Consider the following 43568-nt stretch of genomic DNA (forward strand, 5'->3'; position numbering starts at 1 on the left):
GGCGGCGTTCCGGGCGGCGGGGGTGGCGTTCCGGGCGGCGGCGCACTGGGCGGCGGGGGCGGTGCCCCGGGCGGAGGTGGCGGGGGTGGCGGCATGCCTGGCGGGGGCGGCGGCGGTGGGGGTGCGCTCGGGGGCTTCGGGGTGGTTCCGGCGCCGGAGCGGACCGGGGTGCCGCGGTCCACGTCCACGTAGAGCAGGGCCTGCACGCGTTCCCACAGGCCGCGGCGGCGCTCGGGTTCCGGTTCGGGTTCGGGCGGCGCGGCGGGTTTGGGCGGCGGGGCGAGCTTCTCCCCCGTCCACTCCAGGAATCCGCCGCACGATCCGCAGAACGCGTCGGTCTGCTTGTTGTGGAAGCCACAACTCCTGCACACGATCATCCCGCACACACCTCCACTCGGTGCACGACGTGGGCCGGTTTCGCGGCGGCGACCGCGGCGTCCAGCGCGCCCGCCGGAACGGCCGCGGGCTCCGGCACGGTCACCCGCACCGCGAGCCGGGGGCTGTCCTCGCCCGGTGGCGGCGCGTCCGGCCGGGCCGACCAGGAAACCCCGCCGCTGTCGGTGATCTCGACCCGGCCGCCGGTCAGCATCGCCAAATGCCTGCGCAGCCCGGAAACCGTGCCGCGCAGGCGGTACACCTCGACCGCGCCGGCGACCACCGCCCGGCGGCGTTCGACCGGCCAGCCCTCGTCGAAGGCCACGCCCACCCAGGACGCCAGCCAGTCCAGGAAGTCCTCCGGCGCCAGCCGCGGATCCAGGTAGTCCACCAGACAGTCCATTGTGGACAAAACCGGGGCGAGCACGTCGTCGAATCCGGCGACGAACCGGTCGGCGAACGGATCCTCCTGGTACACCGCGGGCAGGAGTTCGATCAACGGGGTCGCGGTGGGCAACCCGGGCACGGTTCCACGCATCAGCTCTCCTCCACCCGCACCTGGTGCTCGTAGGAGAACACCAGGCTGTGCGGTTCCACTTCGAGCCGCCGGGTCTCCTCGCCGCGTTCCCCGGTCACCGGGTTCGCGCCGAACAACCGGACGTCCTCCACCAGGTCCACCCCGCGCACGCCCTGCAGCAACGCGTGCACGTCCCCGGCCTGCACCGGGCGCCCGAACGGCCAGCCCGCCCCGTCCGCTCCCCCGCTGATCGGGTTGAACGCGCGGTACAACGCCTCCAGCGCGTCGGCGCGCACCCGCGCGAGATCCACCCGCGGCCGCGCGACGAGCCGGGCCACCACGGTCAGCCCGCGGTAGCGCGGCGGCGACACCAGCACCCGGGTGCCGATCAGCCGCACCCCGTCCAGGTGCTCGGCGATCCGGCGCAGCGTCTCGTCCTCGGGCACGAGTTCGGCGAAGTCGATCCGCCCGGCCTCCTGCGCCGCGGCCGGAACCACCAGCACGCGCAGGCAACCGGCGGCCACCTCGTCCTCCCCCGCGGTGACGCACCGGACCCGCGCGATCTCGGGCGCGATCTCCCGGGTGATCGCCTCGTAGTCCTCCGCGGTGACCGCCCGGCTCCGGGTCCGCAGCAGGATCGGGCCGCGTTCCTTGGCCTGGTCGATGGTCTCGCCGTCCACCCCGCCCTGCGCCGCGTCCAGGTTCTCCACCCGCGCCACGAACGGAATCGACGATTTGAGCGTGCGGATCGCGCCGGGCCCCACGTTCCCCCGCCGCCCGCCGCCGCTGGCGTACCGCCGCAACCGGATCGTCGCCTGGTGCTCCGGCACCGCGCCGTACCGCCGGAACTCGCCGGACGGCTCCCGGATCGCGGGTCCGAAGTGGACGGTCCCGGTCACGGCGTCCAGCACGAAGTGCCGGTCGTCCGGTCCGCTCCCGGCGAAGTGGTGCACCTGCGTCCACTCCTCCCAGCCGCGTTCCGAGGTCGTCTCCAGCGTCGCCGCGCTCGCCCCGAGCAGCACCGGCGTCCGGGCCACCGGGAACTGCTGCCCCGGCACGCCCTCGGAAACGCCGAGCACCTCGGCGTCCACGATGTCCGCGTGGATCGCCTCGGTCGTGCCGCCGACCGTGCTGGCCGCGAGCCCGGACACGATCGGCGAGCTGTGGTAGCGCGGGAAGTCCGCGCCGACCTCGACCACCCGGGCCCGCAGCCAGCCCGCGGCCTCGCCGCCGAGCACCGCGGTGTCGTGGTCGCCGGGCACGTGCACCAGCACCCCGCCCGCGATGTTCAGCGCGCCGGTGCCGTCCTCGCTGACCCGGCACGGCGCCCACTCCCGGCCGTTCCACGCCTCCCACACCAGCGGCGGGTGGTCGGGATGCACGCCGACGCCCTCGACCCGGCAATCGAAGTCCAGCCGCACCACGCAGTCCGGCACCGGATTGGTCAGCCCCACCAGCAGCACGTCCCCGACCCGCGGCACGGCCGAGAACGCGGCGAACGACGTGCCGACCTTCAGCTCGTCGGTGCGGTCGAACGGACCTTCCTCGTCGGCCTGCTGGGTGGCCACGCGGCGCAGCGCGCACGGCGCGATCGTCAGGTCCTCGACCGTGGTGAACGCGATCGACTCGTCGGATTCGGTGCGCGGGGTCGCCACGGTCGTCCCGCCCGCGACGCCGACGGCGGTGACCGCGGGCGCGGACAGCCAGAACGTCACCGCCGCCCGCGCCGGGGCGGGCGGGATCAGCCGCAGGCCGATCAGTTCGAGGAACTTGACGTAGAGCCGGTCGGGCACCTGGTTCAGCCGGTACAGCAGCTGATCGGTCATGAACGCGAACGTCTCGATCAGCGTCACCCCGGGATCGGAGACGTTGTGGTCCGTCCATTCCGGACACCGGCGCATCACCATGCGCTTGGCGTCGTCCACCAGGTCCTGGAACCGGCGGTCGTCCAGGTTCGGCACCGGGAGCACCATCAGTAGTCACTCCCATCCTCGGGAATCGTGTAGAACGGGAAGACCAGGTTGCGCCGGTCGTTGGCATCCTTCGGCCGGTACTGGATGTCGATGTAGAGCACGCAGTCCTCGTCGGGCGCGGGGCTCACCTGCACCGATTCGATGTCCACCCGCGGCTCCCAGCGCAGCAGCGCGTGCCGGACCTCGTGCGAGAGTTCGGCGGCTGTTTCCACTGTGGACGGACGGAACACGTAGTCGCGCAGGCGGCAGCCGAATTCGGGCCGCATCGGCCGTTCCCCGGGGTAGGTGGCCAGGATCAGCCGCATCGCCTGTTCCAGTTCGGCCTCGCGGCGGGCCAGCGCGATCCCGCCCTGCGGGCTCACGCCGAGCGGGAAAGCCCATCCCGCGCCGGTGAAATCCGGTCCCACATCCGCCCCCTAGTTCAGCTTGATCAGCGAGCCGGAGACCTCGACCAGCGCGGGGCTGGAGATCTGCACGCCCGCCTTGCCGGACAGTTCGAGGCGCCCGTCGCTTTCCACCTTGACCCCGCCGACCCCGCCCTTGATCGAGATCGACCCCGCGCCCGAGCAGTCGATGGTCAGCGAACCCGCCGGGTTCTTGCTCGCCGGAGGCGAAGGCTTGCAGGTCAGCGTGACCTTCCCGGCGACCTGGTCGATGCTCAGGCTCAGGTTGTCGTCGGCCGTGCCGAGCACGATCGACGACGACACCGGCGCGGCCGCGGGGCCGGGCAGCAGTTCGTCGGTGAACCGGAGCCGGTTGCCCGCCGGGCTGGTGAGCCCGCGCTGGGTGACCGTCCCCGAACCGTTGACCGCCGATTTCACCGGCTCGAACCCGGTGCCCTCGTTGATCAGCCCGCCCAGCACATAGGGCCTTCGCGCGTCGCCGAACTCGAACCCGATCAGCACCTCGTCGCCGACCTCGGGCAGGAACAGCGCACCGCTGCGCCGCCCGGCACCGGCCTGCGCGACCCGGGCCCAGTCCGATTCGTAGTTCGGCGCGAGCCACGGCAGCGCGACCTTGACCCGGCCCTGCTTCTCCGGATCGGCGGTGTTGGTGACCACGCCGCAGACCAGCCCGTCCAGCGCGGAATGCCGTGCGGTGGCCGGGGAGGCGAGCCGCAGCAGCGACCGGTCCTGCCGCCCGCTGACCCAGAACCTGGTGTGGTAGCCCAGTTCCTCCGGATCGAACACGTGCCGCGCGTTCGTCACCGTCCACTTCCCGGCGAAGATCTCGGGCACCCCTTCGATCTTGATTTGGGCCCCCGCCTGGATCCCGGGGTCGCCCACCGCGTCGCCCTCGGCTTCGGCGAACGTGCTGGCGATGTGGTCGGCGATGCCCTTGGCGGCCTCGGTCGCCGCGGTGTCCGCGTTCGATCCGGTCGCGAGTGGACGGTCGACGACCACGTGTGCGGTGTCGCTCGGCCGGGTGCCGAAGTCGATCTTCGGCAGGCCGAGGATCGGCGGCAGCGCGGGCGGGGACGGCGGCGAGGGCAGGAAACCGTCGGTGAACGAGTTCGCCAGGCGCGCCGGATCCTGGCCCTCGATCTTCGCCGTTCCGGTGGCCGCGGGCGAGCTGCCCACGGCGACCCGCGAGGCGCCCGCGTCCCAGACCCGGACCTCGACGTCCGGGGTGAGGTTGGCCGCGGACACCCGGGGCAGGAAGGTCAGCAGGTTCGCCTTGAACCGCAGCGTGGACCCGAGGCCGAGCAGGTCCCCGGCCGCGGCGGCGACCGCGCCCAGCGGTCCGTCGTCGGCCGGGCGCCCGGCGCCCCGACGGAAGAACAGCTTCCCTTGCTGGACACCGATTTCGTAGCCGATCTCGCGGGCCCGCTGGGTGAGGAACTCCCAGTCCGTCTGCGCGATCTGGGCGAGGTGGTCGTGCGTGGTCTTCGTGGCGTCGATCGTGCCGGTGCGCAGGCCCGCCTCCCGGGCGATCTGCGCGGCGATATCGGAATCCTTCATGTTGCGGAAGGTCCGGGTGCGCCGCGCGCGCTGCAGCCGGTGCGCCTTCTCGTAGCCCCGCACGACGGTCCGGATCGTCGCGTCCACGCAGATCGCCTCGATCGAGGTCACCTCGCCGGAGATCAGCGTCTCGGTCGACTTCTCCCCCGCGCGGCCCGCCTCGATCTCGACCTTCGCGCCGATGTTCAGGCCCGCCTCGGCGATCAGCCCGCCGGTCTGGTCGAGGAAGGTGAGTTCGAACATGTCCGGCAGGTGCAGGTGGGTGTCCACCACCGCGCGGATCAGCTTCGGGCTCACCGTCGGGGACAGCGGCAACGGCACGCCCGAGCCGACCTTGATCGTCGGCGCGACGACCGCGCCGGAGGGGGCGGGCAGCAGGCCGGTCATCGCAGTTCCTCGGGGTTGGGCAGGTACACCGTCGTCCCGGGGCGCAGCCGCGCCGGATCGGTGATGCCGTTGATCTCGGCGATGCGGCGCCACAGACCCGGCCGTCCATAGTGGACGTTGGCGATGGACGGCAGCGTCTCGCCCAGGGCCACGGTGTGCGCGCGCCTGCCCGGCAGCCCGCCCGAGGTCGGGTTGGTGGGCAGCGTGGCGAGCAGGCTCGGCGACTCGGTGAGCGTCAGGTTGACGTGCGCGCGGATCGGGATGCCTTCCGGGGTGAACCGCTTGTACCGGATGTCGCAGCCGGTGAGCTTCACCGAGTACATGAACCCGATCATCGGCGGGCCCCACTGGAACGTCAGGTCCGGCGGATCGGTGGCCAGGTTCACCCCGGCCAGGGCCATCAGCTGGCCCAGGAACCCGGTCGACGGGCTCATCCAGGTGAGCAGCGTGTCGCACCGGGACTTGGTGTCCAGGCCCTGGAAGACCACGCCCTGCAACCGGATCTGCGAACCGGGCACCCGCCGGGTGACCGGTGGGCTGGCGCCTCCGGGCGTGCCCGCCTGCGGCCCCATCGAGGGGTAACTGCCGACCGAAGCCGTGCGCTGGAACGAGATCTCCTTGGGGTTGAACTCGAACAGCACCACCCCGAGCGCGGTGACGTCGAGGCAGCGCAACATCGCGGGCACCCGCGCGCCGGATTTGGCGATCGGCACCGCGGCGGGCACCGCGCCGACCGGCGGCGCGGCCGCGGCGGTGTGCACGGATGCGGTCATGACCCCTCCCTCACAGGAACCCCTCGTGCACGAGTTCCAAGGTCTCCATGGCGATCCCGGCCGTGCTGGCGTCCAGTTCCGGACCGTCCCATCTGGCCGGGTAGACGTTGCGCAGCTGCCAGCTGGTCACCGGATTGGCCCGCGAGTCGAGCAGGGTGATCTGCGCGGTGCCGCCGACCGGGGCCGTGCGGGCGTTGACCCACCGGGAAACCTGCTGCCGCAGCCAGTTCTGCACCTTCATCGAGTCCTGCGCGTTCATCGCCCGTTTCAGCGTGATCGTCTTGTACTCCAAGCGGTTCGGCAGGATCGTCACGTGCTCGTAGTTGCCGCCGTCCTCCACCGCCTCGTACTTGAAGTCGACGCTCAGCCCGTGGCAGTGCCCCCAGCCGCCGAGGTCCATCCCGTCCACCACGACGGTGAACCGGGTGGTCAGGCCGAGTAACGCGTTGAGGCTCAGCGGCATCGCTCAGACCTGCTTCTGGTCGTTCAGGAAACCCCGGTGCGCCAGTTCGAGGGTTTCCAGCGCGACCTGGCTGGCCCCGGCGTCCATCCCGGTGATCGACCACTTCACCGGCATCACGTCCCGCAGTTCCCAGTCGCTGAGCGGGCTCGTGTAGTCGATGGTGAACAGGGCGACCGTGGCGACGAACAGTTCGGTCTCGAAGGACGTCTTGTCCAGCCACTGCTTGACCTTCTGCGTCTCGTCGGAGACCGCGCGGGACAGCTTCACGTTGGTGTACTTGGTGTTCCCGGGGAAGTACCAGCGGTCGTTCCCGGCGTCGCCCGCGCGGTACTCGGCGACCTCCCAGGTGACGTCCAGGCCCTCCACCTTCGCCCAGCTGCCCAGGTCGTACTCCGACTTCCCGGTCATGGTCACCTTGAACCGGTTCGCCATCGCGACCTTGGTCGAGTCGTTCAGCGGCATCTGTGTTTCCTCCTAACGAAAGTCGGCGAGCAGCCCGGCGCGCTCCCGGTCGACGAGCAGTTCGGTGCGCAGGCGGGTGCGCAGCCGGTCGTAGATCCGGGTGGCCAGGTCCTCGAGGTCGAGCTGGTCGGTGGCGACGGACCTCGGCCCGCTCGCCGGGCGGCCGGTGTCCTCGGCCGGGCGGATGGCCGCGGGGCTCGCGAATGCGGCAGGCTGCTGCCCCGTTCCGGCGGCGCCCGGCGACGGCGTCCGGGGCTGTTGTGCGGCCTGCTGCCGCGCGTCCTGGCGGCGGGCGAACTCGATCGATCCGGCGATCCCGCCGAAGTCGCCGCCGAAACCGGTCCACCACGGCCGGGGCCGTTCGGCGGTTTGGCCGGGCGCGCTCGGTTGACCGGGCGGGCCGCCGCGGCTGGCTTCGCGGTGCACGATCGCGCGGACCTCGTCGACCTCGGCCAGGTCGAGCGCGGCCTTCGGCTCCTCGACGCGGCTGGCCCGGTCCATGTTGATCGCGCGCAGGCGGTCGTCTTCGAGTTCCCGCTGCCGCTGGCTCCAGTCCACTGTGGAGTAGTTGGCCGCGGAGATCGGCCGACCGGGTGGCGACGCGGGCTGCGGCTGACCTTGCCCGGCCAAGCGGACACCGCCGAAGAGGGCGGCATCCCCGCCGAGCAGGGCGGACAGCCGCTGCTGGACCGTCGGCTGCGCGGCTTGCTGTTGCGCGGGTTGCTGTTGGGTGAGCGCGGGATTGGTCCACTCGTGGATCACCCGGCGCGCCGAATGCTCGGCGATCTGGCCCACCTCCTGCCGCACCGGCGGGGTGAGGTTCGGCGTTTCCGGTGCGCGTTCCAGCGGCGCGTCCTGCACCACGTCGTGCGGAACCGCCGGGTGGATCAACGGCGGCAGTTCTTCCACTGTGGACACCGGGAGACCGGGAGCTGCCTCGGCGGCGACCGCCTGCGCCTCCAGCGCGCGACCGAGCGGTGAGCCCGGTGGCGGCATGCTCGAGCCGAGGCGGCGCTGCTGGGCGGCGTGCACGAGCTCGTGCGCGAGCAGGCCCCGCGCGCGTTTCGACTCGACGGGTCCGGCCGCGTCGGGCAGGTACACCCGGCCCGCCCGAGTCACCGCGCGGGCGCGGCGCGGACGCACCTGCGCCTCGGCCGCCGGGCCGCGGTGGACCGGGACGTCGGAAACGTCCACGCCGAGGCTGCGGCGCACCGCTTCGGCGAGGTCGAGGGGTGGCCCGGCGATCGCGGGCGGCATCGGCGGCACCGGTGGTGGCGGCGAAAGGTCCCGTGGTTCGGGCCGTTCCGGCTCGTCCTCGGTGTTGTCCGGGCTGTCCGGGTTGTCCGCCCCGCTCGACGCGACCGGCTCCGGCGCGGCAGCCGGTTCCAGTGCGGCAGCCGCTTGCGGTTCCGCGGGAGGTTGCGGTTCGGCGGGCGGCTCCTGGACCGGACGGGAGCGCGGCGGGCCGAGGCCGAGCCGCCGGGTCTGGCCGAGGTTCGCCCGGCGGCGCGGTTTCACCGGAGCCTGCTCCGGGGTCGCGGCAGGCGGCGAAACGACTGGTTTGTCCACAGTAGATGGCTCGCGGAAGTCCGGTGGTTCCGGAGCGGGCAGCGGCTGGGCGGCCTCGGCGTACCGCAGCCAGGCGGGCGCGCGGTACGGCACGGCCGGTTCCCGGGCCGGGCCGACGTATTCGCCGACCGCCTTGGTCAGCTCCGGATGCCGCAGGGCCACCGGACGTACCGCGGCCCGGCGGCGCACCCCGCGCGCCAGTTTCGGCAACGAGACCACGTCGACCGGTTCCGGCCGCGGCGCGTGCCGGATCTCGGCGAGCCCCGCCACCTGCCCGCGGGGAACCTCGACCTCCGGGGCCGTGCCGGGCCGGGCGCCCGGGAGCGGGGGCGCGATCCCGGGCGGGCCGGTGGTCAGCGGGGCGGCCGACCGCAGCACCGGGCGCAGCGGGGCGAGGCTCGCCCACTGTCGCCGTCCCCCGACGACGGCGACAGGGGCGTTCTTGGCGCCCTTGCGGCGAAACGGCCAGCGCATCCGGTTCCCCGTTCGGTTCTGCTACGGGCCTTCTCGCGCGTAGCGGGCGTGAATGGTGCCGACCTCGGCGATGATCCGCTCGCGGGCGGGATGCTCGAGGCCGAGGATCTCGTCGAAACTCCAGTGCAGGTAATAAGCCAGGTACGCGACCTCTTCCCAGAGGCGGTCGGCCGCGTACGTCAGGATCCCCCCGGCGCATCACCGGCCACGTCGACCGCGAACCCGGCGCCGCAGTGCGGGCAGTCGACCGAGACCTCGGTGTGCCCGTCGGCGTTGATCCGGCGGTAGAGGTCCTGCAGGAAGGCCAGGTCCGAGGCGAACAGGTTCTCGATGACGAACGTGTCCACTCCCCCGAGGCCGCCCAGCGCGGTGACCGTGCGCTCGAGCAGCAGCACGGTCAGGTAGGCCGGGTTCTGCTTGCCCCGCTGATCGGACTGCGCGGTGATCTCGTCCCGCGCGGTGGCCAGCCGCATCACGCCCTCGCGGTGCACGGTCCCGTGCTCGTCGACGTACCCGCGCGGCAGCGTGAACGGGTATTCCGTGCGCAGACCGGTTTCCAGGGCGGCCGTCACGCGGACACCCGCTGGATCCGCTCGGACACGATCGTGACGCTCTCGGTGAGCACCTCGTTGGCCGACGCCTTCAGCGCGCCGATCTCCAGTTTGGACGGCCACGCGTTCTCCAGGTGGTACCGGGCCACCGGGCTGCCGTCGGTCGCGTACATCACCAGCGAGCAGCTCTTGCGCGCGGCGACGATGTCCCCGTTGAGCACGGCCTCGTGCCACGCCCACAGCTCCATGCCCTTGTTCTTGCCGCGTTTGAGCACGATCGTCGCGGGTTCGGCCTTGCCCGGGAGCTTCTTGAGGATGACCTCCTTGTCGGTCGACTCCATCAGCTCGACCGGTTTCACCTCGGTGGTGATGCCCTGCAGTTCGGTGAACGACGCGATCTCGTAACCGTCGATGGTGATCGAGAACCGGGACGCGGTGAGGGCGTCACCGGCGCCAAGCCCGCCTGCCATGGTGTTTCTCCTTTACCTTGAAGCGGTCATTCCTCGAGCCCGGCGCCTTCGGCGAACTGGGAAACGCGGAACACCACGAATTCGGCCGGTTTGACCGGGGCGATCCCGATCTCGACGGTGAGGATTCCGGCGTCCCGGTTCTCCTGCGGGTTGTTCTCCTCGTCGCATTTCACGAAGAACGCCTCGTTCGGGGTGCGCCCGAACAGCGCGCCGTCCCGCCAGACCCGGCGCAGGAACATGGTCACCGTGCGTTTCACCGAATCCCACAGCTTCGGGTCGTTCGGTTCGAACACCACCCAGTTCGTGCCCTGCAGGATTGATTTCTCGACGTAGTTGAACAGCCGGCGCACGTTGAGGTAACGCCATTCCGGATCGCTGGACAGCGTGCGCGCGCCCCACACCCGGATCCCCTGGCCGCGGAAGGAGCGCAGGCAGTTCACCGCGATCGGGTTGAGCAGATCGTGTTCGCCCTTGGTGATGTTCAGCTCGAGGGTCACCGCGCCGCGCACGACCTCGTTCGCGGGCGCCTTGTGCACCCCGCGGGAGGAGTCGTTGCGCGCCCACACCCCGGCCAGGTGCCCGCTCGGCGGCACGAACACCTGGGTCCCGGCGACCGGGTCGGCGACCTTGATCCACGGCCAGTACAGCGCCGCGTACTTCGAGTCGTAGCCGGTGACGTCCTCGCGCCATTCCTTGACCTGCTGGGCGTTCAGCCCCGGCGGAGTGTCCAGGATGGCCACCCGGTCGCTCATCAGCTCGCAGTGCGCGATCATGCCGAGCTGCACGGCCTTGACGTCCTCGGCGGTCATCGTGCCGCGCTGGTAGGCGGCCATCAGGTCCGGCACCGCGAGCATGGTGACCTCGTCGACCGCCTCCAGGCCGCCGAATCCGGTGCGGTCGGCCGAATCGCCGACGTAGTCCCGCGCGTCGACGGCCACCGCGGCGGGCGCGGCCAGTTCGACCTGGCCGGTGCGCGGGACGGCCAGCGCCTTGCCCTTGGTCTCCTCGACCGTGATCAGCTTGGACTGCTGGCGCAGCACGGTGGCCACGTTGGCGGCCCCGCGTTTGGTGGTGAGGTTGTCGAACGTCTCGACCGGTTCGCCGCCCTTGCGCACCACCAGTTTGAAGGTGTCGTCGGCCGCCTCGGTCGCCGGGGCGACCTCCACCGAGAGGTCCCCGTTGGCCGCCGACCGCGCCGAGAGGGTCAGGCCGCCGGGCAGTTCGGCGGTCGGCAGGGCGGCGGGCTGGTCGCCGTTGCCGCTCGCGCCGCCGACCCGGACCACGTAGGCGACGCCGCCGCCGTTGAGGAAGTAGCCGTACACCGCGTGGGCGAGGTAGCAGCCCTCGACGAAGTCGCCGAAGGTCTGCTTGAACTGGGTCCAGTTGGTCACCAGGACCGGTTCGTGCAGCGGACCGCGTTCGGCGAAGCCCACGAAGGCGGCGACCGCGGTGCCGACCGCCTCGATCGGCCGGGAGCCGGAGGCGACCTCTTCCATGTAGACGCCGGGCGCGAGGTAACTGCTTGCCATCTCGGGAAGCCTCCTTGACTAGCGGGTCCGCGGAAAAAGGGTGACAACCAGGTGATCCGTCCCGCACCGCCGCCGGGGGCGGCGCGCCGGGCAGCCGGAACCGCCCCTTCGGGCGGCCGCCGGGTCCTTCTGCCGATCCGGCGGCCGCGACACCCTGGAACCGTGATCACTCAGGTCGACGACGCGTTGTGCCAGCTGCTGGGCAGGAACCTGCCGCAGGGCACGGTGGTGCGGCTCGACCCGCCCAAACCGACGTGGCAGACCGAGACCCCGGCGCGGGCGGTGGACCTGTTCCTGTTCGGGCTGGCCGACGACCGGGCCAGTCGCGAAGCCGGCTCCCAGGAGGTCCGGGACGCGCGCGGCGCCGTGGTGCGGCGCAGCGATCCGGTGCGCCGCTGCGAACTGTCCTATTTGGTCACCGCGCGGGCGCCGGAGGTGCGCGGCGAGCACGAGTTGCTGGACCACGCGTTGCGGGTGATGGTCTTCGCCGACGCGGTGCCGGAGTCGTGCTTCGACGGGGAGTTCGACCACGGCGGGCTGCCGGTGCTGCTGCGGGTGGCCGACACCGGACCCGGACAGCTGTGGAGCAGCCTGGGCATGCCCGCGCGCGCCGCGTTCGTCGCCACGGTCAGCGTGCCGATGCCGCCCGAACCGGAGACCGACCTCGCGAAGCCCGCGGAGAAGCTGGCGCTGCGCAGCGGGCGGAAGGTGCCGCCGAAACCGCGGAAGTGGCCGCTCACCCCGGCCGGAAACCGGCGCTGGCAACGGATTCCGCCGCCGGAGGAGCCGTGAGCCCGGCGGCGAAACAGGGTGACCAGGTGGTCGGCACCGATATCCACATCGTGCTGGTCCCGACGCCCGGCGGACCGGTGCCGACGCCGACCCCGTTGCCGTTCAACGGGATCCTCACCGGCGGGTGCAGCCCGAACGTGCTGGTCGGCGGCGCCCCGGCGGCCACGGTCGGCAGCACGGCGACGAATTCGCCGCCGCACATCCCGCCGGGCGGACCGTTCCAGATCCCGCCGACCAACACCGGCGTCGTGGTCCGCGGCAGCGCGACCGTCCTGATCAACGGCAAACCCGCCGCGCGCGCCGGGGACACGGTCAACACGTGCAACGACCCCGCCCCGGCCCCCACCAGCTCCATCGTCGCCACCAGCACCGTCCAAATAGGACCTTGATAGGACCTTGACGGCCCGGGGCAGGCCCGCCGCCCGGCCCGAAAGCGCGCGCACTTTCGGGCCGGGCGAACCGGCCGGAACACTCACGACCCCCAGCACTCGGCATCCCCACCCCAACCGGCCACCACCCCCACCTCAAGCAGGCACCAGCCGCCGGAGGGATTCGAGTTCGCGGTTGAGCTGGTCGGTTTCGCGCTGGATCTGCTCGGCCTGGCTGAACAGGCCGGAATGCTTGAGGCACTCGTGCAGCGCCGCCTCGGCCGCGGCGAAGGTCAGGCCGGTGGTGATCACCAGGCTGACCGTCGCGGGCGCGGCGACCGCGCCGACGCCGGAGCCGAGTTCGGCGGTCAGCGCCGCGGCGGCCGCCGCGAAGGCCGCACCGGCGGCGGTCGCCGCGAGGAATTTGTCCAGGCATGCCATGGCTTCTGCTCCTTACTAGGCGGTGGCCTGCCGGCCGTGTTCGGCGACGTTCTGCGTGACGCCCAGGCTCGCGTAGTGCTCCTTGGCGCCTTCCTCGGTCGCGGTCACCCGCGCCCACTTGGCGATGGTCGGGTAGTGGTCGAGGTTGACCGCGACCCCGTGACCCGCGCCGTGCATCGGCTGCCACTGGCTGCCGTCCCACCAGTAGTTGCCGTCCTCGGAGATCTGCCTCCCCGCCTGCGGGGTGACCCGGGTGCCCTCCTGCGGAGTCACCAACTGCCACCGCGTCCCGTCCCACCAGTAGTTGCCGTCTGCCGACCGTTGCGCGCCGGGTGGCACGTTGCTCATCGGCTGCCTCCTCACTCTCCGACCGCTTCGGGCGCTTAAGACTGTGCCGCCGAACCCGGCCGAATTTCAGGGCATCGCGGGCGCCCGATGGGGCAGGACCAGCCGCCCCGGCGGTCACGGCTTCGCGGTGAGCCGGTCCCGCAGTTCCGGGTGGTCGGAGATCGTGGTGCCGATGAGCACCAGCCCGCCGATCGAGGCGAGTTCGTTCCCGAAATCCGTTCCGTCGGCCGATTCCCGCGTGGCGTGGACCTCGAGCCGGTAGTCCACCTCGCCGGTGACCCGGATCCGGACGCCGTCGAGGGCCCGTTCGAAATCGGTTCGGCAGACCCCTTCGAAGGCCAGGATCGACGGCGGCTCGTGGGCCGAACGCAGCTGCCGGAACCGGTGCCCGGCATCGGAACTGATCCGCGGCTCCGGGGAAGCCATGCCCTGCACGAAAACCCCGGACGCCAGCGCGTCGAGGGCGGCGAGCGCACGGGCCCGGTCGGGACCGCCGGGGCAGGTCACGTCCAGCACCCCGTCCAGGGCCAGCCGGACCGCCACCGACACCTTGCCGATCCTGGTCACCGCGCCCGCCAGCGGCGCCCGGGGCAACGGAAAGGAGAAGGACGGAACATCGGCGGCCTTCCCGGTCATCCGCCCACGGTAGGAGCCCGCGCCCGGCGCCGAATACGCCCCATGGGGCAGCGATTCGGGCGCGATCCCCCGCATCACCGATCTTGGCCGTGGCGCGCGGGCACTCCGCACGCCACGGCCGGTGTCCACTGTGGTCAGTTGCTCAGCACCGGGGCGGGCCGCTCTTCCGCTGAAGTTTCCGCCTTGCGATCCCGCAGCATCCCGAAGGCGACCACGGCGGCCACCAGGACGCCACCGGCGCTGGCGAGGAACGTGGTGGACAGGGCGGAGGTGAAGGCGTCGCGGGCGGTCTCGGCCAGCCCGGGCACCACGAGCGCGTCGGGGAGGGAGTGCCGGGCCGGTTCGGGCGTCGACGCGGGCATGGCCGCGGCGAAGCTGCCGGACAGCACGCTGCCCAGGACGGCGATGCCGAGCGCCGCGCCCATCTGCTGGATGGTGTCGTTGAGCGCGGAACCGACCCCGGCCTGCTCGGGCGGCACCGCGCCCATCAGCGCCGCGATCGCCGCGGGCTGCGCCAGGCCCGCTCCGGCGCCGAGCAGGGCCAGGTCGAATGCCAGCATCGCGAAGCCCTCCTCGGCGGAAACGGTCGCCAGCAGGCCGAACGCGGCCGCCACCAGCACCATCCCGACGACCGCGCACGCCCGGTTGCCGACCTTCTGCCCCAGCGCGGCGCCGAGGGTGTTGAACGCGAGCGAGGCCACCGCCATCGGGATGAACGCCAGGCCCGCCTGGGTGGGCGAGTACCCGAGCACGAACTGCAGGAACTGGGTCAGCACCAGCAGCAGGCCGCCGTTGCCGATCTGCACCAGGGTGAGCGAAAGGCTGCCCCCGCTGAAGTTGCGGTCGCGGAACAGTTTCAGCGGCACCATCGGCGACGGCGTGCGCGCCTCCCAGCACACGAACCCCGCCAGGCCGAGCACGGCCACGGCCCCCGCGATCAGGGTGCCGGGATGGGTGAGGCCGTTCCGGGGCAGTTCGATGATGGTCCCGACCAGTGCGGTCATCCCGATCACCGACAGGATCGCGCCGAACGGATCGGGTTTCTGCCAGGGTCCCTTGGATTCCGGCATCAGCACCAGCGCCGCGATGATCGCGAGCACCGCGATCGGGACGTTGATCAGGAAGACCGCGCCCCACCAGAACCACGCGATCAGCGCGCCACCGAGGACCGGGCCGCCGACCAGGCCGACCATGGCGACCGCGCTCCACGCGGCCATCGCCTTGCGCCGCTCGGCGTCGTCGAACACGGTGATCAGGATCGACAGCGTGCTCGGCATCACCAGGGCCCCGCCGACGCCCATCACGACCCGGCCGACGATGAGCTGCACCGGGTCCGCGGCGAACGTGGCCAGCAGGGAGGACGCGCCGAACAGCGCGAGCCCGATGATCATGATCTTCCGGCGGCCGAACCGGTCGGACAGGCCGCCCGCGGTGAGCAGGAGCCCGGCGAAGACCAGGATGTAGGAATCCAGGATCCACTGGGTGTCCTGGGCGGTGGCGCCGAGATCCTCGGCGAGCGGCGGGACCGCGACCGTGAGCACCATGTTGTCGATCACCAGCACCAGCGTGCTGAGGCACAGCACGATCAGGATCAGCCAGCGTCGCGGATGACGTTGTTCCATCGGAAAAGACCTTTCGAAGAGTCGGACGCGAGCACCTGCCCCAGTTTGCGAACGTCGTTCTCGTGTTGCGCACACTGTACGCATACTGCGAATGGTGCGTCAACTGCGCACACCGTGCGCTAAGGTGGCGGGGGACGAGAGGAGACCGCGATGGCAGCCGACGAGCAGACGATCCCTTCGGTGTGGGCGCGCCCGCGCAAGCGGGAACAACCCGCGCTGAGCCGGGCGCAGATCGTGGCCGAGGCGGTCCGGCTGCTGGACGCCGACGGCCTCGAAGCCCTGAGCATGCGCAAACTCGGCACCCGGCTGGACGCCGGAGCCACCTCGCTCTACCGGCACGTGGCGAACCGCGACGAGCTGATCGAACTGGTCGTGGACGAGGTCTACGGCGAGATCCGGGTGCCGGAGGTCGCGGATCCGGACAACTGGCGGGAGCCGGTGACCGCCTGCGCCCGCAGCGTGCGGTCGATGATCCTGCGGCACCCCTGGATCGCGTCGGTGCTCGGCGAGGTGGGGCTGTCCCACCTCGGCCCGAACGTCATGCGGCTGAACGACCGCATGCTCGCCCTGCTCGAGGCGGCCGGTTTCCCCGCGGACGAGGCCGACCGGGCGATCAGCGCGATCGTCGCCTACGTCACCGGGATGGGCATCAGCGAAGCCGCCTGGCTGACCACGGTCGCCCGCAGCGGCCAGTCCGAACGGGAGTGGGCCGAACGCCTGCGCCCGGCCGCGGAACGAGCCGCCGAGCCCTATCCGCGGCTGCGGAACGGATTCAGCGCGCAGACCAGCCCGCGGCGGGCGCGCGAGGAGAAGTTCGACTACGGGCTCGAGCGGATCCTGGACGGACTGGAGACCCGGCGGGGTTAGCGCGGGACGCGTTCGGCGGGCCAGCGGACCTCGCCAACGTCACCGGGTCGCGGCACCCGGAGGAAGATGCTGAACACGGCCGGGCGCTTGCTGGACAGCTCCAGCCGCCCGCCGTCGGCCTCGGCGAGCGCTCGGGCGAGCGCCAGCCCGACCCCGGTCGACCCGCCGCCGGAGAAACCGCGTTCGAAGATGTGCGGCGCGAGCTCGTCCGGGATCCCGGAACCGGTGTCGCCGACCTCCACGACCACCGTTCCCTCCGCGTCGCCGCGCCGGGCCGCGAGGGTGACCGTGCCCGCACCGTGGCGCTGGGCGTTGTCCAGCAGGACGCCGATCACCTCGCGCAGGCGGCCGGGCGTGGCGCGCGCCATCAGCCCGTCGCCGACGCGCAGGCGCAGGTTGCGGCCCTCCGCGCGCAGCAGCTGCCGCCATTCCTCGGCGATCTCGGGCAACATCGTTTGCAGGTCGACCGGTTCGGTGCCGACCTCGCTCGCCGCGCGGGCCGCGGCGAGCAGTTCGTCCAGCGCCTCGGCCAGCCGATCGGCCTGCTCCTGCGCGGCGCGGGCGTCCTCCGCGACGTCCGGATCGGACACCACGGTCAGCGATTCCAGCCGCAGCTGCAGGGCGGTCAACCGGCTCCGCAGCTGGTGCGAGACGTCCCCGACGAGCTGCCGTTCCCGCTGCACGAGCTGCGCGAGCGCGGCCCCGGACGCGTCCAGCGCCTCGGCCACCATGTCCAGTTCGCCCACGCCGTACCGACTCGGATCGGCGCGGAAGTCGCCACCGCCGAGGCGCGAGGCGCGGTCGGCCACGTGCCGCAGCGGCCGGGCCAGGCGCCGCGCGGTGACCGTGGCGACGACCGTGCCGGTGCCGACGGACAGCACGACCAGCAGCACCACGGCCACGGTGAACTGGGTCTGCTGGGACCGCATCGGCCCGGCCGGGGTGGACAGTTCGACCGTCCCCTGGCGGGCGATCGGCACCACCTCGGTCAGCGTTTCCCCGTTCGGCGCGGCCCCCTCGGCCAGCGGCGGGGTGTCCGCCCGGCGCACGATGAGCTGCCCGCCCGGCGGGATGGCGACCCGCACCTCGTCCAGGCTGATCGGCTGGCCGTTGGCGATCTCGTTGTCCAGGGTCGCCGCGATCCGCCCCGCGCTGGTGCGCAGGTTCTCCCGGTGGATGTTGTCGACCAGGAGCCAGGTGGTGATGCCGAGCGGGATCCCCAGGGCGGCCCCGGTGACCGCGACGGCCAGCAGGATGGCCAGCAGGATCCGACGGCGCATGCGCTACTCGGCGTTGAAGCGGAAGCCGACGCCGCGCACGGTCGCGATCCGGCGTTCCCCGTCGCCGGAGTGCACGGATCCGGCCTTGCCCTCGCTCGCGATTGCGAGTTTGCGGCGCAGCCACGACATGTGCATGTCCAGGGTCTTCGAGGTCTTGGACTCCAGGTCGTTCCACACCTCGGACAGGATCTCGTCGCGGCTGACCACCTGCCCGGCCCGGCTCATCAGCACGCGCAGCAGCTCGAACTCCTTGTTCGCGAGCTGGATCTCGCGCCCGTCGACGGTCACCAGCCGCGCGCCGAGGTCCATCCGGACCCCGCCCGCGTCCAGCACCTCGGGCACCCGCCTGCGCAGCAGCGCGCGGATCCGGGCGAGCAGCTCGGCCAGCCGGAACGGTTTGGCCACGTAGTCGTCGGCGCCCGCGTCCAGCCCGACCACGAAGTCGACCTCGTCCGTGCGCGCGGTGAGCATCAGGACCGGGAGTTCGGTGCCGCTGGCGCGCAGCCTCCGGCACACCTCGAGGCCGTCCATCCCGGGCAGTCCGAGATCGAGAACGAGCAGGTCGACCCGCTGTTCGGCGGTGGCGTCCAGCACGGCCGGGCCGTTTTCCACCACCTTGACCTCGTAGCCTTCCCGCTGCAGCGCACGCGACAGCGGATCCGCGATCGCCGGATCGTCCTCGGCAAGTAGCACCATGCTCACCTGGCCAACTCTACGACCGCGGGGCGTGAAAACATCGTCACCGTGCCCAGCTACTCCGATGATCTGGACCTCGCCGGACGCCTCGCGGACGCCGCCGACGCGATTACCAGCGCGCGGTTCCGCGCCCTCGACCTGGACGTGCGGCGCAAGCCCGACCGCACCCCGGTCACCGACGCCGACACCGCGGTCGAGGACGCCATCCGCGCCGTGCTGGCCGCCGAGCGCCCGGGTGACGGGGTCGCCGGTGAGGAGCGCGGCGGTTCCGCTTCCGGCACCGGCCGCACCTGGGTGGTCGACCCGATCGACGGCACCAAGAACTTCCTGCGCGGGGTACCCGTCTGGGCGACCCTGATCGCGCTGGTCGACGGCGGCGCGCCGGTCGTCGGCGTGATCAGCGCGCCGCTGCTCGGCCGCCGCTGGCGGGCCGCGGCGGGCGCCGGGGCCTGGGTCGCCGACGCCAGCGGCGACCGGCGGATCTCGGTGTCCGGCGTGTCGTCGCTCGAGGACGCCTACCTGTCCACCACGGATCTCAACTCGTGGACGGAGTACCACTCGCGCGAGGCCTACCTGGCGCTGACCGAGGCGTGCTGGGAAACCCGGGCGTTCGGTGATTTCTGGCACTACTGCCTGGTCGCCGAGGGGGCCCTGGACCTCGCCGCGGAGGCCGTGGTGAACCCGTGGGACGTGGCGGCCGCGCAGATCCTGGTCACCGAGGCGGGCGGCCGGTTCACCGACCTGACCGGCGAGCCGCGCTTCGACGGCGGCAACGCGCTGGCCTCCAACGCCGCCCTGCACCCCGCCGCCCTCGCCCTCCTGCGGCGCCCCTGACCGAAAGCGGTGTCAGGGCACCGCCTGGGTGGGCAGGAGGCCGACCGCGCCGCGGGCGACCTGGGACCAGGCGAGCCGGCCGAACAGGTAGTGGCAGGCCACCTGCTCATTGGTGAAGCGGGCCCAGTCGTACCGGTTGCCCTGTTCCCGCCAGAACACCTCCCACGCGCCTTCGCCGTCAACTTCGGATTCCTCCGCGCGCAGCACGCACCAGGCGTTGTCCGCCTCCGCGCCGACCGAGACCACCTCGTGCGGCACGCCGATGGCCTCCAGCCAGCGCACGATCGATTCGACGTTCACGGCGCCGCTTCCTCCTCGAAGGTGATGTCGGCGAGATAGCCGAGGGTGACCAGTTCGTCGGCCGAATACGGCGCCCGGTACCGCACCCCGCCGCCGGGCTGGGCGAACCAGGGCGCGGAAACTCCTTGCCACATCGGGACTTCGCGCACCACCCGGTACCGCCGGTACTCGGCTTCGCGATGCGCGGGCGGGAGCGCGCGCTGGGCGAACGGCGTGCCGTCGGGCGCGAAGACGCGGCCGTGCACGCCGCCGAACCGGTCCAGGACGGTGCCCGGCGGCAGCAGCTCCGGATCGCCCGGTTCGTGGCAGCCCTCGGGATGGAGCTCACCGGGCGGCCAGGCGTACTCCGGGGTCGAACCGCGGTACCCGGCCAGGTACCGCAGGTTCCAGTCGCGTTCGTTCAGCTCGCCCAGGGGATCGTGGCCCGCGAGGATCCCGGCGGCGGGCGAACGCGGCGGCGTGGGCAGGCGGCGCCAGCCTTCGCGCACCTTCGCCAGCGCGTCGAGCGTGGTGATCTCGTCCGAACGCGGGTGATCGTGCGGCGGGAACCGCAGACCGGAGGCGTAGGCGACGTCGTCGGGCGGCACCGGGAGCTGGCGCGCGGGCCGGTCGGACGCCACCGGGAGGTGGCCGATCGGGAACATGTGCACCAGGAACAGCGCGATGACGCTTTCCCGTTCCTGCCGCGGCGCGCCCAGCGGGGGCGGGGCGACCGGGGCCGCCGCGCGCGGCGGCGGGGGCGGGGGCGCCGAGTCCGAACGCGCACCCGGGTGGAGCGGCGGGGCGAAGGGCTGCGGCTGCCGGGGCGCGGCGGCGCCGGGAACACCGCCCGCGACGGCGCCGAACTGCGGCGCGGCGGGCGGGGCGGGCGGGGCGCCGTAGGGCGGGGGGCCGTACCCGACCGGCGGGGGCGCGACCGGCGGCGGCAGCGGGCTCGCCGCCGGGGGCGGAGGCGGTACTGGCGCGGGTGGTGGCGGGGCGAGTGCGGCGTCGGTGAACCCGGCGGCGACGGTGTGTCCCGGCACCGGGTGCCCGCCGGGCGGGCCGAGCGGAATCCCGGCCGACGGCGTGGGCACCTCGTCGAAACCGCCGGGGGCCAGCAGCCCGCCGTACTGCGCGGGCGCCGCCGGGGCGGGGTCGATCCGGATCGGGCCGGTACCGGGCTCGGGCACGCCGGGGTGGCCGAACGGGTGGTCGGGAACCACCGAGCCCGGATGCGCGGCGACCGATCCGACCGGCTCGGGCAGGTCCACGTGCACCGGACCGGTCGTCACGGCGTCGTGCACGGCACCCGCTCCCGCGTCCACAGTGGACAGTACTTGCGCGGGAAGTCCGGTCACCGCGCCGAGGAGCCCGGCTTGCCCGTGCTCGGTGTGCGTGCCGGGCTGGGGATCGACGACGTCCCGCACGGCGGACACCGGCGGGCCCGCCGCCGGGCCGATCGCCCCGGCGAGGCCGTCGGTCACCGCGGTCACGTTGGCCGCCGTGCCCCGCAGCGCGGTGTCCAGGCCGAGCAGCGCGGCCGGATGCCCGGCCGACGCGGCCACGTGCGCCGCGTCCCGGTTCTTCGCCGCGTCGACGAGCTTGCGGACCAGTTCGACCTTGGCCTCGCCGATCTGGTCGGCGGCGTGCTCGAGGCGCCCGGCCGCCTGCCCGGCGCCGCGGGCCGCGGTGGTCAGGTGCCCTTCGTCCGGGTCGACGAAACCGGACCAGAGCCGCGCCGCCTCCTCCCCCGCGGGGCCGGACATCGCGCCGACCGCCTGGCCCGCGGTGGCGTCCGCGTCGGTGGCGAGCGCGGTGAGCCGCTGCTGGGCGTCCCGCCACGCCTTGGCCTGTTCGCGCAGGGCGTCCTCGTCGGCCTGCGGCCAGGCGGTCTGCGTCTCGGCGGCGATGTCGGCGAGTTCGCGGGGAAGCTCGATGCCCATGCGGTGTCCCCTAGCCTTCGGCGCCGGGAAGGGTGCCGGCGGCACCGGTGTCGGTGTCCCGGTAGGACGCCGCGGCCTCGGCGAACTTGCCGCCGACGCCGCCGATCCGGTCCGCGAGGCCGCCTAGTCTCCGCACCGCCTCGTCGGCGGGGCCGCCGTGGGCCGCGGCGAAACTCCGCCCGACCGCGTCGGCGCCCCAGGTGGCCTCGGCGCCGTCGAGCGCGCGGTCCAGGTCGGCGGCGATCGACGCGGCCCGTTCGGCGAGCCCGTCGAAATCCTTCGCCCGCCCGGCGAGCCGGTCGGCGTCCGCTTCGAACCCGGGGCCGGTCATCGGGCCTTCGGCCATTCCTGCTCGTCCACCCAGCTCTTCTCTTCGAAGCTCGCGTCGTCCTCGTCGCGCTCGGTGGCCGGGGCGAGTTCCGCGGCGTCCAGGTCGGCGGTGCCGAGCAGCAGGGCCTGCGGATCGGTGCCCCGCGGCAGCGCCGGGGCGAGCACCTCACCCGCGCCGGTGAGGGCCCGCACGGTCGCCGCGGCGGTCACCCGCACGATCTCGGCGGCCAGTTCCGCGGGCTGGTAGCGGCGGTAGGCCTCGTCGCGGATGGTCAGGGAGGTCAGCGTGCCGCGGGGTCCCACGGTCGCGGTGACCAGTTCGTCGTCGCTGCTCGCCGACGCGCTGATCGCGGCCAGTTCCCGCTGGACCGCGGCGAGGGAATCCCGGCTGCGCCGGTAGTCGGCCAGCAGTTCGTCCACCTGTGCGCGGTGCTCGGTCACGGCACCCTCCCTGCGTCGACGTCTCCAGCCACGGCGATCGGCAACTCCTCTGACGCACGGCCGGGTGCACCGGTTCCCGGCTCCGGGCAAACGTTGCCCTACCGACAGGATGCCCGCATCCGCATCAGCTTCGGATAAGCCCGCCCACCCCTGACCTCGCCGCCGCGATAGGAAGGGACCTTCGCTATCGCCGTACGGGAGCGAGGGACCTTTACTCCGGTTGAACCGTAGTAAAGCTCCCTTGCTGCCGCCGCCGAGCGCGCCGTGGCCCCGGGCGTCGAAGGGGGCTTCGGTGAACGTCAGCCCGCCAGTGCCTTGACCACCCGGGACGGGCTCGGCCGGCCGAGCCGCTCGGCCATCCACGCGCTCGTGGTCACCAGCGCGTCCAGGTCGACCCCGTGTTCGATGCCGAGGCCGTCCAGCATCCACACGAGATCCTCGGTCGCCAGGTTCCCGGTCGCCGATTCGGCATACGGGCAGCCCCCGAGCCCGCCCGCCGACGAGTCCACAGTGGACACGCCGAGGCGGAGCGCGGCGAGCGTGTTCGACAGGGCCTGGCCGTAGGTGTCGTGGAAGTGCACGGCCAGCCGGTCGACCGGCACCCCGGCCCCGGCGAACCCGGCCAGCAGCCGCTCCACCTGGCCGGGCGTGGCCACGCCGATCGTGTCGCCGAGCGAGAGCTGCGAGCAACCGAGCTCCAGCAGCCGGGTGCCCACCCGCACCACCTGCTCGGCGTCCACCGCGCCCTCCCACGGATCGCCGAAGCACATCGACAGGTAGCCGCGCACGTCGAGCCCGGCCTCGCGGGCCCGGGACACGACCGGCGCGAACATGGCGAACTGGGAGTCCACAGTGGAGTTCAGGTTGCGCTTGGCGAACGTCTCGGTGGCGCTGCCGAAGACGGCGATGTGCGCCACCCCGGCGGCGAGCGCCCGGTCCAGGCCCCGCTCGTTCGGCACCAGCACCGGATACCGCACGCCGTCCCGGCGGCGCAGCCCGGCGAGCAGTTCCTCCGCGTCGGCGAGCTGCGGCACCCACTTCGGGTGCACGAAACTCGTCGCCTCCAGGGTGGTCAGCCCCGCCCCGGCCAGCCGGTCCAGGAATTCCAGCTTCACCTCGACCGGGACGACGGTCTGCTCGTTCTGCAGCCCGTCGCGGGCGCCGACCTCCCAGATCGTGACCCTCGACGGCAACCCGGACTCCGACGGCACCCGTTCGGGCAGCCCGACCTCGCGCGCGCCCATCCCGTCAGCGCCGCCCTCGCCCGCGCGGCGGCGGGTCCTGCCGGTACTCCGGCTCCGGGCCGGGATCGGCGTCGCGGCCGTAGTCGTCGTACGGGTTGTCGTTGACCTCGCGGTAGATCAGCGTGTGCACCCGCTCGACGCGCGGGATGTCGTCGAAGCGCAGCGGCTCGTCCGACGCCGATTCGATGATCAGCGTGCCGCAGCCGAACACCCGGTCCAGCAGGCCGTGCTCGAACTGCACGCTGTTGATCCGGGTCAGCGGGATGTCGATGCCGGTGCGCTTGACCACGCCCTCACGAGCGATCAGCCGGTCCGTGGTCACGATGAAATGCGTGGTGCGCCAGCGCACGAACGGGGTCAGGAACAGCCACACGATCAGCAGCAGCGCCACCGCGCCGATCGCGATCAGCGAGACCATGTCCCACGGCGGGTCGACGTCCTTGGCCAGCAGCGCCAGCCAGATCCCGGCGGCCAGCGTGACGATCAGGACGAGGAACGGCCAGATGAGCATCTTGAAGTGCGGATGACTGTGCACTACGACGCGCTCGCCTTCGCTGAGCAGATCGTCTGGATAGGCCACCTCGAACGCTCCCCGTACTCGTGTCCTCGGGCTCACCGCCTGCTGCTGGGCTCACCGTACCGGCGATCCGGCCCGGTGAACCCGACGACACCGCAAATCACGGTCAGTCGTCGGCCACCTGCGGCCGCAGGTGCACCACGTCGCCCGCGAACACCGTGCGCCGCTGCCCGTCCGCGGTGGTGAGCAGCAGCTGACCAGCGGTGTCGACGTCCACGGCCGTGCCGTGCAGCGCGCTCCCGTTCGGCATGATGATCTTCACGTCCTGGCCGATCGTGGCGCAGCGCTCGCGGTACTCCGGGAGCAGCCCGGACCGGGCGAGGCTGCCGCCCGCGGTCCGCCAGCGGCGCTCCCGTTCGGCGAACGCGGTCAGCAGGATCGCGGCGAGTTCGGTGCGGTCGGTGCTGCTCGCGCCCTGCTCGGCCAGCGAGGTCGGCGGCAGCCCGCCCGGCCCCGGTTTCACCGGCTCGCGCGGCGGCCGCACGTTCAGCCCGATGCCGAGCACCACGGCGAGTTCCTCGGACGACACCGCCTCGGCCAGGATCCCGGCGCATTTCGCGCGGTCCGGTCCGGCCAGCACGTCGTTCGGCCACTTCAGCACCGCGGGCACGCCCAGCCGGTCGGTCAGGTCCAGCACGGCGAGCCCGGCGACGAGCGCCAGCGAGCCGAGTTCGGCGAAGGTCACCTCGCGCGGGCGCAGCAGCACGCTCAGGTAGATGCCCGCCCCTTTGGGCGAACTCCAGCTCCGCGCCCGGCGGCCGACCCCGGCCGTCTGCTCCTCGGCGATCAGCACGGTCCGGTCCTCGGCGTCCTCGGCGGCAGCCGCCCGCAGGTCGGCGTTGGTGGAGCCGGTGGTCGGCACCACGTCCACGACCGCGTACCGGTCCCCGAGTTCGGCCCGCAAGCGGCGGGCGTCGATCTCCTGCATGCGCCCAGCGTATTGAATCCGGCGTAATTCCACGCTTTCGAGTTCGTTGTCAGCATGTGGACGCCGAGCAGCCATCTTCTACGCTCACCCCGGTGACGACCTCGCCGATGAAGACCTGGGCCCGGGGCGCGATCGGGCGCGCGTTGATCGCGCTGATCCTGGTGGGCGCGCTGGTGACCTGCGGCTGGCTGCTGATCCGCGACCCCGCCCAGCCCGAGCAGGCGACGGCCGCCGCCGCGGCGGCGGCCGGGGGCACCGGCGGCGGGGCCGTGCCGTCGGGGCCGTCCGTGCTGGAGGCCAGCGCGCCGGTGCAGGCGCAGGCGCCGCGGCAGACCGGCGGCGAACTCGACGCCTGGGCCGCGGGCCTGTCCCCCGCCCTGGACATCCCGGCGCCCGCGCTCGTCGGCTACGCGACCGGCGAACTCACCCTGCGCAAGGAGCGCCCCGGCTGCCACCTGTCCTGGGTGACCCTGGCCGGGATCGGCAAGGCCGGCACCGACCACGGCCGGTCCCGCGGTGGCGCGGACGTCCTCGGCACCGGGAAACCGGGCCTGCGCACCATCGGCGACGCCGCGGTGGCCGCGGGCCGCTCGCTCTGCGCCTCCGGCGCCGACCTGGGCACCGGCAAGGGCTGGTGGAAGGCGATCGCCGGGTTCAAGGACGCGGATCTGTTCCGCCAGCAGGTACTCGGCAACGCGCAGCTGTACTCGACCCTCTCGGTGACCCCGGCGCTGGCCGAGGGCCGCGCGGCGCGCGCGGTCCGGTTCGCCCTCGACCAGCTCGGCCTGCCGTACGTCTGGGGCGGCAACGGCCCGGACAGCGGTTCGGCCGGTTTCGACTGCTCGGGGCTGACCAAGGCGGCCTACGAAAGCGCGGGCCTCCAGCTGCCGCGCACCGCGGACAGCCAGTTCCGGTCGACCCCGCCGGTTCCGCTCAATGAGGAGCCGAAGCTGGGCGATCTGGTCTTCTACGGCAGCCCGGCGACCCGGATCCACCACGTCGGCCTCTACCTCGGCAACGGCATGATGATCAACGCGCCGACCGAGGGGCAGGCGATCCAGATCCACACGTACCACACCAGGGGCGACGACTACACGGGCGCGGGCCGCCCGGAAGCCCGCTGAGCGCCGTGCTCGTCGAGGGTGTTTCCGCGCACGGCACCGAACACTGCGAGACCAGCGCGCTGGGAGTGCTCCTGCGGCACGAGGGGCTGGACCTGTCCGAGCCGATGCTGTTCGGCCTCGGCTCGGGGCTCGCCTTCCTCTACTGGGACGCCAAAAGCATGGACTTCCCGTTCCTGGGCGGCCGGGTCAAACCCTTCGAACTGACCAGGAACCTCGCCGACCGGCTGGGGCTGCGCCTGGACGTCCGGGAAACCACCTCCCCGCGGCGGGCGTGGCAGACCGTGGTGGAGCCGATCGGCGCGGGGCGTCCGGTGGGGCTGCAACTCGACAGCTACCACCTGGAGTACTTCACCTCGAAGATCCATTTCGGCGGCCACATCGTGGCCCTGTACGGCTACGACGACGAACGCGCCCACCTGGTGGACACCCGGCAGCAAGGCGGGGCGGTGACCACGAGCCTGGCCAGCCTGGCCGCGGCGAGGTCCGAACGCGGCCCGATGACCGCGAAGAACCGGTCCTTCACGATCCGCGTGCCCGATGCGCTGCCCCCACTGCGGGACCTGGTGGTCCCCGCGATCCGGGCTTGCGCGGAGAACTTCCTCGACCCGCCGATCGCGAACCTGGGCCACCGCGGGATCGACAAGGCGAGCAAGCTGGTCCGGACCTGGCTCGACCGCGCCGAAGACCCGCGGCGGGACCTTCCGCTCGCCGCCACCCTGATGGAGCGGGCCGGGACCGGCGGCGCCCTGTTCCGCAACCTCTACCGCGATTTCCTCGGCGAGTGCACGCGATTGATCGACGATCGGGGACTCCACTCCGGGCAACAACGGTACGCCGAAGCCGCCGCGTTGTGGTCCGAAGTCGCCGGGCTGATCACGGCGGCCGGGGAGACCGGCGACGCGCACCACCTCGAGCGGGCGAGCGCCGTGCTCGCCGACCTGGCGCGGCTGGAACGGGACGCCATGCGCACCCTGGCCGCGCTCCGGCCGTGAACCCCACCGCGGCCGAGCCCGGCCGGAACGGTGACCGGGCTCGGCCGGGGCTCAGTTCGCCGGGTGGGGCGGGCGGCAGTTCTGCCGCGGCAACCGCTCCGAGGCGTTGGTGTACACGCCGTCGGCGAGGGTGTCCTCCATAATGGACCGTCCGTCGGCCGGCCTGGCCCACTGGTAGCACTGGTGCTGGGCGAAGTACCCGCCCGCGGCTTCCGGGGTGTCGAAGTGGCAGACCCCGTCGGTCTCGATGCAGTACCGGATGAACGGGATGCCGCCGAAGTCCTCGCGGCCCGGCCCGAACGAGACGTACCCGCCGAACGGCGACGGCGCGCCGGTGCCGGGCGGCAGCACCGCGCTGATGCCGCGTCCCGGCGGCCCGACCGGCTGCATCGGGTCGGCGTAGATCTTCGCGGTGAACCGGGACTTGTCCACCCCGAGGTTCCCGTCGGCGATGTCGTTCAGCACCCGGTTCGCGACGAGCGCGCCCTGCGAGTAGCCGACCACGGTGAACTCGGCGCCCTGGTTCTCGTTGAAGGAATCCTGGACCACGCGCTTGGCCTCTTCGTGGCCGATCGCCACGCTCTGGTCCATCGGCGTCTGGTCGCAGCCGGGCAGTCCCGCGGCCCCGGCCGGGTACCGCACGACCTTCCGGATGCCGCCGCCCAGCCAGGCGTCGTTGTACACGGTCGCGCCGCCGTCGCAGGTGCCACCGATGAGGATGTAGTAGTGGGCCTCCTGGGCTTGTGCCGCCGGCGTCGTCGCGCCGAACAGTCCGGCGACGAGCGCCGCGACGGCCGCGCCGATCAAGGCCCCCCTTGACTTCTTCACGCTATCGTCCTTTCCGCGCTGAGCACGCTCTTCGGGTACGGGGGCCGGACGCTAGTGACGGGCGCTGAAATCCCGATGAAAGGCGCGGTCGGGGCGCCTTTCGCCCGGATCGCCGCGCTCGCGTTGCGCCGCACGGACTACGCTGTTGAGCCGAACGGTCCCGCTTGCGCGGTTCCGCTTGAATCATCTGTCCGCGATCGCTATCCCAAGGTGACAGCGGTTAAGGGGGGCGTGGTGGCGGTCGAATTTCGTCTGCTGGGCGGGGTCGAGGCGAAAGTGGACGGCCGCCCAGTCGATCTCGGCCACGCCCGGCGCCAATGCGTCCTGGTGGCGCTGCTGGTCGAGGCCAACCACGCGGTCTCGGTCGAGCAGCTGATCGACCGGGTCTGGGCGGAGGATCCGCCGAACCGGGCCCGCAACGCGCTCCACGGTTACCTGGGCAAGCTGCGGGGCGCCCTGGCCGGCGCGCCGGGGGTGGCGATCAACCGGAGCCCGGGCGGTTACGTGCTGACCGCGGACGAGCAGTCGGTGGACCTGCACCGCTTCCGGCACCTGCTGGCCCAGGCCCGGGCCGCCGAGGACGACCGCGCCCTGGCGCTCTACCAGCAGGCGCTGGACCTGTGGCAGGGCGAGGCGTTCGCCGGGCTGGACAGCACCTGGGTGGCCACCGTGCGCTCGGCCCTGGACCAGGAGCGGCTGGCCGCCGAACTCGACCACACCGACGTCCGGCTGCGCCTCGGCCAGCACGCCGAACTGCTGCCCGCGCTGTCCGCCCAGGCCGAGCGGCGGCCGCTGGACGAGCGGCTGGCCGGTCAGCTGCTGCTCGCGTTGTACCGCGCCGGCCGCCAGGCCGAGGCGCTGGCGCACTACGAGCGCACCCGCCTCCGCCTGGCCGAGGAACTGGGCGCCGACCCCAGCCCGCCGCTGCGGGAACTGCACCAGCGGATCCTGCGCTCGGACCAGACCCTGGCGCACGCCCCGGCCACCGAGCCGCCGCCGCGCAACGATCTGCCCGGCGATGTCGCCGATTTCACCGGCCGCGAAAGCGAAATCCGCCGGTTGTTCGCCGCGGTGGCGGACGCGGACCGGACCGGCGTGACGGTGGCGATCTCGGCGATCGACGGGATGGCCGGGGTCGGCAAGACCGCCCTGGCGCTGCGGGTCGCCCACCACCTGGCCGACCGCTATCCCGACGGGCAGCTGTTCCTGGACCTGCACGGGCACGCCGAGGGCCGGCAGCCGGTGGCGCCCGCGACCGCGCTGGCCGGTCTGCTGCGCGCGGTCGGCGTGCCCATCGAGGAGATCCCCGATTCGGTGGCGGAACGCGCCTCGCGGTGGCGGGCCGAACTGGCCAAGCGCAAGGTCCTGGTGGTGCTGGACAACGCGGCGGACGCGGCCCAGGTCCGGCCGCTGCTGCCCGGCGCGGCCGGTTCGCTGACCCTGATCACCAGTCGCCGCCGCCTCCCCGAACTGGACACCACGTGCTCGCTGTCCCTGGAGCTGCTGCCCCCGGACGACGCGGTCGAGTTGTTCACCCGCGTCGCCGGCCCGCGGCGGGCCGCGGCCGAACCCGGCGCGGTCGCCGAGGTCGCCCGGCTGTGCGGGTACCTGCCGCTGGCGCTGCGGATCGCCGCCGCCCGGTTGCGCACCCGGCCCGCCTGGTCGGTGGCCCATCTGGCGGACCGGCTGGGGGACGAGCAGCGGCGGCTGGCCGAACTGTCGGCCGGGGACCGCAGCGTCGCCGCCGCGTTCGCCCTGTCCTACCAGCACCTCGCCCCGGAGCGGCAACGCCTGTTCCGCCTGCTGGGGCTGGTTCCCGGACCGCACTGGGACGCCTACCTGGCCGCCGCCCTGACCGGCGCCCCGGTCGCCGACGCCGAGGACGGCCTGGAGCAGCTCCTGGACGTCCACCTGCTCACCCAGCCCGCCGCCGGGCGCTACCAGCTGCACGATCTGCTCGCCGAGCACGCCCACGCCGTCGCCCTCCAGGAGGAACCGGCGGAAAGCCGGAACGCCGCCGTCGACCGGATGCTGCGCTACTACCGCACCGCCGGGGCCCGCGCGGTGGAGACGGGCTTCCCGGTGCCCGGCCTCACCGACCGCTTCGAGAGCGCCACCGCCACCACCGATCTGCCGGAGTTCACCGGCGACCGGAGCCTCACCTGGCTGAGGACCGAACGCCCCAACCTGGCCGCCGCCCACCGGCTGGTGCCGGACACCTCCGGCACGTTGCCGCTGCGGCTGGACCTGCTGGCGTTGCTGTCGTTCGCGCAGTGCTTCGGCGGGCAGGGGGTGGAGGGCATCGACACCACCCGGCAGCTGCTGGCGCTGATCCCGCCCGGCGACGACCTCCGCCGGATGACCGCGATCAAGCTGTGCGCCACGGTCGAACGGCTCCTCGGCTCGCCGGGCACGGCCAAGTCGTTGCTGCTCGGCGAACTCTCCCGGTTGCCGCAGCAGCGCGCGGCCGAGGCGGCCCCGCTGTACCTGCGGCTGGTGGTGGAACACCTCAGCACGGGCGAGGTGGCGGAGGCGGACCCGCTGCTGGACGTGCTGGACGCCATGGAACTGGGCACCACCGTGCGGTTCATCGTGGCCGTGTTCCGGGCGATGGCCGCCTACCTCTCCGGGGACATCCCCGCGACACTGTCCCGATTGGACAGTGCCGACCGGCTGATCCGGGAGCCGAACCCGGCGACGACCACCATCTGGCTCGAGCCCGCGGCCTTCCTGTGCTGGGTGGAGGTGAAGGCGGGCCGCTGGGACAGCGGGCTGGCCAGGATGGACCGCACGATCGAGATCGCCCGGGCGAGCGGTCAGAACTACGTGCTGGAGAAGCACGTGGTGGCCTCCCTCAGCGCCGCGAAAGCGTTCGTGGTGGCCCGGATGGGCCGGTTGGCCGAGGCGACCGCGCTGGCCGCGGAGGCGGTCGCCATCGCGCGGCGGATCGATCTGCCGGAAACCATGATGTCGACGCTGTCCGCGCAGACGCTGGTGCTGAGCTGGACCGGGGACCACGACCGCGCGCTGCGCGCCGGGGCCGAAGCGGCGAGCCTCGCCCGGTCGCGCCAGGACTGGACGTCGATCATCGCCCGCTGCGCGCCCGGGCTGGCGAAGATCTACGCCGGGGACCTCGACGCCGGGCGGGCGAGCGCGCAGGCCGCGTGCGACGAGTACGAGTTCGTGGTCCGGGACGAGACCGAGATACTCGTCGTGCTGGAAGCGCTGGCGCACGCCGAGGCGTCCCGGGGCCGGGCCGGGACCGCCGCGGAATGGGCCGACCGGGCCGAACGCGTCCGGCACCCCGCGCACGCGACGAACGCCGCGATGGCCGACCTGATCCGGGCCCATTCGCTGACCGCCGACGACCCGGCCCGCTCGGCCGAGCTCGCGCTGCGCGCCGCCGGGGCGTTCCGGTCCGCCGGGCTGCGGTTGGAGGAAGGCCGGGCCCAGCTGCGCGCCGGGCTGAGCCTGGCGGGCGCGGGACGTGCCGAGCGCGCGCTGACCGAACTCGCGGCCAGTGCCGCGCTGTTCGACGCCTGCGGGGCACGCGATCTGCACATCCAGGCCCTCCGCGCCCGCGACGAACTCAACCGGCGGGCGCACTCGTCGAAGGCGTGAGGCTTCCGCGCCTCCCGGCCGGTCTGTCCACTCACGACAGTCGAAGGCGTTCCCGGACCTCGTCGGCCGCGGGCGCGCCGATGGCCGTGTAGACGGTCAGGGCCAGCCGCCAATGACGGCGAGCCCGGGGCCGGTGGCCGAGACCGTGGTGCGCGTCGCCGAGGCCGTGGTGGGCGCGGGCCTGCTGGCCGCGGTCGCCGGTTTCGCGGGCGACCGCCAGCGCCCGCCGGTGCCACGCGCGGGCTTCTTCGTACCGGCCGAGCCGGTGGCGGACCGAACCGAGTCCGTCCAGCGCCCGGCCTTCCCCGGCGCGGTAGCCGATCTCCCGGGCCAGTTCCAGGGCCGCCTCGTGCCGCTCGACGGCGTCCGCGAAGTCACCCTGCGCCTCGTGCACCGAACCGAGGCCGGACAGCGCGTCGCTTTCCCTTGCGCGGTAACCGATCTCGCGGGCGATCGCCAGGGCACGCGAATGGTGCTCGCGGGCGTCGGGCAGGCGGCCCAGCCGCATGCTGTCGGTGCCGAGGCCACCCAGTGCGCAACATTCGTCGGCCCGGTTGCCGATGTCGCGGGCGATGGCCAGCGCCCGCTGGTGGTGCTCGAGCGCTTCGGCGTACCGGCCGAGCCGTTCCAGTACGAAACCGACGTTGGAAAGCACATGCCCTTCCCCCGTGCGGTGCCCGATGTCCACGGCGATCGCCAACGCCCGCCGGTGCAGCTCCAGTGCCTCGGCGTACCGGCCCAGCGACTCGTGGATCTCGCCGATGCGGCACAGCACGAAACCTTCGTTCGCGCGGTGGCCGATCTCGCGGGCGATCGCCAGCGCCCGCCGGTGATGCTCGAGCGCCTCCCGGTACTGACCCAGATGCCTGCGGGTGACGCCGAGTTCGCACAAGGTGAAGCATTCGCCCGGCCGGTGGCCGATCTCGCGGGCGATGGCCAGCGCCTGCCGGTGATGTTCGACGGAGTCGGCGTGGTTCCCGAGCCTCTCGTACACGATGCCGAGATTGGACAGCGCGTCTCCCGCGCTGCCGCGATCCTCCATGTCGCGGGCGATCGTGAGCGCCCGCCGGTTGACGTCGATGGCGTCGGCGTAACGCCCGAACTCCGCGTAGACCACGCCGAGATCGCGGAGCACGTCTCCTTCGAGGCCGTGGTCGCCGATCTCCCGGAAGATCGCCAGCGCCCGCTCGTAGTGGAGGCGGGCCTGCTCGTACTGGTCCAGCCGGTAGCAGTCGTAGCCGAGGCGGTGCAGCGCCTGGCCTTCACCGATCCGGTCGCCGAGCCCGCGAGCGGCGGCCAGGGCGTGCGTGTCCAGGGTGACGGCGTCGGCGACGCGGTACCGCAGGTGGAGGTAGTGACCGAGGATGGACGACTGCCGCCAGGCGTGGGCGTGCCGGTCGTGATCGGCGACGCGTGCGGCGGCGGCCAGGAGGTTGGGGCGTTCGGCGTCCAGCCACGCGAGGGCCTGGTCGTATGCGGTCAGCGGCGCCGGGTCGGGCAGTTCGGGCCACCGGTTTTCCTCGTGCGGGCTGAGGGTGTTCACGGCCGCCGCGGCGGTGTGCAGGTAGTAGTCGAGCAGGCGGCCGAGCGCGGTGCGGCACGCGCTTTCGGATTCGTCCTGCTGGGCCTTGTCCCCGGCGTAGTGGCGCAGGAGGTCGTGGAAGCGGTACCGCCCCGGCTCCGGTTGCTGCAGCATGTGCACGTCCACCAGCGCTTCGAGCAGCGATTCGGCGTCCTCGCGGGCACAGCCGGTGAGCGCGGCGGCGGCGTGGGCGTCGAAGTTCGGGCCGGGGACCAGGCCGAGCAGCCGGAACAGGCGCTGCTGCGCACCGGTCAGGTTCCGGTAGGACAGGTCGAACGCGGCGGGCACGCTGCGGTCTCCGGCGGCCAGTTCGGTCAGCCGCCCGCAGCCCTGGCGCAGCCGGTCGGTCAGGTACCGCAGCGTCCAGGCGGGGCGGGTGCGCAGCCGGGCGGCGGCGATCCGGATGGCCAGCGGCAGCCGCCCGCACAGGTCCACCACCTCGTCCAGGGCCTCGGGCTCCGCGGTGATCCGGCCGTCGTCCACGATCGTGGCGAACAGGTCAGCGGCATCGGCGTGCGGCAACCCGTCCAGCGACAGCGTGTGGGCGCCCTCCAGATCGACCATCCGGCGGCGGCTGGTGACCAGGGCCACGCACCGGGCCGTGCCCGGCAGCAGCGGCCGCACCTGGTTGGCGCATGCGGCGTTGTCCAGCACCACCAGGGCCCGGCGGCCCGCGAGTTCGGCTCGCCAGAGCGCCGTGCGCGTGGCGGGTTCGTTGGGGATCCGCTCGCCCGGAACGCCCAGCGCGCGCAGCAGAGTGTCCAGGGCGTCCATGGGATCGACGGGCTGATCGTCCTCGGTGTGGCCCTGCAGATCGAGGTACAACCGCGCGTCGGGGTAGGCCTCGGCCAGCCGGTGAGCCGCGTGCACCGCCAGCGCGGTCTTGCCGACCCCCGCGGGGCCGTCGATCGCCTGGATCACCGTCGCGGTGGCCGACCGCGCCCCGGAGACCGCAGTGAGCAGCCGGTCCAGTTCGGCCTCCCGCCCGGTGAAATCGGTGACGTCGTGGGGCAGCGTGTCGCGCCTCGGCGCCGGTTCGGGCCGCGGTTCGGCGTCCCCGCGCAGGATCCGTTCGTGCAGCTGCCGCAGTTCTTCCCCGGGATCGACGCCCAGTTCCTCGGCGAGCCGGCGGCGCGCGTCGCGGAAGACCTCGAGCGCGGCGGCCTGCCGCCCGCTCTGCCAGAGCGCCCGCATGAGCAACGCCCGGAACCGTTCCTGCAACGGATATCCGTCCACCAGCCGGGTGAGCTCGGCGACGCTTTCGGTGGCCCGGCCGCGGTCCAGGTCAGCGGTGAACCGGAGTTCGAGCGCGGTCAACCGGCGTTCGTGCAGCCGCCGCCGCTCGGCCTCCAGCAGCGGACCCGCCAGCCCGCCGAACGGCTCCCCGTGCCACAGGGCCAGTGCCGCCTCGGCCTCCCCGGCCGCGGCGGCCAGGTCGCCTGCGCGGTGGTGCTTCGCGGCCGCGTCGACGTGCCGTTCGAACTCGGCGACGTCGAGTTTCGCGGGGTCGCCGCGCAGCAGGTAACCGGCCTTCGTCGAGACCAGCGCCGGCTCGCGTTCCCCGGGCTCGCCGCCGTCGCGCAGCACGCGGCGGAGCCGGCTGATGTAGGTCTGCACCGCGTTGCGGGCGTCCCGCGGCACGTGGTCGCCCCAGACCGCGTCGACGATCCGGCGCGCCGGAACCGGCCGGTTCAGCTCGAGCAGCAGCACGGCCAGCACCGCCTGCTGTTTCGCCCACCCCAGTTCGATCTTCTGGTCGGCGTGCCAGGCCGTCACCGGCCCCAGCACCGAATACCGGATATCCCCTGGCCCCATGCCCTTCCCCGTCACCCCGGCCCGCCAGGATAGAAGACCGGGGAGTTCCCAACTAGCGCCGAACGAGTGGGGTCGGCCTTCCCGAGGCGGACGCGGTGCGCGCGTTCCTCACGGACGATGGATCCGGAAGTAGTCGAACGCCGCCGTGACCGGCGGGACGTTGCCGCCGTGCGCCACCAGGCCGACGCGCGGCGCGGGGCCGGGCGGGAACGTCCACGTGCCGCCCCAGGTCCAGTGCTCGCCGTCGCGGCTGGCCGCGCCGCGGAACCGGTGCTCCCCGCTCGCCGGATCGACGGTGTGCGCGAGCCGCAGCCAGGTCGTCACGGCCGGGGCGGTCAACGCCATCCCGCCGAACGCGAGCCGCCCGGCGAACGGCAGTTCCCGCCCGTACTCCAGTTGCCGGGTGTTCCACAGCGCGACCTGGCTCAACCGCGCGAAATCGTCGTCCCCGGCGTAGGCGATCAGCCCCGCCTGTTCGAAGTTGCGCGCGGTGTTCTCCCCGAGATCCAGTTCCAGCCTGGTTTCCACGACGTACTCGCCGCGCGGCGGATCGCGCAGCAGCACGCTCGCGTCGTTCCCGGCGCCCACCAGATCTGCGGCCTGCGTCGGCCAGCGCAGCGCACCCGATTCCACCTTCGCCGCCGGATCCGGCCGGATCCACGTCCAGCCGCCGGTGTTCCCGCCGTCGAACTCGTCCGAGGCCGCCGGGTCCAGCCGCCCGACCCGCGGTGGCGGCTCCGCCGTCCGCACCGGGCGCGCCGCATGCGCCGCCGACACGTTGTCCACTTCGGACACTCCGCGCGCGGTGACCGCGAACTCGCCCGCGCGGCGCGGCACCACCCGCGTCTGCTCGGCGATCGGGTCACCGAGCCGGGCGTCGGTCACCGCCGCGTCCAGCACCGAATCGCGCAGGTGCACGCTGATCGAATGCCAAGTGTCGTAACGGAAATCCGCGGGCAATGGGGTCCGGCGAACCACCCCGCCCGCCCCGGTGACCAGTGCCGCGGCCCGCCGGTCGACGGTGACCGCCACCCCGCCCGCCACCACCCCGGCGGCCGAATCCGCGCCCGGCACGCGCACATCCAGTTCGACGTGCACGTCGGCCGGAACCGGCCGAGTGGACACCAGCCGATCGGTTCCGGCCGGGAAATGCCGGACCAGGCCACCGGAATCCGGATCGGCCCGCGCGACCACCCGCCAGCCCGGCGCCGGGGCGCGCCACCCGGGACCGAGTGCGTCCCGTTCGAACCGGTCGTCGACGCTCCCACCGGCGACCGGCGCCCGCTGCCCTCCGGTCGACGCGCCCGCCCCCGCCCGGACCACCGGCCACTCGTCGATCCAGTCCAGCCGGTCGAGCAGCATCGGCCGCTCCACCTCGCCGTACGGTTCGTCCAGATACGGGTCGGCGCGGTCGATCGCGTGGTAGGCCAGCCAGTCCTGCCCGGCGGCATCGGTGACCACGGAGTTGTGCCCGGTGCCGATCCACCGGTTGCCGTTCGGCTGGATCACCGGGGTGCCGCCCACCCGCGAATCCAGCAACGACAAGCCGTCGCGGTCGACGAACGGCCCGGTGGGTGTCCGGGATCGCGCGGCGAACACGCTGTACCCGGTGGCGGGCCCCGCGCAGCAGTTCGCGGCCGAGCCGAACAGGTAGTACCAGCCGCCCCGGCGGACGACGTAGCCGCCCTCGTACCGGTCGGCGATCGCGATCCGGGTCGGCGGCCCGGTCCGGCGCAACCCGTCCGCGGACAGCGGCACCACGAACAGGCCGCCGTAGTAGGAGCCGTAGTACAGCCACCGCCCGCCTTCGGTGTCGATGATCATCGCCGGATCGAACGTCCACCGGAACCCGCCGTGCTCACCGGGCGCCGGGGGCACGATCGGCGCGCCGAGTTCGGTCCACGGCCCGGTCGGCGCGGGCGCGGTCGCGACGCCGATCGCGGAATCGCCGCCCGCGTTCAGGATCGTGTCGGTGACGGTGAAATACACCAGGTACCGGCCGTCGGCATAACGGACGTCCGGCGCCCAGAAGCCCGCGTCCGCGGCCACCCAGGCGGGCCGGTTCGCGGCGGTGAACACGTCGGCCACGTGCTCCCAGCGCACCAGATCGGGCGAGCGCAGGATCGGGATCAGGTGTTTCGCGTGCTCGCCCTCCCACAGCGGATCGCCGGTGCCGAACGCGTACCAGAAACCGTCCTTGCCGCGGATGACCGCCGGATCGGCGAACGTGTCGGCCGCCGCGGCGGCCACCGGATTGGCGTAGCGGCGCGAAGTTTCCGGCTCGGCGAACGCCACCCCGACCGGAACGACGAGCACGGCGACGAACGCCAGCGCGAGCGCCGCGCGCAGCGAACCACCCATCGCGCGACACCCTTCGCCCGGCACCGTCGCCGTTCGCAGGCTCGCACGCGCACGCCCCGGAAAACGACCGCCAAGCGGCGGAAGTCAGCAGCGCAGAAGTCGCCGAGGCCCCGGCCCCTGGCAGGCGAGTTCGTCGTACGGATTGGCCAGCGCGCACCGGTCGATGGACAGGCAGCCGCAGCCGACGCAGTCGGTGAAATCGTCGCGCAGCTGTTCCAGGTGGCGGATGCGCTCGTCGAGTTCGGACTTCCAGCGCCGGGACAACCGTTCCCAGTCGGCGCGGGTCGGGGTCCGGGCGTCCGGCAGTTCGGCGAGCGCGGCCCGCACGTCGGCGAGTGGGATCCCGACCCGCTGGGCGATCCGGATCAGCGCCACGCGCCGCAGCGTGTCGCGCCGGTAGCGCCGCTGGTTCCCGGCGGTCCGCCGGCTGGTGATCAGGTGCTGGCGTTCGTAGAAGTGCAGCGCCGAAACGGCCACCCCGCTGCGTGCGGCGAGCTGCCCCACGGTGAGCTCGTGCTGATCCCAGCCTGCTTCGTTCATCGCACCGGTTTCCCGTCGAAGTTGACCTTAACAATACTTCAGGTTTTACCGTCGAGCGGACCGGTGGTCAAGAGCGAAGACCTCCGCCGAGAAAGGACATTTCCGTGTCAGACACTCATTTCCAACTCGCGGTGATCGTGGGCAGCGTCCGCGAGGGGCGGTTCGCGCCGGTCGTCGCGAACTGGTTCACCGGACAGGCGGCCCGGCGCGAGGACGTGCGGCTCGACGTCATCGATCTCGCCGAAACCGGGATTCCCGGCGACGGCTTCGGCGAACGGATCGGCGCGGCCGACGCCGTGGTGGTCATCACTCCCGAGTACAACCACGGCTATCCGGGGCCGCTGAAGAGCGCCATCGACTCGCTGAACCCGGAATGGCACGCGAAACCCGTCGGTTTCGTTTCCTACGGCGGGCTGTCCGGCGGGCTGCGCGCGGTCGAACAGCTGCGGATCGTCTTCGCCGAACTGCACGCGGTCACGATCCGGGAAACCGTCAGCTTCCACATGGCGGGCGCGCAGTTCGACCGGGACGGCAATCCGCGCGACCCCGAGGCGGTCAACGCGGCCGCGAAGGCCCTGCTCGACCAGCTCGCCTGGTGGGCGCACGCGGTGCGCGAAGCGCGATTGGTCCGCCCGTACGCCTCCTGAGCGATCGAGGGCCCTTCCCGCCCCCGGGAAGGGCCCTCAACGACTTGACACCGCATATGCCTATCGGGCTATATTGCCACCATGGCAACAACGTTCGAGGTTCTGGCGGAGCCGCGGCGCCGGGAGATCCTGGATCTGCTGCGGGCGGGTGAGCGCCCGGTGGGGGATCTGGTCGAGCGGCTCACCCTGACCCAGCCGACGGTTTCGAAGCATCTCAAGATCCTCCGCGAGGCGGGCCTGGTCGAGGTCCGGCAGGACGCGCAGCGCCGCTGGTACCGGCTGCGGCTGGAGCCGCTGATCGAGATCGACGAATGGCTCCGGCCGTACCGGCAGCTGTGGAACGACAGCCTGGATGCCCTCGAACGGCACCTGGACACCATGCCCGACGAGGAGGCGCGATGACCGAGTATCAGGCCACTTTGGACACGATCGCCGGGAAGCCGGTGCTGCGCTTCGAGCGGCGCCTGCAGCATCCGCCGTCGAAGGTGTGGCGCGCGGTCACCGATCCCGCCGAGCTGAAGCACTGGTTCCCGGCGGCCGTGGAAACCGAGTTGAAGCCGGGCGCGAAGATGCGTTTCGTCTTCCCCGACGAGGCCCCGATCGACGCCACCAGCGAGGGCGAGGTCCTGGAGTTCGACCCGCCGAAGGTTTTCGCCTTCCGCTGGATGGAGGACGTCCTGCGCTTCGAACTCGTCCCGGACGGAGGCGGTTGCCTGCTGGTGTTCACCCAGTCCGTCGGCGGCGGGTGGATCGGCGGCCTCGCCGCGGGCCGCAACGCGATCGGCTGGGACGTGTGCCTGGCCGGGTTGGAGGCGTTCCTGGCCGACCGCTCCTTCGAGCAGCCGGCCGAATGGCTCGCCCCGATGGAGCGCTACATCGCGAAGTTCGGCCTGGACAAAGGCGAGGTCCGCAGCACGCCCGAAGGCTACGAGATCTTCTTCGCCCGCGACCTGGTCTGGAAACCGGTCACCGAGGTGTGGTCCCTGCTCACCGAGGAAGGCGCCGTGGAGCGGGGCGCCGAGCCGCCCCTGCCCGCCACCAACGGTTACGTGCCCGCGGGCCCGGTCACCGAAGCCGAGGCCCCGCGCGTTCTGGAGTACGCATGGCTGCACGAGTGCGAACCGGCCGGACGGGTCCGCTGGGAGATCCACCACGACCCCGAACTCGGCACCCGCGTGGAACTCACCCAGACCCTGCCCACCCGGTTGGCGGACCTCCGCGCCACCGCCCTCGCCGCCTGGCACGTCCAGCTCGAGCTGTTCTTCGCCGCCACCCACGGCGAAATCCGCTGCCCCTGGCCGGAAGCCCGCACCGAGGAACTCCGCCGGCACTACACGGACCAACTGGCGGAGTGACCCCGATGAACGCCAACGGAACTCTGCACCAGGTCGGCACCGGCCGACTCCTGCTCCGCTTCGAGCGCAGGTTCGCCCACCCGCCGGAAAAGGTCTGGCGCGCGCTCACCGAAACCGCCGAACTGGCGGGCTGGTTCCCGGTGTCGGTGCTCGACTTCGACCCTGCCCCCGGCGCCCGCCTCCGCTTCGACCTGACCGCCGAAGCCAGGCGCCGCATGGACATCCCAGCCGATCAGGACACCGTCTCCACCGGCCGAATCACCCTCGCCGACCCGCCCAAGGTGCTCGAATACACCTGGGACACCGAAGTCCTCCGCTGGGAACTGACCGCGGACGGCGCGGGCGGCTGCGTGCTCGTGTTCACCGACACCTTCGACGCCCCGGGCGAAGCCCCGGAATTCACCGAAACCTGGGCCGCCGATATGGCCAGCGGCTGGCACGTCAGCTTCGAAGTTCTCGCCGAGCACCTCGAGGGCCACCAGGTCACCTGGTCCGTCTGGGACCGCGCCGCGGAATTCCACCAGCAGTACCTGGCCGCCCCTCCACCCACGGGATGACCTCCGCGAGACCGACGCGACCGGCCCGCCGAACCGCTACCGTCACCTTCCGTGGACCAACGACGCGGCCCGCGCGGCAGGCGGCTGCGCGGGCTCCACCTCTACGCCCTGGACGCCCTCGCCGCGATCGCGTGGACGACCGTCTACATCGGATTCGCGTATCCGAGCGCGCCGGACGGCCAGCCGAGTTTCACCGGGCCGGAGTGGCTCGCCTACCTGGTGGCGGCCGCCGTCGGCCTGCCGCTCGCGGTGCGGCGGCGGTGGCCGATCCCGGTGCTGGGGCTCGTCCTCGCCGGGATGGTCGCGGCCACGCTGCTGAACATGACCCGGGAACCCTTCAGCGCGGTGATGTTCGCGCTGTACCTGGTCGGCCTGGACGAACCCTTCCGCCGGTCGATCACCGCGCTCGCCGGAACCCTGGCGATCTCCGGCGCGACCCTGCTGGTCAGCTTCCTCGGCGAACCGGCCCCGGACTGGGGCGGGCCGCAGTTCTACTGGGCCGTGGTGTGGCTCTACTGCGCGGCGGGCTGGGCGACTGGGTTCATCGTGCGGACCCGGCGGGAACAAACCGTCCGGGCGCGGGAGCTGTTCGCCGATCAGGCACTCGCCGACGAACGCCTGCGCATCGCGCGGGAACTGCACGACATCGTGGCGCACAGCATGAGCCTGATCGCGGTGAAGGCGGCGGTCGGCAACCACGTCGCCGCGGAACACCCCGAGGAAGCCCGCGACGCGCTGCGCGTCATCGAATCGACCAGCCGCGGCGCGCTCACCGAAATGCGGCGACTGCTCGGCGTCCTCCGCTCGGAACAGTCCACAGAGGACGCCGAACTCGGCCCCGCGCCGGGGCCCGCCGCACTCGGAGAGCTGGCGGAGCTGGCCCGGATCGGCGGCGCCGAAGTCGACCTGGAAGTCCAGGGCATCGAAGACATCGGCGAAGGGATCGGCCTTTCGGTGTACCGGATCGTCCAGGAGGCACTGACCAATGTGGTCAAACACGCGGCACCGGCGCGCTGCCGGGTCCGGGTCACCGGCGACGGGCGCCAGATCCGCATCGAGGTGACCGACGACGGGCACCGGCCCCCGGCGCACGGCGGGCCGGGGCACGGCCTGATCGGCATGCGCGAACGCGTCATGCTGTACGGCGGGGACTTCACCGCGGGGCCGCGACCGGAAGGCGGCTTCCGGGTGACCGCGACCCTGCCCTACGACGAGGTGGCCGAATGAACGACATCCGGGTGCTGATCGCCGACGATCAGGCGTTGCTGCGCGGCAGTTTCCGCGTGCTCGTGGACACCTCGCCCGGGCTCGCGGTGGTCGGCGAGGCGGGCGACGGCGCCGAGGCGGTGGACCTGGCGCTCGCCGAACGCCCGGACGTCGTGCTGATGGACGTCCGGATGCCCGGGGTCGACGGCATCGAGGCGACCCGGCGGATCTGCGGCGCCCCCGAGGCCGAAGGCGTGCGCGTGCTCATGCTCACCACCTTCGACCTCGACGAGTACGTCTACTCGGCGTTGCGCGCGGGGGCGAGCGGGTTCCTGCTCAAGGACACCCCGCCGAACGACCTGCTCACCGCGATCCGGGTGGTGGCCGCGGGCGAGGGCCTGCTCGCGCCCACGGTCACCCGCCGCCTGATCGCCGAGTTCGCCCGGCGCCCGGAGCCGGTCCGCACGCTCATGCGGGAACTCGACGGCGTGACCGGGCGGGAACGCGAGGTGCTCACGCTCATCGCGCGCGGGCTGTCCAACACCGAGATCGCGGAACGGCTGCACCTGAGCCTGGCCACGGTGAAGACGCACGTCGGCCACCTGCTCACCAAACTCGCCGCCCGGGACCGCGCCCAGCTGGTGATCATCGCGTACGAAACCGGTCTCGTCGCGGCGGCGCGGAAGTAGAACGGTTTGGCGGGAATTCACCCGGCGGCTCCCTCCCCGGGCTAAGGTCTGCCGCTCGTGAACCTCCTGTCGCGCCGCACCATCCTGACCGGCACGCTGGCCGGAACTGCCGTCCTCTCCGGCGGCGTCGCCGAGGCCCGCCGCCGCCTCCGCGTACTGGTCGCGACGAACGAACCCTGGGGCACCTACCACGTGCGGCCGCTGCTCGGCGAGGCCGCGCGGCGCGGCTGGCGGCTCACCCAGCTCGTGCCCGATCTCGCGCGGCTGGCGCCGGACGATCCGGTCCCCGCGGCCGTGCCCGAGCACGCCCCGCCCGCCGATCTGCTGGTGGTCACCGGGGCCGGGGACTGGCCCGCCGACTGCGCCGCCCTGCTGCGGCGACTGCCCCTGGTCGCCAGTTCCCTCGCCTACCAGAACCCGGTCGAAGCGCCCCGGGCCCGCGAACTGCGTCACCGCCTGCGCGCGCTCACCGCGTCCTCGCCCGCCGAGGCCCGCGCGTTCGGCCGCCACCTCGGCACTCGGCGGCCGATCCGGGTGGTCGGCTCCCCGCAGACCGATGCCCTGCCCCGGCGCGCGCCGGAACCGGATCTGGTGCTCGTGCTGACCAGCGTGACCCGCCCCGATCCGACCGGCGGGGCCGCGCCCGGCACCGAATTGCTCCTCGCCTGCGCGGAGAAACTCGCCGCCGCGGGCAAGCGCATCCTGGTGGGCCTGCATCCCCGCGAGGACCGCACGCTCTGGGACCGCTACGAGATCAGCGCGGTGCCGTCGGTCCAGGCCGCGGCGCGCGCCGAAGCGGCGATCGGCATTCCCGGCACGGTGTTCCCGCTGATCGCCGCGGTGGGCACCCCGGTGATCGGCTGCACGGACCCCGCGCTCGCGGTGCCGGACTACCTGCGCGCGGTCTGCTCGGCCACGATCGAAGACCCCGGGCTCGCCGAAGCCGCGATCGAAGACGCCCACCTACCGGATCCTCACGTGCTGGCCGACGCGGTGGGCCCGATCGGCGGCTCCACCCGCCGCCTCCTCACCACCTGGTCCCACACCACCTGGTAACCGCTTCCCCCAATGGGGAGTTTTCATCCTGTTGGTGCTGGTCAGTGGGGTTGACGGTGGCG

Annotated in this window: 43 protein-coding genes and 1 pseudogene; 14 read left to right on the forward strand and 30 right to left on the reverse strand. The window is 72.7% G+C overall.

The window, feature by feature from the left end:
• The 13 genes and pseudogenes from FXO23_RS44040 to FXO23_RS44095 all read right to left on the reverse strand — a co-directional run.
• Positions 1–377 (reverse strand): annotated as a pseudogene (locus FXO23_RS44040) (hypothetical protein); the annotation flags it as partial.
• Positions 374–913, reverse strand: coding sequence for a phage tail protein I (locus FXO23_RS44045; protein WP_218952343.1), 540 nt, complete (start codon positions 911–913; stop codon positions 374–376). The gene FXO23_RS44045 and the pseudogene FXO23_RS44040, both read right to left, overlap by 4 nt.
• On the reverse strand, positions 913–2865 hold the full coding sequence (locus FXO23_RS44050; protein ID WP_158893759.1) for a putative baseplate assembly protein: 1953 nt from the start codon (positions 2863–2865) through the stop codon (positions 913–915). The genes FXO23_RS44045 and FXO23_RS44050 overlap by 1 nt, the downstream gene beginning before the upstream one ends.
• Positions 2865–3272 carry a GPW/gp25 family protein gene (locus FXO23_RS44055; protein WP_158893760.1) on the reverse strand — a complete coding sequence of 136 codons (408 nt, stop codon included), beginning with the start codon at positions 3270–3272 and terminating at the stop codon, positions 2865–2867. The genes FXO23_RS44050 and FXO23_RS44055 overlap by 1 nt, the downstream gene beginning before the upstream one ends.
• 9 nt (positions 3273–3281) lie before the next feature.
• Positions 3282–5213 carry a phage baseplate assembly protein V gene (locus FXO23_RS44060; protein WP_158893762.1) on the reverse strand — a complete coding sequence of 644 codons (1932 nt, stop codon included), beginning with the start codon at positions 5211–5213 and terminating at the stop codon, positions 3282–3284.
• Positions 5210–5986, reverse strand: coding sequence for a LysM peptidoglycan-binding domain-containing protein (locus tag FXO23_RS44065; RefSeq protein WP_158893764.1), 777 nt, complete (start codon positions 5984–5986; stop codon positions 5210–5212). Before FXO23_RS44065 ends, FXO23_RS44060 begins: the two co-directional genes overlap by 4 nt.
• Positions 5987–5996: 10 nt before the next feature.
• Positions 5997–6449 (reverse strand): phage tail protein, encoded by a 453-nt coding sequence (locus FXO23_RS44070; RefSeq protein ID WP_158893766.1) that lies wholly within the window; start codon positions 6447–6449, stop codon positions 5997–5999.
• Between the two features lie 3 nt (positions 6450–6452).
• Positions 6453–6911: a phage tail protein gene (locus FXO23_RS44075; protein ID WP_158893768.1), complete on the reverse strand. Its 459-nt coding sequence runs from the start codon at positions 6909–6911 to the stop codon at positions 6453–6455.
• 12 nt (positions 6912–6923) lie between these two features.
• Positions 6924–8954 (reverse strand): eCIS core domain-containing protein, encoded by a 2031-nt coding sequence (locus tag FXO23_RS44080; protein ID WP_158893770.1) that lies wholly within the window; start codon positions 8952–8954, stop codon positions 6924–6926.
• A gap of 21 nt (positions 8955–8975) precedes the next feature.
• On the reverse strand, positions 8976–9140 hold the full coding sequence (locus FXO23_RS52575) for a DUF6760 family protein (RefSeq protein WP_343034587.1): 165 nt from the start codon (positions 9138–9140) through the stop codon (positions 8976–8978).
• The gene (locus tag FXO23_RS44085) at positions 9134–9526 is read right to left on the reverse strand and encodes a phage tail assembly protein (protein ID WP_158893772.1); all 393 of its coding nucleotides are present in this window, start codon (positions 9524–9526) and stop codon (positions 9134–9136) included. Before FXO23_RS44085 ends, FXO23_RS52575 begins: the two co-directional genes overlap by 7 nt.
• Complete coding sequence (locus FXO23_RS44090; RefSeq protein ID WP_158893774.1) at positions 9523–9975, reverse strand: phage tail protein; 453 nt, start codon at positions 9973–9975, stop codon at positions 9523–9525. Before FXO23_RS44090 ends, FXO23_RS44085 begins: the two co-directional genes overlap by 4 nt.
• A 26-nt stretch (positions 9976–10001) precedes the next feature.
• Complete coding sequence (locus FXO23_RS44095; protein WP_158893776.1) at positions 10002–11504, reverse strand: phage tail sheath family protein; 1503 nt, start codon at positions 11502–11504, stop codon at positions 10002–10004.
• Between the two features lie 162 nt (positions 11505–11666).
• On the opposite strand from FXO23_RS44095, the gene FXO23_RS44100 reads away from it, so the two are divergent.
• Positions 11667–12296 carry a Pvc16 family protein gene (locus FXO23_RS44100; RefSeq protein ID WP_158893778.1) on the forward strand — a complete coding sequence of 210 codons (630 nt, stop codon included), beginning with the start codon at positions 11667–11669 and terminating at the stop codon, positions 12294–12296.
• A complete protein-coding gene (locus FXO23_RS44105; protein ID WP_158893780.1) occupies positions 12293–12685 on the forward strand; it encodes a PAAR domain-containing protein in 393 nt (130 codons plus the stop codon). The genes FXO23_RS44100 and FXO23_RS44105 overlap by 4 nt, the downstream gene beginning before the upstream one ends.
• A 135-nt stretch (positions 12686–12820) precedes the next feature.
• Here FXO23_RS44105 and FXO23_RS44110 read toward each other — a convergent pair whose 3' ends face one another.
• The 4 genes from FXO23_RS44110 to FXO23_RS44125 all read right to left on the reverse strand — a co-directional run bounded on the left by FXO23_RS44110 (position 12821) and on the right by FXO23_RS44125 (position 15711).
• Positions 12821–13105 carry a hypothetical protein gene (locus FXO23_RS44110; RefSeq protein ID WP_158893782.1) on the reverse strand — a complete coding sequence of 95 codons (285 nt, stop codon included), beginning with the start codon at positions 13103–13105 and terminating at the stop codon, positions 12821–12823.
• Positions 13106–13120: 15 nt separating this feature from the next.
• A complete protein-coding gene (locus tag FXO23_RS44115; protein WP_158893784.1) occupies positions 13121–13453 on the reverse strand; it encodes a hypothetical protein in 333 nt (110 codons plus the stop codon).
• A gap of 114 nt (positions 13454–13567) precedes the next feature.
• Entirely contained in the window at positions 13568–14089 is a 522-nt protein-coding gene (locus tag FXO23_RS44120) for a hypothetical protein (protein WP_158893785.1), read from the reverse strand.
• A gap of 134 nt (positions 14090–14223) precedes the next feature.
• Positions 14224–15711, reverse strand: coding sequence for an MFS transporter (locus tag FXO23_RS44125; protein WP_158893788.1), 1488 nt, complete (start codon positions 15709–15711; stop codon positions 14224–14226).
• A gap of 150 nt (positions 15712–15861) precedes the next feature.
• Between FXO23_RS44125 and FXO23_RS44130 the strand changes: the two genes are divergently transcribed.
• Positions 15862–16578 (forward strand): TetR/AcrR family transcriptional regulator, encoded by a 717-nt coding sequence (locus FXO23_RS44130; RefSeq protein WP_158893790.1) that lies wholly within the window; start codon positions 15862–15864, stop codon positions 16576–16578.
• On the opposite strand, the gene FXO23_RS44135 is transcribed toward FXO23_RS44130, so the two are convergent.
• Positions 16575–17858 carry an ATP-binding protein gene (locus tag FXO23_RS44135; RefSeq protein WP_158893792.1) on the reverse strand — a complete coding sequence of 428 codons (1284 nt, stop codon included), beginning with the start codon at positions 17856–17858 and terminating at the stop codon, positions 16575–16577. The genes FXO23_RS44130 and FXO23_RS44135 overlap by 4 nt on opposite strands.
• 3 nt (positions 17859–17861) lie before the next feature.
• A complete protein-coding gene (locus tag FXO23_RS44140) occupies positions 17862–18554 on the reverse strand; it encodes a response regulator transcription factor (RefSeq protein WP_158893834.1) in 693 nt (230 codons plus the stop codon).
• A 48-nt stretch (positions 18555–18602) separates the two neighbouring features.
• Between FXO23_RS44140 and hisN the strand changes: the two genes are divergently transcribed.
• Positions 18603–19388, forward strand: coding sequence for a histidinol-phosphatase (gene hisN, locus FXO23_RS44145; RefSeq protein WP_158893794.1), 786 nt, complete (start codon positions 18603–18605; stop codon positions 19386–19388).
• A gap of 12 nt (positions 19389–19400) precedes the next feature.
• Here the strand turns inward: hisN and FXO23_RS44150 are convergent, their stop codons facing one another.
• The 7 genes from FXO23_RS44150 to FXO23_RS44180 form a co-directional block, all read right to left on the reverse strand.
• On the reverse strand, positions 19401–19688 hold the full coding sequence (locus FXO23_RS44150; protein WP_158893796.1) for a hypothetical protein: 288 nt from the start codon (positions 19686–19688) through the stop codon (positions 19401–19403).
• Complete coding sequence (locus FXO23_RS44155; protein ID WP_158893798.1) at positions 19685–21613, reverse strand: TNT domain-containing protein; 1929 nt, start codon at positions 21611–21613, stop codon at positions 19685–19687. Before FXO23_RS44155 ends, FXO23_RS44150 begins: the two co-directional genes overlap by 4 nt.
• 10 nt (positions 21614–21623) lie before the next feature.
• The gene (locus tag FXO23_RS44160) at positions 21624–21959 is read right to left on the reverse strand and encodes a WXG100 family type VII secretion target (protein ID WP_246258437.1); all 336 of its coding nucleotides are present in this window, start codon (positions 21957–21959) and stop codon (positions 21624–21626) included.
• The gene (locus FXO23_RS44165) at positions 21941–22384 is read right to left on the reverse strand and encodes a YbaB/EbfC family nucleoid-associated protein (protein WP_158893800.1); all 444 of its coding nucleotides are present in this window, start codon (positions 22382–22384) and stop codon (positions 21941–21943) included. The genes FXO23_RS44160 and FXO23_RS44165 overlap by 19 nt, the downstream gene beginning before the upstream one ends.
• 299 nt (positions 22385–22683) lie before the next feature.
• A complete protein-coding gene (locus FXO23_RS44170) occupies positions 22684–23628 on the reverse strand; it encodes a hydroxymethylglutaryl-CoA lyase (protein ID WP_158893802.1) in 945 nt (314 codons plus the stop codon).
• 4 nt (positions 23629–23632) lie between these two features.
• Positions 23633–24208, reverse strand: a complete 576-nt coding sequence (locus FXO23_RS44175; RefSeq protein WP_158893804.1) for a PH domain-containing protein — start codon at positions 24206–24208, stop codon at positions 23633–23635.
• Positions 24209–24311: 103 nt separating this feature from the next.
• A complete protein-coding gene (locus FXO23_RS44180) occupies positions 24312–25133 on the reverse strand; it encodes a biotin--[acetyl-CoA-carboxylase] ligase (protein WP_158893806.1) in 822 nt (273 codons plus the stop codon).
• A 107-nt stretch (positions 25134–25240) separates the two neighbouring features.
• Between FXO23_RS44180 and FXO23_RS44185 the strand changes: the two genes are divergently transcribed.
• Both FXO23_RS44185 and FXO23_RS44190 read left to right on the forward strand, forming a co-directional pair.
• Positions 25241–26257, forward strand: coding sequence for a C40 family peptidase (locus FXO23_RS44185; protein ID WP_158893837.1), 1017 nt, complete (start codon positions 25241–25243; stop codon positions 26255–26257).
• A 5-nt stretch (positions 26258–26262) separates the two neighbouring features.
• Positions 26263–27249, forward strand: coding sequence for a BtrH N-terminal domain-containing protein (locus FXO23_RS44190; protein WP_158893808.1), 987 nt, complete (start codon positions 26263–26265; stop codon positions 27247–27249).
• Between the two features lie 51 nt (positions 27250–27300).
• Here FXO23_RS44190 and FXO23_RS44195 read toward each other — a convergent pair whose 3' ends face one another.
• The gene (locus tag FXO23_RS44195) at positions 27301–28077 is read right to left on the reverse strand and encodes a PE-PPE domain-containing protein (RefSeq protein ID WP_158893810.1); all 777 of its coding nucleotides are present in this window, start codon (positions 28075–28077) and stop codon (positions 27301–27303) included.
• A 234-nt stretch (positions 28078–28311) separates the two neighbouring features.
• On the opposite strand from FXO23_RS44195, the gene FXO23_RS44200 reads away from it, so the two are divergent.
• The gene (locus FXO23_RS44200; RefSeq protein WP_158893812.1) at positions 28312–31698 is read left to right on the forward strand and encodes an AfsR/SARP family transcriptional regulator; all 3387 of its coding nucleotides are present in this window, start codon (positions 28312–28314) and stop codon (positions 31696–31698) included.
• 31 nt (positions 31699–31729) lie between these two features.
• Here the strand turns inward: FXO23_RS44200 and FXO23_RS44205 are convergent, their stop codons facing one another.
• The 3 genes from FXO23_RS44205 to soxR all read right to left on the reverse strand — a co-directional run bounded on the left by FXO23_RS44205 (position 31730) and on the right by soxR (position 37996).
• Complete coding sequence (locus FXO23_RS44205; protein ID WP_158893814.1) at positions 31730–35095, reverse strand: tetratricopeptide repeat protein; 3366 nt, start codon at positions 35093–35095, stop codon at positions 31730–31732.
• A 108-nt stretch (positions 35096–35203) separates the two neighbouring features.
• Entirely contained in the window at positions 35204–37456 is a 2253-nt protein-coding gene (locus FXO23_RS44210; protein WP_158893816.1) for a glycoside hydrolase family 43 protein, read from the reverse strand.
• 84 nt (positions 37457–37540) lie between these two features.
• Positions 37541–37996, reverse strand: a complete 456-nt coding sequence (gene soxR, locus FXO23_RS44215; protein WP_158893818.1) for a redox-sensitive transcriptional activator SoxR — start codon at positions 37994–37996, stop codon at positions 37541–37543.
• A 104-nt stretch (positions 37997–38100) separates the two neighbouring features.
• Between soxR and FXO23_RS44220 the strand changes: the two genes are divergently transcribed.
• The 7 genes from FXO23_RS44220 (at position 38101) to FXO23_RS44250 (ending at position 43506) form a co-directional block, all read left to right on the forward strand.
• Positions 38101–38643, forward strand: coding sequence for an NADPH-dependent FMN reductase (locus FXO23_RS44220; RefSeq protein ID WP_158893820.1), 543 nt, complete (start codon positions 38101–38103; stop codon positions 38641–38643).
• Between the two features lie 81 nt (positions 38644–38724).
• The gene (locus FXO23_RS44225; RefSeq protein ID WP_158893822.1) at positions 38725–39045 is read left to right on the forward strand and encodes an ArsR/SmtB family transcription factor; all 321 of its coding nucleotides are present in this window, start codon (positions 38725–38727) and stop codon (positions 39043–39045) included.
• On the forward strand, positions 39042–39998 hold the full coding sequence (locus tag FXO23_RS44230; protein ID WP_158893824.1) for an SRPBCC family protein: 957 nt from the start codon (positions 39042–39044) through the stop codon (positions 39996–39998). Before FXO23_RS44225 ends, FXO23_RS44230 begins: the two co-directional genes overlap by 4 nt.
• A 5-nt stretch (positions 39999–40003) precedes the next feature.
• Entirely contained in the window at positions 40004–40555 is a 552-nt protein-coding gene (locus FXO23_RS44235) for an SRPBCC domain-containing protein (protein ID WP_158893826.1), read from the forward strand.
• Between the two features lie 51 nt (positions 40556–40606).
• Positions 40607–41782, forward strand: a complete 1176-nt coding sequence (locus tag FXO23_RS44240) for a sensor histidine kinase (protein ID WP_158893828.1) — start codon at positions 40607–40609, stop codon at positions 41780–41782.
• Complete coding sequence (locus FXO23_RS44245) at positions 41779–42450, forward strand: response regulator (protein WP_158893830.1); 672 nt, start codon at positions 41779–41781, stop codon at positions 42448–42450. Before FXO23_RS44240 ends, FXO23_RS44245 begins: the two co-directional genes overlap by 4 nt.
• Before the next feature lie 57 nt (positions 42451–42507).
• Entirely contained in the window at positions 42508–43506 is a 999-nt protein-coding gene (locus tag FXO23_RS44250) for a hypothetical protein (protein WP_246258438.1), read from the forward strand.
• Positions 43507–43568 lie beyond the last annotated feature (62 nt).

It is taken from the genome of Amycolatopsis anabasis, from assembly GCF_009765355.1.
Lineage (GTDB): Bacteria > Actinomycetota > Actinomycetes > Mycobacteriales > Pseudonocardiaceae > Amycolatopsis > Amycolatopsis anabasis.

What these genes read in the sequence shown, in the direction of transcription:
- FXO23_RS44045 (WP_218952343.1), bottom strand. Translation starts at nt 913, where the DNA reads ATGCGTGGAACCGTGCCCGGGTTGCCCACCGCGACCCCGTTGATCGAA.
- FXO23_RS44050 (WP_158893759.1), bottom strand. Translation starts at nt 2,865, where the DNA reads ATGGTGCTCCCGGTGCCGAACCTGGACGACCGCCGGTTCCAGGACCTG.
- FXO23_RS44060 (WP_158893762.1), bottom strand. Translation starts at nt 5,213, where the DNA reads ATGACCGGCCTGCTGCCCGCCCCCTCCGGCGCGGTCGTCGCGCCGACG.
- FXO23_RS44065 (WP_158893764.1), bottom strand. Translation starts at nt 5,986, where the DNA reads ATGACCGCATCCGTGCACACCGCCGCGGCCGCGCCGCCGGTCGGCGCG.
- FXO23_RS44070 (WP_158893766.1), bottom strand. Translation starts at nt 6,449, where the DNA reads ATGCCGCTGAGCCTCAACGCGTTACTCGGCCTGACCACCCGGTTCACC.
- FXO23_RS44075 (WP_158893768.1), bottom strand. Translation starts at nt 6,911, where the DNA reads ATGCCGCTGAACGACTCGACCAAGGTCGCGATGGCGAACCGGTTCAAG.
- FXO23_RS44080 (WP_158893770.1), bottom strand. Translation starts at nt 8,954, where the DNA reads ATGCGCTGGCCGTTTCGCCGCAAGGGCGCCAAGAACGCCCCTGTCGCC.
- FXO23_RS44090 (WP_158893774.1), bottom strand. Translation starts at nt 9,975, where the DNA reads ATGGCAGGCGGGCTTGGCGCCGGTGACGCCCTCACCGCGTCCCGGTTC.
- FXO23_RS44095 (WP_158893776.1), bottom strand. Translation starts at nt 11,504, where the DNA reads ATGGCAAGCAGTTACCTCGCGCCCGGCGTCTACATGGAAGAGGTCGCC.
- FXO23_RS44110 (WP_158893782.1), bottom strand. Translation starts at nt 13,105, where the DNA reads ATGGCATGCCTGGACAAATTCCTCGCGGCGACCGCCGCCGGTGCGGCC.
- FXO23_RS44115 (WP_158893784.1), bottom strand. Translation starts at nt 13,453, where the DNA reads ATGAGCAACGTGCCACCCGGCGCGCAACGGTCGGCAGACGGCAACTAC.
- FXO23_RS44120 (WP_158893785.1), bottom strand. Translation starts at nt 14,089, where the DNA reads ATGACCGGGAAGGCCGCCGATGTTCCGTCCTTCTCCTTTCCGTTGCCC.
- FXO23_RS44125 (WP_158893788.1), bottom strand. Translation starts at nt 15,711, where the DNA reads ATGGAACAACGTCATCCGCGACGCTGGCTGATCCTGATCGTGCTGTGC.
- FXO23_RS44130 (WP_158893790.1), top strand. Translation starts at nt 15,862, where the DNA reads ATGGCAGCCGACGAGCAGACGATCCCTTCGGTGTGGGCGCGCCCGCGC.
- FXO23_RS44135 (WP_158893792.1), bottom strand. Translation starts at nt 17,858, where the DNA reads ATGCGCCGTCGGATCCTGCTGGCCATCCTGCTGGCCGTCGCGGTCACC.
- FXO23_RS44140 (WP_158893834.1), bottom strand. Translation starts at nt 18,554, where the DNA reads ATGGTGCTACTTGCCGAGGACGATCCGGCGATCGCGGATCCGCTGTCG.
- FXO23_RS44155 (WP_158893798.1), bottom strand. Translation starts at nt 21,613, where the DNA reads ATGGGCATCGAGCTTCCCCGCGAACTCGCCGACATCGCCGCCGAGACG.
- FXO23_RS44160 (WP_246258437.1), bottom strand. Translation starts at nt 21,959, where the DNA reads ATGGCCGAAGGCCCGATGACCGGCCCCGGGTTCGAAGCGGACGCCGAC.
- FXO23_RS44170 (WP_158893802.1), bottom strand. Translation starts at nt 23,628, where the DNA reads ATGGGCGCGCGCGAGGTCGGGCTGCCCGAACGGGTGCCGTCGGAGTCC.
- FXO23_RS44180 (WP_158893806.1), bottom strand. Translation starts at nt 25,133, where the DNA reads ATGCAGGAGATCGACGCCCGCCGCTTGCGGGCCGAACTCGGGGACCGG.
- FXO23_RS44185 (WP_158893837.1), top strand. Translation starts at nt 25,241, where the DNA reads ATGAAGACCTGGGCCCGGGGCGCGATCGGGCGCGCGTTGATCGCGCTG.
- FXO23_RS44205 (WP_158893814.1), bottom strand. Translation starts at nt 35,095, where the DNA reads ATGGGGCCAGGGGATATCCGGTATTCGGTGCTGGGGCCGGTGACGGCC.
- FXO23_RS44210 (WP_158893816.1), bottom strand. Translation starts at nt 37,456, where the DNA reads ATGGGTGGTTCGCTGCGCGCGGCGCTCGCGCTGGCGTTCGTCGCCGTG.
- soxR (WP_158893818.1), bottom strand. Translation starts at nt 37,996, where the DNA reads ATGAACGAAGCAGGCTGGGATCAGCACGAGCTCACCGTGGGGCAGCTC.
- FXO23_RS44225 (WP_158893822.1), top strand. Translation starts at nt 38,725, where the DNA reads ATGGCAACAACGTTCGAGGTTCTGGCGGAGCCGCGGCGCCGGGAGATC.
- FXO23_RS44230 (WP_158893824.1), top strand. Translation starts at nt 39,042, where the DNA reads ATGACCGAGTATCAGGCCACTTTGGACACGATCGCCGGGAAGCCGGTG.
- FXO23_RS44235 (WP_158893826.1), top strand. Translation starts at nt 40,004, where the DNA reads ATGAACGCCAACGGAACTCTGCACCAGGTCGGCACCGGCCGACTCCTG.
- FXO23_RS44245 (WP_158893830.1), top strand. Translation starts at nt 41,779, where the DNA reads ATGAACGACATCCGGGTGCTGATCGCCGACGATCAGGCGTTGCTGCGC.